Annotated in this window: 56 protein-coding genes, 1 pseudogene and 1 riboswitch (2 of these 58 running past the window's edge); of the genes and pseudogenes, 3 read left to right on the top strand and 54 right to left on the bottom strand. The window is 37.7% G+C overall.

What is annotated here, in order from left to right:
* The 21 genes and pseudogenes from hisC to JFU24_RS26135 all read right to left on the bottom strand — a co-directional run.
* On the bottom strand, positions 1–89 hold the 5' portion of the coding sequence (gene hisC, locus JFU24_RS26235; protein ID WP_201185635.1) for a histidinol-phosphate transaminase. It extends 1,024 nt beyond the left edge of the window; the window shows 89 of its 1,113 coding nt (coding positions 1–89); the start codon lies at positions 87–89; its stop codon lies beyond the left edge, outside the window.
* Between the two features lie 83 nt (positions 90–172).
* Positions 173–541 (bottom strand): chorismate mutase, encoded by a 369-nt coding sequence (gene aroH / locus JFU24_RS26230; protein ID WP_309557864.1) that lies wholly within the window; start codon positions 539–541, stop codon positions 173–175.
* Positions 542–566: 25 nt separating this feature from the next.
* Positions 567–1,646 (bottom strand): 3-dehydroquinate synthase, encoded by a 1,080-nt coding sequence (aroB, locus tag JFU24_RS26225; RefSeq protein ID WP_053346776.1) that lies wholly within the window; start codon positions 1,644–1,646, stop codon positions 567–569.
* A gap of 3 nt (positions 1,647–1,649) precedes the next feature.
* Positions 1,650–2,823: pseudogene (aroC, locus tag JFU24_RS26220) on the bottom strand (chorismate synthase).
* Positions 2,824–3,070: 247 nt separating this feature from the next.
* Positions 3,071–3,844, bottom strand: coding sequence for a CheR family methyltransferase (locus JFU24_RS26215; RefSeq protein WP_201223781.1), 774 nt, complete (start codon positions 3,842–3,844; stop codon positions 3,071–3,073).
* Positions 3,845–4,028: 184 nt separating this feature from the next.
* Positions 4,029–4,475 (bottom strand): nucleoside-diphosphate kinase, encoded by a 447-nt coding sequence (gene ndk / locus JFU24_RS26210; protein ID WP_034308008.1) that lies wholly within the window; start codon positions 4,473–4,475, stop codon positions 4,029–4,031.
* Between the two features lie 96 nt (positions 4,476–4,571).
* On the bottom strand, positions 4,572–5,534 hold the full coding sequence (hepT, locus tag JFU24_RS26205; RefSeq protein WP_201250707.1) for a heptaprenyl diphosphate synthase component II: 963 nt from the start codon (positions 5,532–5,534) through the stop codon (positions 4,572–4,574).
* A gap of 28 nt (positions 5,535–5,562) precedes the next feature.
* Complete coding sequence (locus tag JFU24_RS26200) at positions 5,563–6,279, bottom strand: demethylmenaquinone methyltransferase (protein ID WP_201223780.1); 717 nt, start codon at positions 6,277–6,279, stop codon at positions 5,563–5,565.
* A gap of 3 nt (positions 6,280–6,282) precedes the next feature.
* Positions 6,283–7,113: a heptaprenyl diphosphate synthase component 1 gene (locus tag JFU24_RS26195; protein ID WP_201185642.1), complete on the bottom strand. Its 831-nt coding sequence runs from the start codon at positions 7,111–7,113 to the stop codon at positions 6,283–6,285.
* A gap of 250 nt (positions 7,114–7,363) precedes the next feature.
* Entirely contained in the window at positions 7,364–7,612 is a 249-nt protein-coding gene (gene mtrB / locus JFU24_RS26190; RefSeq protein ID WP_053346782.1) for a trp RNA-binding attenuation protein MtrB, read from the bottom strand.
* A gap of 19 nt (positions 7,613–7,631) precedes the next feature.
* Positions 7,632–8,198 (bottom strand): GTP cyclohydrolase I FolE, encoded by a 567-nt coding sequence (gene folE, locus JFU24_RS26185; RefSeq protein ID WP_053346783.1) that lies wholly within the window; start codon positions 8,196–8,198, stop codon positions 7,632–7,634.
* 322 nt (positions 8,199–8,520) lie between these two features.
* Positions 8,521–8,793, bottom strand: a complete 273-nt coding sequence (locus JFU24_RS26180; RefSeq protein WP_034308023.1) for an HU family DNA-binding protein — start codon at positions 8,791–8,793, stop codon at positions 8,521–8,523.
* A 592-nt stretch (positions 8,794–9,385) separates the two neighbouring features.
* The gene (spoIVA, locus tag JFU24_RS26175) at positions 9,386–10,864 is read right to left on the bottom strand and encodes a stage IV sporulation protein A (protein ID WP_053346784.1); all 1,479 of its coding nucleotides are present in this window, start codon (positions 10,862–10,864) and stop codon (positions 9,386–9,388) included.
* A gap of 230 nt (positions 10,865–11,094) precedes the next feature.
* Positions 11,095–11,817, bottom strand: a complete 723-nt coding sequence (locus JFU24_RS26170) for a hypothetical protein (protein ID WP_201250976.1) — start codon at positions 11,815–11,817, stop codon at positions 11,095–11,097.
* 16 nt (positions 11,818–11,833) lie between these two features.
* Complete coding sequence (locus JFU24_RS26165; protein ID WP_201250706.1) at positions 11,834–12,031, bottom strand: DUF2768 domain-containing protein; 198 nt, start codon at positions 12,029–12,031, stop codon at positions 11,834–11,836.
* A gap of 275 nt (positions 12,032–12,306) precedes the next feature.
* Positions 12,307–13,680 carry a putrescine aminotransferase gene (locus tag JFU24_RS26160; RefSeq protein ID WP_056525074.1) on the bottom strand — a complete coding sequence of 458 codons (1,374 nt, stop codon included), beginning with the start codon at positions 13,678–13,680 and terminating at the stop codon, positions 12,307–12,309.
* 293 nt (positions 13,681–13,973) lie between these two features.
* The gene (locus JFU24_RS26155) at positions 13,974–16,082 is read right to left on the bottom strand and encodes a sigma 54-interacting transcriptional regulator (protein WP_053346787.1); all 2,109 of its coding nucleotides are present in this window, start codon (positions 16,080–16,082) and stop codon (positions 13,974–13,976) included.
* 398 nt (positions 16,083–16,480) lie between these two features.
* On the bottom strand, positions 16,481–17,824 hold the full coding sequence (locus JFU24_RS26150) for an APC family permease (protein ID WP_201250705.1): 1,344 nt from the start codon (positions 17,822–17,824) through the stop codon (positions 16,481–16,483).
* Positions 17,825–18,293: 469 nt separating this feature from the next.
* Positions 18,294–19,346 (bottom strand): NAD(P)H-dependent glycerol-3-phosphate dehydrogenase, encoded by a 1,053-nt coding sequence (locus tag JFU24_RS26145; protein WP_201185647.1) that lies wholly within the window; start codon positions 19,344–19,346, stop codon positions 18,294–18,296.
* Positions 19,347–19,363: 17 nt separating this feature from the next.
* Positions 19,364–20,674 (bottom strand): ribosome biogenesis GTPase Der, encoded by a 1,311-nt coding sequence (der, locus tag JFU24_RS26140; protein ID WP_056525083.1) that lies wholly within the window; start codon positions 20,672–20,674, stop codon positions 19,364–19,366.
* Positions 20,675–21,212: 538 nt separating this feature from the next.
* Complete coding sequence (locus JFU24_RS26135) at positions 21,213–21,833, bottom strand: YphA family membrane protein (RefSeq protein WP_201185648.1); 621 nt, start codon at positions 21,831–21,833, stop codon at positions 21,213–21,215.
* 135 nt (positions 21,834–21,968) lie between these two features.
* On the opposite strand from JFU24_RS26135, the gene JFU24_RS26130 reads away from it, so the two are divergent.
* Positions 21,969–22,100, top strand: coding sequence for a YpzI family protein (locus JFU24_RS26130; RefSeq protein WP_069981702.1), 132 nt, complete (start codon positions 21,969–21,971; stop codon positions 22,098–22,100).
* A gap of 55 nt (positions 22,101–22,155) precedes the next feature.
* Here JFU24_RS26130 and fni read toward each other — a convergent pair whose 3' ends face one another.
* The 20 genes from fni to JFU24_RS26030 form a co-directional block, all read right to left on the bottom strand.
* On the bottom strand, positions 22,156–23,202 hold the full coding sequence (fni, locus tag JFU24_RS26125) for a type 2 isopentenyl-diphosphate Delta-isomerase (protein ID WP_201250704.1): 1,047 nt from the start codon (positions 23,200–23,202) through the stop codon (positions 22,156–22,158).
* Positions 23,203–23,221: 19 nt separating this feature from the next.
* Positions 23,222–24,358, bottom strand: a complete 1,137-nt coding sequence (rpsA, locus tag JFU24_RS26120) for a 30S ribosomal protein S1 (RefSeq protein WP_053346792.1) — start codon at positions 24,356–24,358, stop codon at positions 23,222–23,224.
* 214 nt (positions 24,359–24,572) lie between these two features.
* On the bottom strand, positions 24,573–25,154 hold the full coding sequence (locus JFU24_RS26115; protein ID WP_053348125.1) for a lysophospholipid acyltransferase family protein: 582 nt from the start codon (positions 25,152–25,154) through the stop codon (positions 24,573–24,575).
* Between the two features lie 2 nt (positions 25,155–25,156).
* Positions 25,157–25,831: a (d)CMP kinase gene (gene cmk, locus JFU24_RS26110; protein ID WP_201185651.1), complete on the bottom strand. Its 675-nt coding sequence runs from the start codon at positions 25,829–25,831 to the stop codon at positions 25,157–25,159.
* 191 nt (positions 25,832–26,022) lie between these two features.
* Complete coding sequence (locus JFU24_RS26105; protein WP_053346794.1) at positions 26,023–26,208, bottom strand: YpfB family protein; 186 nt, start codon at positions 26,206–26,208, stop codon at positions 26,023–26,025.
* 59 nt (positions 26,209–26,267) lie between these two features.
* Entirely contained in the window at positions 26,268–26,981 is a 714-nt protein-coding gene (locus tag JFU24_RS26100; RefSeq protein WP_201250703.1) for a flagellar brake protein, read from the bottom strand.
* Positions 26,982–27,112: 131 nt separating this feature from the next.
* Complete coding sequence (ypeB, locus tag JFU24_RS26095) at positions 27,113–28,468, bottom strand: germination protein YpeB (protein WP_201250702.1); 1,356 nt, start codon at positions 28,466–28,468, stop codon at positions 27,113–27,115.
* A 14-nt stretch (positions 28,469–28,482) separates the two neighbouring features.
* A complete protein-coding gene (sleB, locus tag JFU24_RS26090) occupies positions 28,483–29,334 on the bottom strand; it encodes a spore cortex-lytic enzyme (protein ID WP_201185657.1) in 852 nt (283 codons plus the stop codon).
* Positions 29,335–29,459: 125 nt separating this feature from the next.
* Positions 29,460–30,146, bottom strand: a complete 687-nt coding sequence (gene prsW / locus JFU24_RS26085; RefSeq protein ID WP_201185658.1) for a glutamic-type intramembrane protease PrsW — start codon at positions 30,144–30,146, stop codon at positions 29,460–29,462.
* A 97-nt stretch (positions 30,147–30,243) separates the two neighbouring features.
* Positions 30,244–31,209 carry an asparaginase gene (locus JFU24_RS26080; RefSeq protein WP_201250701.1) on the bottom strand — a complete coding sequence of 322 codons (966 nt, stop codon included), beginning with the start codon at positions 31,207–31,209 and terminating at the stop codon, positions 30,244–30,246.
* A 23-nt stretch (positions 31,210–31,232) separates the two neighbouring features.
* Positions 31,233–32,201, bottom strand: a complete 969-nt coding sequence (locus JFU24_RS26075; protein WP_201250700.1) for a YpdA family putative bacillithiol disulfide reductase — start codon at positions 32,199–32,201, stop codon at positions 31,233–31,235.
* A gap of 150 nt (positions 32,202–32,351) precedes the next feature.
* Entirely contained in the window at positions 32,352–33,629 is a 1,278-nt protein-coding gene (locus JFU24_RS26070) for a Glu/Leu/Phe/Val family dehydrogenase (RefSeq protein ID WP_053346801.1), read from the bottom strand.
* 273 nt (positions 33,630–33,902) lie between these two features.
* Positions 33,903–34,478, bottom strand: coding sequence for a genetic competence negative regulator (locus tag JFU24_RS26065; protein WP_201185662.1), 576 nt, complete (start codon positions 34,476–34,478; stop codon positions 33,903–33,905).
* Positions 34,479–34,566: 88 nt separating this feature from the next.
* On the bottom strand, positions 34,567–35,457 hold the full coding sequence (locus tag JFU24_RS26060; RefSeq protein ID WP_242485396.1) for a MerR family transcriptional regulator: 891 nt from the start codon (positions 35,455–35,457) through the stop codon (positions 34,567–34,569).
* Positions 35,458–35,557: 100 nt separating this feature from the next.
* Entirely contained in the window at positions 35,558–36,373 is an 816-nt protein-coding gene (locus tag JFU24_RS26055; RefSeq protein WP_201250698.1) for a metallophosphoesterase, read from the bottom strand.
* Between the two features lie 97 nt (positions 36,374–36,470).
* On the bottom strand, positions 36,471–36,929 hold the full coding sequence (locus JFU24_RS26050; RefSeq protein ID WP_201250697.1) for a YpbF family protein: 459 nt from the start codon (positions 36,927–36,929) through the stop codon (positions 36,471–36,473).
* Between the two features lie 159 nt (positions 36,930–37,088).
* A complete protein-coding gene (locus tag JFU24_RS26045; RefSeq protein ID WP_201250696.1) occupies positions 37,089–37,925 on the bottom strand; it encodes a LysM peptidoglycan-binding domain-containing protein in 837 nt (278 codons plus the stop codon).
* 5 nt (positions 37,926–37,930) lie between these two features.
* Positions 37,931–38,359, bottom strand: a complete 429-nt coding sequence (locus JFU24_RS26040) for a CPBP family intramembrane glutamic endopeptidase (RefSeq protein ID WP_342214724.1) — start codon at positions 38,357–38,359, stop codon at positions 37,931–37,933.
* A 159-nt stretch (positions 38,360–38,518) separates the two neighbouring features.
* Complete coding sequence (locus JFU24_RS26035) at positions 38,519–40,030, bottom strand: RecQ family ATP-dependent DNA helicase (RefSeq protein WP_201250695.1); 1,512 nt, start codon at positions 40,028–40,030, stop codon at positions 38,519–38,521.
* On the bottom strand, positions 40,030–41,094 hold the full coding sequence (locus tag JFU24_RS26030) for a helix-turn-helix domain-containing protein (protein ID WP_201250694.1): 1,065 nt from the start codon (positions 41,092–41,094) through the stop codon (positions 40,030–40,032). The genes JFU24_RS26035 and JFU24_RS26030 overlap by 1 nt, the downstream gene beginning before the upstream one ends.
* Before the next feature lie 290 nt (positions 41,095–41,384).
* Between JFU24_RS26030 and JFU24_RS26025 the strand changes: the two genes are divergently transcribed.
* Positions 41,385–41,633, top strand: coding sequence for a ferredoxin (locus JFU24_RS26025; RefSeq protein WP_034308087.1), 249 nt, complete (start codon positions 41,385–41,387; stop codon positions 41,631–41,633).
* 130 nt (positions 41,634–41,763) lie between these two features.
* Here JFU24_RS26025 and JFU24_RS26020 read toward each other — a convergent pair whose 3' ends face one another.
* Complete coding sequence (locus JFU24_RS26020; RefSeq protein WP_053348127.1) at positions 41,764–42,345, bottom strand: ECF transporter S component; 582 nt, start codon at positions 42,343–42,345, stop codon at positions 41,764–41,766.
* A 167-nt stretch (positions 42,346–42,512) separates the two neighbouring features.
* A riboswitch (FMN riboswitch) is annotated at positions 42,513–42,648 on the bottom strand.
* 366 nt (positions 42,649–43,014) lie between these two features.
* Between JFU24_RS26020 and serA the strand changes: the two genes are divergently transcribed.
* Positions 43,015–44,589: a phosphoglycerate dehydrogenase gene (serA, locus tag JFU24_RS26015; protein WP_201223755.1), complete on the top strand. Its 1,575-nt coding sequence runs from the start codon at positions 43,015–43,017 to the stop codon at positions 44,587–44,589.
* 124 nt (positions 44,590–44,713) lie between these two features.
* Here the strand turns inward: serA and JFU24_RS26010 are convergent, their stop codons facing one another.
* From JFU24_RS26010 to JFU24_RS25955, 12 genes are all read right to left on the bottom strand, one after another.
* Positions 44,714–45,937, bottom strand: a complete 1,224-nt coding sequence (locus JFU24_RS26010; RefSeq protein ID WP_201250693.1) for a hypothetical protein — start codon at positions 45,935–45,937, stop codon at positions 44,714–44,716.
* Positions 45,903–46,463, bottom strand: coding sequence for an RNA polymerase sigma factor SigX (gene sigX, locus JFU24_RS26005; RefSeq protein ID WP_201187932.1), 561 nt, complete (start codon positions 46,461–46,463; stop codon positions 45,903–45,905). Before sigX ends, JFU24_RS26010 begins: the two co-directional genes overlap by 35 nt.
* Before the next feature lie 236 nt (positions 46,464–46,699).
* Positions 46,700–48,490, bottom strand: a complete 1,791-nt coding sequence (locus JFU24_RS26000) for an ATP-binding protein (protein WP_201187934.1) — start codon at positions 48,488–48,490, stop codon at positions 46,700–46,702.
* Positions 48,487–49,203, bottom strand: a complete 717-nt coding sequence (locus JFU24_RS25995) for a response regulator (protein WP_053346821.1) — start codon at positions 49,201–49,203, stop codon at positions 48,487–48,489. The genes JFU24_RS26000 and JFU24_RS25995 overlap by 4 nt, the downstream gene beginning before the upstream one ends.
* A 295-nt stretch (positions 49,204–49,498) precedes the next feature.
* Positions 49,499–50,677 (bottom strand): c-type cytochrome biogenesis protein CcsB, encoded by a 1,179-nt coding sequence (gene ccsB / locus JFU24_RS25990; RefSeq protein WP_056525138.1) that lies wholly within the window; start codon positions 50,675–50,677, stop codon positions 49,499–49,501.
* On the bottom strand, positions 50,670–52,319 hold the full coding sequence (gene resB / locus JFU24_RS25985; protein ID WP_201185671.1) for a cytochrome c biogenesis protein ResB: 1,650 nt from the start codon (positions 52,317–52,319) through the stop codon (positions 50,670–50,672). The genes ccsB and resB overlap by 8 nt, the downstream gene beginning before the upstream one ends.
* An 18-nt stretch (positions 52,320–52,337) precedes the next feature.
* Positions 52,338–52,868: a thiol-disulfide oxidoreductase ResA gene (gene resA / locus JFU24_RS25980; RefSeq protein WP_056525144.1), complete on the bottom strand. Its 531-nt coding sequence runs from the start codon at positions 52,866–52,868 to the stop codon at positions 52,338–52,340.
* A 210-nt stretch (positions 52,869–53,078) separates the two neighbouring features.
* Complete coding sequence (gene rluB, locus JFU24_RS25975) at positions 53,079–53,819, bottom strand: 23S rRNA pseudouridine(2605) synthase RluB (protein ID WP_053346825.1); 741 nt, start codon at positions 53,817–53,819, stop codon at positions 53,079–53,081.
* A 318-nt stretch (positions 53,820–54,137) separates the two neighbouring features.
* Complete coding sequence (locus JFU24_RS25970; RefSeq protein ID WP_397443436.1) at positions 54,138–54,665, bottom strand: spore maturation protein; 528 nt, start codon at positions 54,663–54,665, stop codon at positions 54,138–54,140.
* A 13-nt stretch (positions 54,666–54,678) separates the two neighbouring features.
* A complete protein-coding gene (locus JFU24_RS25965; RefSeq protein WP_201185673.1) occupies positions 54,679–55,272 on the bottom strand; it encodes a nucleoside recognition domain-containing protein in 594 nt (197 codons plus the stop codon).
* Positions 55,265–56,425 carry a D-alanyl-D-alanine carboxypeptidase family protein gene (locus tag JFU24_RS25960; protein ID WP_057217421.1) on the bottom strand — a complete coding sequence of 387 codons (1,161 nt, stop codon included), beginning with the start codon at positions 56,423–56,425 and terminating at the stop codon, positions 55,265–55,267. The genes JFU24_RS25965 and JFU24_RS25960 overlap by 8 nt, the downstream gene beginning before the upstream one ends.
* Before the next feature lie 320 nt (positions 56,426–56,745).
* On the bottom strand, positions 56,746–57,671 hold the 3' portion of the coding sequence (locus JFU24_RS25955) for an FAD-dependent oxidoreductase (protein ID WP_201223750.1). 721 nt of this gene lie beyond the right edge of the window; 926 of the gene's 1,647 nt are visible here — the last part of the coding sequence; its start codon lies beyond the right edge, outside the window — the gene reads right to left on this strand; it ends in the stop codon at positions 56,746–56,748.

The following is a 57,671-nucleotide window of genomic DNA, read 5'->3' as shown; positions in this document are numbered from 1 at the left end:
TTTTCAAGACCGTACATTTTTTTTACTTCATCGGTTGATTTCCCAGGTTGATAAGACTTCAAGGAAAGGACCGCATCATTCCACTTCATGTCATTCACCTCTATATTTTTATCACTTTAAAGTAAGAAAGTGTGAGAATAGTATATCATATTCTTTTTCCTAAAATCATATCTTATATATTATTTGTCAAATCCGGCCGCAATACGACAGCTCCTGCTTGATAAACATGTTGTATCTCTTTTTGAGATTTTGTTGTATTTACATGAATCATTACCCGTATACAAGATGGAAGGGAGTTGCTTACTGGTATTTCTTGCATGCACGTTACTGGCACATATGTCCAACCCTCAAATTTACGTAGGGCTTTGGCTGGAAAGACAGAGCGTATCTCATCCGTTGCAGAAAAAAATACAGAGGCAACCATATCAGGATCAATCTCGTTGACCCGAATGATTTCTGCCATCAACTGCTCAACAGCAGCAATCACTTCCATTTCTGTGTCCTTCTCTACTGTTGTTGCGCCCCTTATTCCTCTTATCACACACAGTTCCTCCATTTCCTGTATTTTATTTCATTTCAATCATTTCCTCTATCAGCACAGAGTCGGCTATATCCATTAATAATGGAGACCCCAATTGTTTAAGCAAGACAAAGGTAGCACCTTCATTGATTGATTTTTTGTCTGTTTTCATTAAATTAAGTAAGGTTTCTTTTTCAAGTTGTAAAGGAATGGTTGTTTGATAACCTAAAGAAGATACCCAATTAATAAACTCGTCAAGTTTAAAATCAAGACCCTGTTCTCTGCTGCTTAATTTAAGAGCATATACCATCCCGATTAAAATGGATTCACCATGCGTAAAGTTTCCATATCCCATAGAGCCTTCCACAGCATGTCCAAGTGTATGACCGAAATTTAAAAAAGCACGAATCCCCATTTCTTTTTCATCTTCTTCGACAATGGACGCTTTTATGCCAATACCTTTTGTAATCATCGTTAAAAATTGCTCATCTGTTATATTATTCAAATCAACAATATTCGACTTTAACCATCGATAAAACTCTTTATCTGCTATCAAGGAATGTTTAATGACTTCAGCAAAACCCGACCGTAATTCTTGAAGTGGGAGAGTCTGCAAAAATTCAAGATCATATATGACTGCTTCTGGCTGATGAAAGGCCCCAATCATATTTTTTCCAAGAGGGTGATTGATGGCAACTTTGCCGCCCACAGCACTATCATGGGCGAGCAGAGTCGTCGGAACCTGGATAAATGGAATCCCTCTCATAAAAGTAGCCGCAACAAATCCAGCCAGATCACCGACTGCACCACCACCAAGGGCGATAATCAATGACTTGCGATTAAGTTGTTGAGATAAGCAATAGCTTTGGCATTCATAAAACACTTCAAACGTTTTAGCATGCTCTCCTTCCGGTACAACATAGTGCAGGACCGGTTTTCCCGTCTTAATCAGAGCTTTTTTCACAGTTTGTAAATGAAGTTCAGCTACTTTCTCATCGGTTATAATCAAAATCTTATTTAGTTGATTTAATTCATGGGTTATAAAATCGGGAAGCTCGTTAATCGCCTGTTTACCAATTAAAACTGGATACTGCTTGGAAGCCGTTTTTATTTGCATGGATTCCATAGTTTAAAACTCCTTTACTTCTTCCCGATAAGAGTTCATGTATTCTGCCAATTGCTCATAACGATCTGAAGGGAATTGATCAACAATCGCTGCTGCAAGTTCCCAAGCTACTACAGCCTCGGCAACAACAGCAGCAGCAGGAACTGCACAGCTATCGGAACGTTCGACACTTGCTTCAAATACTTCCTTTGTATCAATATCAACACTTTTCAACGGCTTATATAAAGTAGGAATTGGCTTCATAACGCCACGAACAATAATAGGCATTCCAGTTGTCATACCGCCTTCAAAACCGCCAAGGCGATTGGTTTTACGGTAATAACCATTTTCTTTGTCCCAAACAATTTCATCATGAACATCACTGCCAAAACGGTGGGCCGCTTCAAACCCAAGACCTATTTCTACCCCTTTAAACGCATTAATACTCATAATCGCTGCTGCAAGCTTTGCATCTAGTTTACGGTCATAATGAACATAACTTCCTACGCCCACTGGCATTCCTTCTACAATGACTTCAACGATGCCGCCAATCGAATCCCCTTTTTGTTTCGCTTCATCAATTGCATCTTTCATCTGCTGCTCTACGTTTTTATCAAAACATCTGACTGAAGATTCTTCCGTAACTTGCTGTAATTGCTGAATTGTTTCATATTGTGGTGGTTCAGCCTTTATTCCACCAATTTCCAATACGTGTGATGCCACTTCAATCCCCAATAACGACAATAACTTTTTAGCGACAGCACCGGCAGCAACCCTTACAGTCGTTTCACGGGCTGATGAACGTTCCAATACGTTTCTTAAATCACGATGCCCATATTTAATACCGCCGTTCAAATCTGCATGACCAGGACGAGGACGAGTAATTTTACGTTTGATCTCCTCAGCTTCTTCCTCTGAAAGTCCTTCACTTCCCATAATTTTAGTCCAATGTTTCCAGTCGTCATTCTCAACAACTAAAGCAACCGGTGACCCTAGTGTGTAGCCATGTCTGATTCCCGAAGATATAAAAGCCTGATCTTTCTCAATCTGCATTCTTCGTCCACGACCATGCCCTTTTTGCCGGCGTCCTAACTCTTCATTAATATCCTCATTCGTAATCGGCATCCCTGCCGGTAATCCCTCAATAATAGTAGTCAGTCTGCGGACCATGTGATTCTCCCGCTGTTAAATATCTCATCTTCCAGCCCCCTTTTAGCACTTTAAAGTGTATATGTATCAATATACCACAATTTTATGAAATGTGGGTATATGTAAAACGTAAAAACCTTTGTTGTTTGAATTTATTCACTTTTCATTTTATTTTACATGTTCTTCAACATTTTCGATATAGTTTAATCTCTCTTATCATAGACATACAGTCTCTGTTTTTTTATAGCAAGTAAAACGAAAAAGGACTGAATGCATTATCAGCCCTTGTATACTATTTACCTTTTTTTATAAAAAAATGTGTCAATCGTTTCAAACTCATATTTTCCGGGATTAAATATTTGCTCTGTACTTCCTACAAAAAACACTCCCCCACTTTTCAATGACGCACTGAATTTATCATATAAAAGACTTTTGGCATCTTCAGTGAAGTAAATTAAAACATTCCTGCATACGACTAAGTCAAATTCTTGATCAAATCGATCTGCAAGAAGATTATGTTTCTTAAATGTGACTCTTCGCTTAATTTCATCATCAACGCGATAAAAATCCTCTTCTTTTATAAAGTATTGCTTTTTTATATCAGCAGGTACTTCATTCAAGGAACGCTCAGGGTAAACTCCCAATTTCGCACGTGCTAATACATTCTCATCTAAATCCGTCGCTAGTATCTCTATCTGGCTTAAGGGAACAAGATTGGATAAAATCATTGCAATCGTGTACGGTTCTTCACCAGTTGAACAGGCTGCGCTCCATATTTTCAACCTTTTTTGGCTTTCTAATAAAGAGGGAAGAATTTTTTTCTCCAATACTTCCCATCTTTTCGCGTTTCGATAAAACTCTGAAACATTAATTGTCATTCTGTCTAAAAATTCATTTAAAACGTTGGGTCTTGTTTGAATGTCTTTATAATATTCACGAAATGAGTGATAACCTCTTTTTTCATAAAGAGAAGTGAGGCGCCGTTTCATTTGTCCTTCCTTATATAATGACAAATCAATGCCTGTCAACATTTTGATTTTTCGAATAAACTCTTCATATTCTTGAGGCATACCTACAACTCCCTTTGTTTTAAGTAGTTCTTCTCTTTATATATCGGAAAGGGCTGAAAATTCTTAAAAAAACAGTTTTTACGACCAGTGACAGTTAAAATTGTCAAGAATTTAAAAAAAAAAAAGCAGGTACTATCGCATAAGGGCGACAGAACCCGCTTTTTTAAAATTTATTAACTAACTATTAATAAACCCACTCGTTAACTAGTTTAGAATATTCAACAAGTTCTTCTTCTTTGAAGAATAAACCGATTTCACGAACAGCACTTTCAGCTGAATCTGATCCGTGAATGATGTTTTTGCCTACAGTTACTGCAAAATCTCCACGAATTGTAGCTGCTGCTGCATCTTTAGGATTAGTAGCGCCCATCATTTGACGTGCAGTTGCGATTACATTTTCACCTTCCCAAACCATTGCGAAGACAGGACCTGAAGTGATGAAGTCCACTAATTCGCCAAAGAAAGGACGTTCTTTGTGCTCACCATAATGTTGCTCAGCTAGTTCTTGAGAGATAACCATTAATTTTGCTCCTGCTAGAAGGAAGCCTTTCTTTTCAAAGCGGGAAACGATTTCACCGATTAAATTACGTTGAACGCCGTCAGGCTTTACCATTAAAAATGTTCTTTCCATAATTGTCACTCCTAATATGTATCATTGTTATTTGCCTATATAAGGCAATCCTTTTAGAATATTACCATTGTTTGATGAGTTTCGCAACTCCAAGTCCTAAAACTTTCTTTTTCCGATATTTTTCGCTATATCAGATAATGTTTTCCTTGCCTTAATAGCAGGAAGACCTTTCAACTCTGAAAAAGCTTTTTCTAAATACATGTCACTGATTCTAGCAGCTTGCTCAATGGCGCCTGAAGATTTGATAGCATTGATGATATGGATCAATTCGTCTTTAGACGTATCTTCCCGAACTGTTTCGATAAGCCTTTTCAACTTTGGATCTTCCATCGCAATCAATACTGGTAAAGTAATGTTTCCTTGAATCAAATCGCTTCCAGCCGGTTTCCCAAGTTCCTCTTCCGAAGCAGTAAAATCCAAGATATCATCAGTAATTTGATATGACATCCCGACATAATAACCAAATTTAAATAGCTTTTGATGAATTTTCTCATCGACACCCGCTGAAATAGCTCCCAACTGGCAGCTAGAAGCAATGAGTAATGCTGTCTTTCGTTTGATTCTTCGGAAATAAATCCGCCAATTTTGATTAAAATTGTATTTATCTTTAATTTGCTCGATTTCTCCAAGGCATAGTTCAACCATAGTATCCGCGAGAATTTGATGCGCAAGCGGCGACTCAATTACTGCCATCATTTCTAGTGCCCGTGCAAAAATGAAGTCGCCTGTATACATGGCGACACGATTATCCCATTTTGATTTTATAGTTGCAGATCCCCTGCGTAAGTCCGCATCATCAACAACATCATCGTGTACGAGAGAAGCAGTATGGATTAGTTCCAATGTTGCTGCAACATGCTTTACGACATGAATATCATAATCGCCAAACTTCGCACCCAAAAGGACGAATACCGGACGAATTCGTTTTCCGCCGGATTGCAGTAAATGCAGTGAAGCTTCCCTTAAAACAGTGGAGTCTGCTTCAATTGCGGCTTCTAGTTCTTTTTCTATTAATTGCAAATCTGTATTCAAAAAGGAATACATCATTTTAAATTTCATACATTTCACCCAGCTTTGTCCATTGCTATTATGCTTTATTTGAAGGCTTGTACCCGAAATGTGTTGCTGCAACACCACCGAAATGGGCCTTGTAACTGACATTTTCCATTCCTGCCTGTTTGAACATACTTTCAAGCTTTTTCATGCCCGGGAAATCGCGCGCCGATTCCTGCAGCCATGAATATTCGTTATAGCTTTTAGCGAATAGTTTGCCAAACACGGGCATTATGAAACGGAAATAAAAGTAATAGCCCTGTTTAAATCCAAGCATTGTTGGCTGTGAGGTATCGAGGCAAACAACCATTCCATCCGGCTTGACAACACGGTTTAACTCTTTGAGTACTTGCATGTAATCAGGAACATTCCGCAGCCCGAAACCGATTGTGACATAATCAAAGCTATTATCCTCAAAAGGAAGTTCCATTGCATTCCCATGCATTAGAGAAACTTGATCTAACTTGAGTTCATTCACCTTTTGTTCGCCGATTTTCAGCATATTTTTACTAAAATCCAGACCAACAACCTTTCCTTCAGGTCCTACTTCATTAGCAAGGGCAATGGTCCAGTCCGCTGTTCCACAGCATACATCAAGTGCATGGGCGCCTTTTGGGACTTTCATTATAGCCATTGTAGCCTTCCGCCATTTAAGATGCTGCTTAAAGCTGATGAGGGAATTCATCTTGTCATAATTACCGTAAATCTTTTCAAAAACATGATGAACTTTTTGCTCTTTAGACTGCTCCATGACTCACCCTTCTTTCACGTAAGAAATTGCTTCACTCTCTGTTTGTTTCAAGATTACGTTTACTCTTTGAAGTAAATCGTCATTCTTAGTTACTAGCTTCTGCATCGAAAGCTTTACGGATTGCCTGGCATCCCTCAGACACTTATCAAATTGAGTCCGTACCTGTGCTTCCTTTTCTGAAGTTAGAACATCATTACTATTCGAATCATCAAAAGATATGTCTCTTAAGACATCAAAAACTACCGATTGGCCTGACTTTAGATAGTTTCTCATCTCAGCATGCAGCCGATTCAAAAGAAGCAGGTCTTCTGAAATGTCAATCCAGGCAGGTTGATTATAATAATCAGCCAATTTATAAATCAGCGAAGCCTCGATCGCTTTAATTGTCGTTATAAGCGTTGGAACATCCTTAATGGACCGTTGTTGATAAAGAATGATTTTATGATCATTTATTTTTTTTATGGCGCTTGATAGTATACGAATCATCTCAACATTACCAACACCGGCAAGCCCTTGATAGTATAAGCCACTATAATAATCACCAGCAAGTACTTGTAATTGCCGATTTTTCAATTCCTCAGGCAACTCTATTCCTTCGCCCGAATTTGACACTATTTCATGGGTATCAAGAGCTATTTGCACTAGCATAGTTGAAATAATGTATTGATTCCGTTCTTCGCTTAAAACGTCCAAATCGTTAAACAATCCCCAAAGCAATAACAGTTTATCGTCGTCTAAGCTTGGCTTTTGAATATATTTCAATAAATATGGATGTTGAGCTTTGGTTTCTATTAATTGTTTTAATTGCCTTAAGTCGTTCGTTATGTTTAACAATTGAGATCACCCTTGCATCCCCGAAAGATAATTTTTTTTCATACATATTGGTTTCTGTCTGTGAAAATACACATTATTATACCATAAAAACAATCAGATGAAATGGACAACGTTTATAAAATGAAACTTCCATAAATAAGGAAACCATCGTCTTATGTTCATTCAAAAAAATGGATGCGGGAAATTTACAGCTTGTTAAAACGCGATATCAGGTGATTGATTTAAAACATAACCAATTAGGGACAAGATTTTACTTGTCAGAAGGATTCTTTTTCGAATCACTTTCAACCTCACCGAATGGAGTATAAATCTTTGCATGTCCTCTTATTTTAATCGCAGAAGTGTGCTCTGTGAATTGTGCGATCATCACTTCCCCTGAATCGAGTTTTTCAGAGTGATGAAACTTAGTATCCGTTCCTCTAGTTAAACCGATGACATTTACACTATCCTCAATAGCTTTAATTACCACAAAATCATTCAAGATCTTTTTTTCATTCATTTTCTAACCCCCTATATCCTTAGTCTTTAATGAATGCCAGTACTTCAGCTCTTGTACGATGATCCTTAGCAAAAGTTCCTCTCACAGCTGAAGTCACTGTTTTAGACCCGGGTTTTTTGACACCTCTCATTGTCATACACATATGTTCAGCCTCTACTACCACCATTACACCATGAGGTTCAAGCTTTTCCATTATGGAGTCCGCTACTGTTGAGGTGATGCGCTCTTGAAGTTGTGGACGCTTTGAAACCGCCTCTACAGCTCGGGCTAACTTACTTAAGCCGGTAACTTTCCCGTTTTTCGGGATATATGCTACATGAGCTTTTCCGTAAAAAGGCACTAAATGATGTTCACAGACTGAGTAAAATGGGATATCTTTTACAAGGACAAGTTCCTCATGGTCTTCTCCAAAAACAGTATCAAAATATTCTTTTGGATCCTGAGTAAGTCCCGAAAAAATTTCTTCATACATTCTTGCTACACGGCCAGGGGTATCAAGCAGTCCTTCTCTAGTAGGGTCTTCCCCAACAGCCTCAAGAAGCATTTTCACCGCTTCTTCAATTTTGGCATGGTCAACATTAGCCATTTAAACTTACCTCCTAAAAATAAATAAAATAGTATGTATTCAGAAAAAAATGCATGGAGTTTCACCCTGACATTCATATTTCCTATTTTTAAAGCAACCTAAGCCTAACTGAAATGTATTAGCTTAAAGCGACCTCTAAACTTAGTTTTGTCGTGATTGATTTTTTCATAATGGTATATCCTTTTGAATAAATTTATCAAAATCAACTTTTCTAAAATATTCACTGTCTTTTATATTATCACAGATAGAAATTAAGAAGCAAAAAAGGGCCGCGTTTGCACGCGGCCCTTTTCCGGTTAAGCACCCGTATGTAATGGTAGAGTTACTTCACTGCATCTTTCAGTGCTTTACCAGGTTTGAAAGCTGGCACTTTGCTAGCTGCAATTTCGATTTCGTCACCAGTTTGTGGGTTACGACCTTTACGAGCCGCACGTTCACGAACTTCAAAGTTACCGAAACCAATTAATTGGACTTTATCACCGTTTTTTAGAGCTTCTAAGATTGTATCAAAAACAGCATCAACAGCTTTTGTAGCGTCTTTCTTAGAAATTTCAGTTGCTGTAACAACTTCATTAATCAATTCTGTTTTGTTCATGCCATTCACCTCCTCCCAAAAGGATCTTATAAAAAATCATTATTACAACACTATAATAGTGATTTGATATTAGTTTCGGTCAAAAATTTTCATTCCATGATAATCAGGGTTACCAAGCTGAAATAATTTCCCAAAAAATGCACCTAGAAATTTTAAAATAGGTTGAAATCGCTGATATAACGCGTTTTCTGTATGTAGATTATCACAAATCCTATTAGCTTAGCAAGGGAAATCAAAAAATAATGGGAATCTTTTCATAAATAATTGTATATATTATAAATTTTGTCTTTCGCTATTCATCATTTCCCTTTTTTATAGAAATTAAACTTGTTATATTACTGAAAATCGCATAACCATAGGCTTTTAGCGATTATACTGAAAAAACAACCAGATTTTCAAGAAAGAAACTCCCTTCAAGAGAAATTTTTCTTAGAATATAATTGTTTTCCCTCTTACTTTGGCAACAAAGAAGCCGGTACGCCCTAATGTAAAGCCAAAAACGTATCATCCATTTTATTATTTTTAGTAAATTCTAGACTCACATGTAAAAAGACCAATCCGATGAAGGAGTTGGTCCAGCTTTTAACCTTTTTTATAATATGATAGCAATCAATCCCCCACTGCCCTCATTAATAATCCTTTCCAGCGTCTCCTTCAATTTGTAACGTGCATTATCCGGCATCATCGCTAATTTTACCTGAATGCCTTCTCTTACGTAAGAACTTAGGCTTCGGCCAAAAATATCAGAATTCCAAATGGATAGTGGATTGTCTTCGAAATCTTGCATTAAATATCGAACCAATTCTTCACTTTGCTTTTCCGTTCCAATGATTGGTGAAAACTCCGATTCAACATCGACCTTAATCATATGGATTGAAGGAGCCACAGCTTTGAGCCTGACCCCGAACCTGGCTCCTTGACGGATAATTTCCGGCTCATCTAGACTCATATCATTAAGAGAAGGGGCTGCAACGCCATAACCCGTTTGTTTAACCATTTTTAATGCATCCGCAACCTGATCATATTCGGCCTTGGCATATGCAAAGTCCTGCATCAGGGATAAAAGATGATCCTTCCCGCGTATCTCCACACCGACAATTTCTTTTAAAATATCATCATAGAGTTCATCCGGTGCGTAAAGGTCGATTTCAGCCACGCCCTGACCCATCTCAATACCTGCAAGAGCGGCACGGTCGATAAACTCGAATTCATTGAAATGACCGACTACACGGTCTACATCTCTTAGGCGTTTAATGTCCTTCACGGTCTCTTTTACAGCTTCCTGATAGCTTTCTCTTAACCAATGATCCTCCCGCAGAACCATTACCCAGCTCGGAAGATTCACATTGACTTCAAGTACCGGAAATTCATATAGGGCCTCACGCAGGACGCTGTATACATCTGATTCCCGCATTCCTTCAACGCTCATGGCCAATACAGGTATATCATACTTTTCCTGTAAAGATTCCTTTAGTGCGACTGTATTTGGGTGATGGGGCTGAACGGAATTGACAATCATAATAAATGGCTTGCCAACCTCCTTCAATTCTTCAACAACCCTCTCCTCCGCCTCTAAATAATCACTGCGTGGAATTTCTCCGATTGATCCATCCGTAGTAACGACTACGCCTAACGTGGAATGATCCTGGATTACTTTTCGTGTGCCGATTTCAGCTGCTTCATTGAACGGAATCGGCTCCTCGTACCATGGAGTATGAATCATACGGGGACCATTTTCGTCTTCATACCCTTTAGCCCCAGGTATTGTATAACCCACACAATCAACTAAACGAATGTTCACTTCAAGCCCTTCCGCAACCTGAATCGACGCTGCCTGATTCGGTACGAATTTAGGTTCTGTCGTCATAATCGTTTTTCCAGCAGCACTTTGAGGTAATTCATCTTGTGCCCTGGCACGGTCAGCTTCTGACGGTATATTCGGAATAACAACAAGCTCCATGAATTTCTTAATAAATGTGGATTTCCCTGTTCTGACGGCACCGACTACACCTAAATAAATGTCGCCACCGGTCCGCTCAGCTATATCTTTGAAAATATCTACCTTTTCCAAGGTATCCCCTCCCGAATTAGAGTTTTGGGATTTCGTTTATCCATTTACTTTATTTAGGACACTATATATCTATGATGTTGTCCTAAAAATTTATTCCAATTATTTCCCTGGTTTAATCCCTTCCTCCACCAGAAATTTTATATAAGGGTTGTTATTTTAAAAGTAAGATGAAATAAAAATAAAGAAATAACCCTTCCCCTACAATATATTTTGTAGAAGAAGGGTTATGACTATTTTGAAAGAAATTTTGGATTATTTGTTTTTTTATCAATTGTATATGGCAGTGAATAGGCCGGAACAAACTCTGAATTTTGTACAAGGAGTTCACGAATATCATCACCAGGATTAATATCTCCGTCATACCCCTGCAATACGTCATATAAATCAGGAGTATAGTCAACAAAAATATTGCCGCCACCGTCAACCACGAAATATAAGTCTTTTTGTGAAAATGGACTCGTGACCGTAGGGGCTTCCTTTAGACCCATCTTTTCATAATCAAGAGTAAAGACATTATCCGCTAACCTTTCCTTAAATGGGGGGTATCCGTTGCTTTGCTGATAAGCTTTCAATCTCAAGGAAATATCCTGAATTTTCTGAGCCATCCGGACATCCAACAGTTTTACAGTTGGATCATCTTCAACATTAACAAGGACATATTGAAAAACTCCACCTGATTCATAGGCATTGTCAGGCGGTTCTGCCATATACTTGGGTGAAATCTTAGAAAACTTAATCACGTATTTTTGGTAAATTGGTGTTTCAGCCTCTTTTGTAACAATTGGCAAAATGCCGCCTTCATCTTTCTGAAATTGATCAACTGCGCTTTGGACAGATTGTATTTGCTCTTTATAAGGCAGTTGATTTTGCATTTTTTGCTTCTGAGGATACAAACACCCAGTCAATAATCCCGAGATGCATAATAAACATAATATTTTGAAAAAATTTTTCATCATTTCTCCTCACCTATCAAGTGGTTGGCCCGCTAAGAACAATGATAAGGATGATCAAGCCGGCAAGAATCATAAGTATGTATGCAATAATTGCTGTTAAGCCTTTAAAAATACCTTTTAATTTATAGCGGCTTAAGTAAATAAGAAGTATTGAGATAACCATAAAGCCCATAGCTATAAAGGATATCCACATTTTTTGCAGAGCAGGTGTCATATCATTATCACTCCTTTTTCCAGAAATTATTATAACATACCAAATTACGTTAAAGGAATTAAATCATTGTCCAAACTGTGTAAAAAATTGCTTGTCACAATCATTTGATAAATAATAATTTTCAATTTCACTACCCCTAGCCTTCCATATAGTCCGATAAAAGACTTCCACTTCTTGCAAATTACCCGAATAAATAAATGTATAACACTCCCCATTCTCTTCCTTTTATTCAACCAAAAAAGCAGCCCCTCGGCTGCTTTTTTGTTGAATTATAATTAAGATTTAAGTGTTGGCAACACATCTTTAAACGCTTTGATTACTGTATCAACTTCATCCAAATGGATTGTCAATGACGGCTCAATCCGGATTGTTTTAGAGTTTATAAGCGTACCTGCTACCAAAATACCTTTATCGAAGAGAGCTTTTGAGAATTCATAACCTACTTCGTCTTTATGGAACTCAATACCAATCATTAAACCTTGTCCACGGATCTCCAAAACCTTATCCTTATGCTCGTTAGCTACTTCTCTTAATCCATTTAGGAAGTATTCACCTACTTCTGCGGCACGCTCCGGTAATTTTTCTTCCAAAAGCACATCGATTGTAGCAATGGCTGCAGCACAGGCAAGTGGGTTTCCTCCAAACGTGGTTGTGTGCATGAACGGATTTTCGAACCAGCTTTTAAACACTTTCTCATTGGCTACAACTGCCCCAGCTGGCATCACTCCACCACCAAATGCTTTAGCTAAACAAATAATGTCTGGAACAACATCATAAAGCTCAGAAGCAAACATTTTGCCTGTGCGCCCCATTCCCGTTTGCACTTCATCTAAGATTAATAACGCATCATACTCATCACATAATTCTCGAACTTGCTTCAAATAACCTTGTGGAGGCAGAATGACTCCACCCTCTCCTTGGATAGGTTCCAACAATACAGCAGCAACTTCTTCACCGACAAGGGCACTACTTTCGAACGTTTTCCTCATCATATCGATATCACCGAAAGGTACATGACGTACGCCTGGAATCAGTGGTAGGAACGGTTTACGGAACATGCCCTTTGCAGTAGCCGAAAGGGAACCAAGACTTTTTCCGTGAAATGATTTTGTCGTCGAAATAATCGTGTATCGGTCGCTGTACATTTTAGCCAACTTCAACGCAGCTTCTACACTTTCAGTACCGCTGTTCGTAAAGAAGGAGTATTTTAAATCTCCAGGTGTAATATCAGCAAGAATCTTAGCAAGCATTGCCCGTAATGGATCTAGTAAGTCCTGGCTGTGAAGTGCTTGTCTTTGCAATTGATCAGTAACGGCTTTTACAACTTTGGGGTTACGGTGGCCAACATTATAGATACCAAAGCCGCCTAAACAATCAATATATTTTTTTCCATTAACATCCGTAAAACAAGAATCCTGGTCAGACCATTCTACTGCTGCGAATTGTGTATCTTTCGTTACCGTTTTCCGATATTCTAAAAAACCTGGGTTTACATGGTTACGGAAATTTTCAACAGTTTCTTTCGTTACCCATTGGGCATCTTCTTTTGAAATTTCTTTTTGTTCGATTAATTGAAGCACTTTTTTAATATAATCCTGTGTTTCTGTTTGGCTCACTTGATTTGTTTTATTTTCTACATTAATTGACATATAAAAAACTCCTTTTTTAGTAATCTGTAGTGGTTGATTAATTATGATAGCTCTGATAAAACTTTACTGTTTACCTCCCTTTTAGCTTATACATATATACAAGCAAGAACCATGCCAACATGTTTCATTGAGGATATAGCTATTTTTCTTTTAAAAATCTATAAAAACTATGCAAATATGCATAGCTTATTTTCTGATGCATACCTCCCTTTTAGACTTCCTTAGAGACGCTTTCCAATTACTACATAAAAAAAAGCCGTTGTACAAGTTAAACACTTGTCAACAGCTTTCATTCAAAAAAATACATTTTTTTCGCTTCTCTTATTTTGCTCTGCTAAGATTTTTTGATACTTTCTGCTCACTGACGATTGGCTGATCCCAAGCGCTTTAGCTGCTTTCGTCGTAGTTTTATATTGTTTCATTGCAAGCATGATCAATTGCTCTTCCACATAATCCTGTGCCTCTTGAAGAGGAAGAATTCTCGTTATAATTGGTTTTGCCTGTTTAAAATCGCTGCCAACCGTAAGGAACTTCTGGATAAAGTCGGCATCAATCATTTCTTCATCTGCGGAGACAACCAATCTTTCAATCATATTTTGCAATTCGCGAATGTTACCTGGCCATGAATAGACCTCCAGAATATTTAGAGCATCTGGCGAAAAATGGTAATTTCGGTGATACCGCTCATTTAGCTTTTGTAGAAAATGAAAAGCTAGCGGCGGTATATCCTCCGGTCTTTCCCTTAAAGGCGGAACATGAATGGGAATGACGTTTAACCGATAGAACAAATCTTCTCTAAATGTCCCCATCTCGACCATTTTTTCCAGTCTCTTATTCGTAGCAGCAACAATTTGAACATCAATCGGTATAGGTGTAGTACTACCAATCGGAATCACTTCCTGTTCCTGTAAAACACGAAGCAATTTCACTTGCAGGTGTATAGGCATATCTCCAACTTCATCAAGGAATAAAACGCCATTATTCGCCTGTTGAAAGTATCCTACCTTTCCATTTTTATCTGCGCCGGTAAATGATCCCTTCGTATAACCAAACAATTCACTTTCGAGTAAATTTTCCGGTATCGCTCCGCAATTTATTTTCAAGAAAGGCTGTTTGGACCTTCTACCCATTTTATGGATTGACTCGGCAATCACTTCTTTACCTACACCAGACTCTCCATTGATTAACACGGTAGATGAAAAATGGGCAATTTTTTTCACTTGGCTAATAATCTGCTCCATTTTAGGACTGGCGAAAATCAACTCTTTGTAAAATTGATCTTGTTTTTTGAACGAGTCAAGTTCTTTTCTCATTTCATTTAACTCTGATTTTAACTGAGTTGTTTCTGTAATATCCCTTGATGCAATGACAATTCGCTCAATGTCTCCTTTTTCATTGAACACAGGGGTTCCTACGGAAAGGACTTTCTTATTCATTTTCGTATCTTGAACAATCGATACTTTCTTCTTTTGCTCAAGAACTAACCGGGTGACCGAAGGGTTAAAAATCCCTTCATCCTCTATTTGCAAGAGGTTCTTCCCGATATAATCCTTTAAATCCATTCCCCAGAATCCAGAAATGATGCTGTCACTGTAGCGCAACAGTTCCCCTTTTTGATTAACGACCAGAATTTCATCATAGATATTCGCTAAAATGGCATTTAAATCCTTATTCGAACTCTTTATCAACTCTATTTCCATAGCCATTTCCTCAACCATTGGTAAGTCCTGAACGATGATAATAAGACCTTCCACTTCTTTTGTATGGTTTAGAATTGGGCTATAATCGACAAGCACACTCATTATATCGGTAATTTCCAGCTGATTGAGGATACTGCCTCCACTGGTAAACACACTATGTATATGCTGCTTATTGAAGATGGTCGCAGCAGGTTGATTAAGTACTTGTTCTGATGGCTTTTTTATCATTTTCAAGCCTGATTCATTAAAGTTAACAATATTTCTTTCTTTATCAGCTACAAAGATCCCCATAGGAATGGATGTCAAAATAACTTTTAACAGATCTAAATTTTGTTTGCTGTCCTGCTTGAATAGTTCAGCTAACACATCTTCCCTTTTAACATAGCCAGTAAGCATGCCTTCATCCGTTTTTATCAATACGATAGGTTCACCGATAATTTGATAAAGAAGCGGCAGAGAGATGTTCGGAGGCAACTTACAGACATTATCAATTGAAAAGGCATACTGCACAAGCTGTTCGGCTGTTAATGTTCTATCGTTTAACGGGAGGTCCTCCATGCGTATATAAGCAAACACTTGCTGTTCCTTCATCAGAAAAAAGAAAGGTTCCTGTATCTCATAAACTTTTTGAGCTGAAAATGTAGGTTGATCAATTGTGATAGTTATGAATGGTCTAATTTTATCATCCGGTATGGATAGCACAGTTTCACTCTCCTTTTGTCACTAGCCTTTATTTTAACATAATTCTAAATTGCGAGATAAAAAATAAACATTTACTCCTGAACTAATCTTCAATATAACTGAATCTGTAAACATAAAAAAGGGCCCTCTATTGGACCCTTGTTACATGTACCGCTAATGCATCCCCAAATTGTTTTAAACTGACTTGTGCAAAAGAACATTTTTCCTTTCTAATTTTCATTCTCTTTTTACTTTTTTTATTTGTATTGTTATGATCCGTTTCACTATTGATAGGATTAATCCAGAGCATATGCGCTAAGGCCTTAAACGAAAAACCAAATAGAACAACAGAAATGAGCGTTTACGACCTGTTCATCCCTCTATCAGACATATGACATCCTCCCTTGTTTCTGATTTTTTTAGATATTTTGAGCTTTTTCAAATTGGAATTGCGGAGGAGAATTAGTAAACAATTTCGTCCGATAAAGAAGATAACCAATACCGATTACCGCCCAAATAACCCCTAGAATCAGTGAACTCATTTCAAGATTAAGCCAAAGAATGAACACTGATGCTGCTCCTATTACCGGGGACAAGATATTACTTAGAAATCCTTTAACTGAACGAAAGCTTTTGTTCCTAATTGCATGGATGATTACACAAATATTTACGAAAGTGAAAGCAATTAAAGCTCCAAAATTAATGAGTGAAGCAGCTGTTACTAAATCAAGGAATAACGCCACCAGTGATATAGCCCCAACAAAGATGACATTGTAAAATGGCGTTTTATATGTAGGATGGATAAACCCAAAAAGTTTTTTCGGGATCATCTGGTCTCGACCCATTACATATAGAAGCCTTGAAACACTAGCATGTGATGCAAGACCTGAAGCAAGGGTACCAGATAATGTACCTGCAAGAAAGAACGCCTGAAAAAGTTTTCCTCCTACATATAGGGCAATTTCAGGTGATGCCGCTTCCGGGTCAGCAAAACGGGAAACATCAGGGAAAAATAGCTGTGTAAAAAAAGCAGCTGTCACAAATAAAACTCCGCCAATAAAAGCAGTTAAAAAAATGGCACGCGGAATCGTTTTGGTTGGATTTGGTGTTTCTTCTGATAACGTAGTGACCGCATCAAATCCCAAGAAAGAAAAACATAGAACCGTTGCTCCTGTTATGAGAGTGGACATTTCCATATGTGACCCAATGAATGGTTGAATCGAGAAGACCTCTCCTGTACCTTCACCACCCATAACCCCTTTAACAACCAGTGCCACAAATATGATAATGACTAGCATTTGAAAAAAAACAAGAAAGCTATTAAAATTGGCAGCAAAGTTCACATTGAATAAGTTAATGACCGTCATTAAAAGAACAAATGCAACCACCCATATCCATGGAGACACTTCAGGAAAAAGAGCAGTTAAATATATTTTTGTTAATACGGCATTCACCATTGGTAAAAATAAATAATCAAGCATCGATGACCAGCCGACAAGAAAGCCTAAATGCGGATTAATCGTTTTTTGGGTGTAAGTATAGGCCGAACCTGCCTGCGGGTAAACTTTTACCATTTTCCCGTAACTGGCTGCCGTAAACAACATCGCTATTAGAGCAATAACATAAGCGGTCGGTACATGCCCCCCTGTTTTTTCAGAAACAATCCCAAATGTATCAAAAACAACCATCGGGGTCATATATCCAACACCGAGCAATACAATATGCCATAAATTTAGAGACCTTTTCAGCTGACCTGTTTGCATGTATCATTCCCCTTCCTAATATCTGTGTTCATTGATTAAAATTTCACCAACGTTTTCTAGTGCCCCCTTATTGCGAAATTTCTGAATATATTACACTTCGCAATTTTCATACCAAAAAAAACAGTCGATTTTAAGCGAATAACAAGGAAATTAGTAGAAACTTCATGCAAACTTGAATAATCTATTCATTTATTCATAATTCGAGATGTTCAAATTTAAAAACAATAAATAAGTATTTATGCAGAAAATTAATTTTGTCATAAACGAAAATGTAAGGTGATTGGGTGATTTTTATTCATAAAAAAAAGCAGAAGATATCAAGATATCTTCTGCCCATTTGACTAAATCCCCCGTGCCGAGGTCAAATTACTAGTTTACTTTCGTTGCATTGTATGCTGATACATTGCAACGCGCATCCTCGAATGCCCATTTTAATGAAATTCTTTTTATTGAAACTACAGATTTGAGGTTAATCCTGCTGTCTGCTATCCAAAATGTTAAAGAGTTCTTCCATTTCATTCGTTTTCGAACGATTCATCAAGAGGTCAACTGCCTGTTTCACTTCTTCACCATTAAACAAGACATCGTACAAGGCTTCAGTAATCGGCATATTCACTTCGTACTTTTGAGCTAGTTGATAGGCAGCTTTAGTGGTTCTTACACCTTCAACAACCATACCCATGTTTTCTAAAACTTCCTCAAGCTTTTGTCCTTTTCCAAGCATATTTCCTGCTCTCCAGTTACGGGAGTGTACGCTTGTACAAGTTACAATTAAGTCACCAATACCAGCTAATCCTGAAAAAGTGAGTGGATTAGCGCCCATGGCTACTCCTAAACGAGAGATTTCAGCCAATCCTCGTGTAATTAAGGCAGCCTTTGCATTATCCCCATAGCCTAACCCGTCCGTAATACCTGCGGCTAAAGCAATTATATTCTTTAAAGCTCCCCCGATTTCGACACCAATCAAATCAGGGTTTGTATACACACGGAAATTATGATTGATAAAGATGTCCTGAACCTTTTCGGCCGCCTTCATATTTTTTGAAGAAACGGCAACTGTTGTTGGATGACGTAAACTGACTTCTTCAGCATGACTTGGCCCAGAAAGGACCACAATATCTTGAAGCCAATCTGTTGAAGATACTTCTTCAATCATTTCTGAAATACGTAGTAGCGAATCAGGTTCAATGCCTTTACTTACATGAACAATTGTTAATGGCTTATCATGGGCTGCTTCAATCTGACCAAGCACTTCACGATAGGCTTTCGTCGGCACAGCTAATATAATTATTTCAATCCCAACTAAAGCCTTCTCGATTGAAGAATACCCTTTAATTCCTATTGGAAGTTCAATACCCGGCAAATATTTTTTATTAGTATGAGCTTGATTTATTTCATCAATTTGTTTCGGATTATGTCCCCATAACCTCACTTCATGCTGATTATCAGCTAATACCATCGCTAAAGCAGTTCCCCAGCTCCCTGCACCAATAACTGCGATACTTTCTTTTGCGTTCACCATTGTACATACCGCCCTTTCTATTTTCTTTGGCGTCCAAAAATGCGTATCGGTGTTCCTTCAAATCCAAAGGCGTCCCGAATTCGATTTTCTAAAAATCTCTCATATGAGAAATGCATTAACTCTGGATCGTTAACAAATACAACAAAAGTTGGCGGCTTAATCGCTACCTGGGTCGTATAGTAAATTTTCAAACGGTTCCCATTATGAGTTGGTGTCGGATTCATAGCCACTGCATCCATAACCACTTCATTCAATACATTTGTCTGAACACGGATAGCATGATTCTCACTAGCTTGATCTATGACTGGTATCAACGTATGTGTACGTTTTTTAGTTAGGGCAGAAAGATAAATGATCGGCGCATAATCTAAGAATAGGAAATGAGCACGAATATTTTCTTCAAAGTCCTTCATGGTCTTTTCATCTTTCTCGATAGCATCCCATTTATTGACGACAATTATGACCGCTCTACCCGCTTCGTGGGCATATCCGGCAATTTTTTTATCCTGCTCACGGATACCTTCTTCCGCATTCAAAACGACAAGAACAACGTCTGAACGTTCAATTGCTCTCAATGCACGAAGTACACTATATTTTTCCGTACTTTCATACACTTTCCCTTTTTTTCTCATCCCTGCGGTATCAATAATGACATACTCTTTACCATTATATTTATACGGTGAGTCAATCGCGTCACGAGTCGTGCCTTCAATATCACTGACGATAACCCGATCTTCTCCAAGCAAGGCATTGACTAGTGATGATTTACCAACATTCGGTCTTCCAATTAAACTGAATTTAATAACATCATCAGCATAATCTTGACCACTGAATTTAGGGAAATGTTTTGCCGCTTCATCTAATAGGTCCCCAAGACCAAGTCCATGTGATCCAGAGATTGGGAATGGATCCCCAAAACCTAACGCGTAGAAATCATAGATTTGATCTCTCATTTCTGGATTATCGACTTTATTGACCGCTAGAACAACAGGTTTTCTCGATTTAAAGAGAATTTTCGCTACCTCTTCATCAGCAGATGTTACTCCTTCACGACCATTCGTCATAAAGATAATTACATCGGCTTCGTCTATAGCAATTTCAGCCTGCTGGCGAATTTGTTCGAGGAACGGCTCGTCACCGATATCGATCCCGCCTGTATCAATTATGTTAAAATCATGTGTCAACCATTCACCTGAACTATAAATTCTGTCTCTTGTTACTCCTGGAACGTCTTCAACTATTGATACACGTTCTCCCACTATTCTATTAAAGATTGTCGATTTACCTACGTTCGGCCGACCGACTATCGCAATTACCGGTTTTGGCATTGCTATTCACCCTTTCTGCTACTATATCTCTGTCAAAGTCACGAAATTCATGAATGCATTTTTTTAATATTGCATCTGCATTGTTGATTTTCATTATTTCCTTTTCAAGGAAAAGGCTGCATCCACCATCATATAAAGGAAACTTCCATCAGTAAGAGAGTTCCCCACTGATAGTTAGTTAAACGTATCAAGTATTTACAGGCAGATTGTCCAATTCACTTCCCCTGTTCCTCAGGTGACATGAAGCTGAACTTTCAGCATGGTAAAACGTGATTAAAAACAGCCCAAAAAAATGAAGATAGCCGAAAAAAGCTTTCGGCATTCAGCTTCCTTTTTATTTGATTAGAGCATATTACGATTTATCTACAGACCTCTAACTATCCTATAGTAACAAATTTCTCGCCAATCAACAATGTTTGTATGCATAAAAGCCTTCCGATTCCAATTAAATCCAAATGCAACCTTGCTTATTGGATAAAACAAGCATTTATCCTCATACCGTATATTCTGGCTTCATTAATAGTTAGGTCAGAAATATTCATTGATTAAAGTTCCCTTTTCTCTGCTTCGATAAAAACCTCGATTGAGATGATGAAAAAATGTATCTACTCATAAGTTCCAATAGTCTCCAGACTATGTTTGCACACAATATCAATACTGCATTATCATGCCATGCGTATGTAAGTGCCTCATAGGACAATGAATGATAGGCAAGCAATCCCGAATATACGAGGTCACCCATAATCAGTCCAACTAAAAGGACGAATAAGCGATGTTTCCAATTTTTAAAAAGTAATAGGATAAGATAATTCAGAAAAATACACAAAAGGTAAGAAGGTTTCATAATGAGCCAAATCGGATCAAGCATAGAAAACAGCTGAAAACTTGCATAAGCAAGAGTGATTATAAGGCAACCGCTGATCAGCTCTATAATCTTGATAATCGATTGCTTCCTTATGTACACACAAAGTATAAAGATAAGATATAGACCGCTCATATGTATAGAAAGCAAGGAAACCTCCAGATTATATCCTGCTAAAACCAAGACAGCTAACAGATGAAAAAGAAAATCAAAACGAAATGGAACAGTCTTTGGAATAAAATACATGACAATGACCCAAACTATCCATGACATCCAATAAAACAAAATTCCATCCATGTAGCGTCCCCCTTTTAGGAAACATTATGGCTTGTTTATTTAAAGAATAAACATTAAGCTCGATTTTTAATGAGTACTTGTAATATCTTTACATAAAACTGTTCATTTAGTTATTTACAAAAAGGAGGTGTACTCATGGGTAAAGATCGTCAAGAAAAGAAATTGAAAGAAAGTAAACGGGTGGAATCTGATAGAGACCAATCACTGGATCATAAAGGGGCCACTAGAATGGAAAGCCCGGAAGAGGCAAGAAAAAGAAACAGCTAAATAAAAAAAGAAGCATCCGATTGTCTTTGAACAATTAGAGATGCTTCTTTTTGTTTCATTTAGCATATGTCGAGCAATCAATACCTCTTTGAGCTAACCAATGATAGGTATTGCCGGCAATAACTATTTTTGTTTTCCTTAATTCAGAAATATTAGCAGCTCCAAGCGCCGTCATGATGATTTTTAAATCTTCATGTATGTAGTTTATTTCTTTAATTAACTGTGCCAAGCCCAATTCTTTATGCAGTTTTAGGAAATGGCCGGCTAAACCTACACCTTTTGCCCCTAAGGCAAGGCTTTTTGTAATTTCTAAAGGACTTTGAATACCACCTGATCCTATAACTGAAAGCGTAGGTGAAACGTTTACTGCTTCTACTATTGAGGCAGCTGTTGGAATACCCCATTCATTAAAATAGCCGAGTATTTTCGCTCGTCTTTCATTTTCAATCTTCGCAAAATTCGTTCCGCCGAACCCACCCACATCAATGATTGAAACTCCAACGGAAAGTAATTGTTCAACGGTTTCCTTACTCATTCCAAACCCTACTTCTTTTACAATCATAGGAACTCCAAGGCTTCTGTTGATTTCTTCAATTCGTGATAATGTACCTGCAAAATTCCGATCTCCTTCAGGCATTGTCAGCTCTTGAATGACATTGAGATGAATCTGCAGAGCATCAGCCTCTATCATATCGCTCGCTCGCTTTGCTTGCTCTACAGTTGCTTCACCACCCAGATTTCCAATCAGGACTCCATTAGGATTCTCCTGTCTTGCTACCTTAAAGGATGCCTGCTGACTGGAATCCTTTATGGCTGCCATTTGTGAACCAACTGCCATAGCAATCCCTGTTTCCCTCGCAGCAATCGCCAAATCCCCATTCAACTTTTCTGTTTCAAGACCACCGCCACCGGTCATTGCATTTATAAAAATTGGCGAACTTAATTTAAGTCCGCCAATTTCTACTGTGAGGTCCACATTATTCAAAGAAATTCCTGGTAAGCTCTGGTGAATAAACGAAATATCTTCTAGTCCGGATTTACGCTGCTGACCTGTTTTTAATGCAAAGTCTATATGCTCTAATTTTCGTTTTGCTCTCTCCAAGGCTATCACCATTATTTTCTTATTTTAGTTTTTTCAATTGATCACCAATCATTTCACCCAGCTGAAAGCCCTTTGTTTCTTCAGGGAGTTCATAATCTGATGTGTAATTGGACTGAGGATCTTCAAGTTCTTTGATGCTCAATGATAAACGGTGTTCTTTTTCATTGACATCAAGAACTTTCACTTCGACAGACTGACCTTCTTTTAACACTTCCTGCGGTGTTGCTATATGTTTGTGTGAAATCTGCGAAATATGGACAAGTCCTTCTACTCCCGGGAAAATCTCCACGAATGCTCCGAAAGAAACAAGGCGTTTCACGATGCCCTTTTGTGTAGATCCTTTCGCTGCTTTATCAGAAATATCTGTCCAAGGCCCCGGTAGAGTATCTTTTATGGATAGTGAAATCCTTTCATTATCGCGATCAATAGAAAGAACTTTCACCTGTACTTCATCGCCTTCGGTAACGACATCTGATGCCTTATCTACATGCTCATGAGAAAGCTGAGAAATATGGACAAGTCCGTCTACCCCTCCAATATCGACAAATGCACCAAAGTCGGTAATCCTTTGTACTGTTCCATGGAGTACTTGCCCGCTTTCAATTGTATCAAGAACATTTGCTTTTTGTTTTTCTTTTAGATCTTGTATGACTGCCCGATGGGAGAGAATTAAACGATTCTTATCCTTCTCAAGCTCAACAATCTTGAATGTTAAAGTTTTGTTTTTGTAATCAGAAAAGTCTTCAACGAAGTAGTCTTCTACTAAAGAAGCTGGAACAAAACCACGTACGCCTAGATCTACAACAAGACCGCCTTTGACAACATCTTTTACTTCTGCCTCAAATACGTCTCCGTTTTCAAATTTTTGTTCCAGGTCATCCCATGCTTTTAACGCATCAATTTTACGTTTTGATAGAATAAGAGCTTCTTCTTCTACTTTAATAACTTCAAGCTCCAATATATCCCCCTCCGAAACGGCATCTGACGCCTTTTCGACATGAAGGCTCGACAGCTCACTGATAGGAATAATTCCATCTGACTTGCTGTTTTCTACATCTACAATAACCTGTTTTTCTTCTACCTTTGAAACGGTTGCTTTTACTTGATCCCCAACTTTGTAATTGTTCACTTCTACCTGATTCATATCTTCTGTCATTACTAACTCCTCCTTAACCCATGACTGATCAGCAAATTTCCTCTTCATCGGCCACATATTTTATTTAAAGTGGTTCAATAAAAACACTTTCCTAATAAAGATAAAAACAGCTTTTTTAGAGTAACAAAGTTTTTTTCCTTTTCATCCCTAAAACGGAACTATACCCCTATTTTATAAATTCTAACAAAATCATAAAATTGTCAAGTATGAAGGATTATTTATGCTCAGAAATCAATTTTCCGATTTGGTCCATAATAATCTTGGTTGCTTCATCCGCTGAAATCTTCTTTTCCCTATATTCAGTGAAATTTATTGGTGGACCATAAACCACTTTTAATGGTCGCAAAAACTTATAGGGCCCAATAATTGCACAAGGTATAATTACCGCATCAGAACGCAATGCGAAAAACCCAGCTCCAGCCATACCTTCTCCCAATTCACCTGTTTTACTTCTAGTCCCTTCCGGAAACAGTCCAAGCACCTTACCTTCTTTTAAAAGCTTTAAACCTTTTCTAAGAGATTCCCGATCGCTATTTCCCCGCTTTACGGGAAAGGCATTTACTCTTGGTAAAATACCCTTTAAAACCGGTGCTTGAAACAACTCTTCCTTCGCCATGAAGTGAATATCCCTTGGAGACGTTATGCCAACTATAGGCGGATCCAAATTATCAATGTGATTGGCACAAATCAATACCCCTCCATCTTTAGGGAAATGTTCCTTCCCAAGCGTTTTAACCCTATACGAAGGCATTAAGACGCTTTTAACGACGTTTTTGGCAAATGTGTAAAAATCCAATTTCATCTTTTCCTCTCTTCTATCAAAGACATGATACTTTCTGCCACTTCTTGAATTGATAATGAAGTCGTATCAATTTCTATAGCATCTGTTGCCTTTTTCAGGGGAGCTACTTCACGTTCCGAGTCCAGCTTGTCCCTTGTTGCAATTTCTTCTCTTAACTTTTCAATATCGGATGGGAAACCTTTTAAAATATTTTCTTGATGTCTCCGCTGAGCTCGTTCATCTACAGAGGCAATTAGAAATACTTTTACTTCGGCATTAGGTAACACATGTGTCCCGATATCTCTTCCATCCATGACAACTCCACCATTTTCACCAAAATTCTGCTGCCTACGCACCATTTCTTCTCGGATACTCCGATGCTTCGCCACTTCTGATACAGACCCAGTCACTTCATTGTTTCTGATTTGGGCTGAAACGTTTTCATTATCCAAGAAAACCAACTGCCCATTTTCACTCGGTCTTAATTCAATTTCTGTATTAATAAGAATCTCAAATAAAGCTTGTTCATCATTCAGAGGAATCTGATGATTCAGAGCTTTATAGGTTAAGGCCCTGTACATTGCACCTGTATCCACATATATGTAATTGAACTTTTCTGCAACAATTTTAGCAACCGTACTTTTTCCAGCAGCAGCTGGTCCATCGATTGCAACTGATATTTTTTTTTCCATAAATCCTCCCAAGAATCCTACAATCATGCTGATTATTTAATACCCTTTCATTTTATCACAATTAGCGGGAAAATCATTAATAAAAGGGCGTGTACATCCAAATTCGCTTTTGTATACTTTCGATTTAAAAGGCCATTAATAGTTTTCCTTCCAGAAAAAAACTTCATACAAAAAAAGCGGATTGGCCGCTTTTATTTTGATATTCCATTGAAGGTTTCAATGATTTTCGTATAATTATTGCTATTGACACCTTCATACCTTGAGAGCTTAGTTAATTCGAAGATATGATCTTCCCTGCTCAAAAGGAACTGAAAAAAGAACAAACAGACCAGCTGGATAATAATCACTTTAATTAACAGCCTTTCAAATGTTTTCATAAGCTGCTCCTTCCACACTTGATTATCTTATCAGTATGGAAAGAATCGCTGTTTTTCATTCAAACATACAACCCTTTTTTCTTTAAATCCACCTGCTTTTCAAAAATAAATCTCATTAATGTTTGTACATCATTTTTGGTTGGTTCAATGAATTGTATGTGCAGTAGCATATTACCCTGGTCTTTCTCAGTTACTCGAATGACTCGACTTTTTAACCGCAAGTAGTTGATTTGCCCTGATTTTAGAGTAAGAGCCATCCACAGATATAATTGTGAATCCGATTTTATATTTGCACCTTTTAAAAGCCTGATAGAAGCTCCGCCGGCACTGATGTCCTCAGTAAGTGCACGAAATGGAGTAAACTCAGAATGTTCGGGATGGATGGCTATATCAAGCGTTACATCAAGACGAACGTAATCCCTTCTTTGAATCTTCACAAATGTTTCTACATCCGGCAATAGTAGTTGAATCATCGGTATCTGGCCTTTCACTTTTCCTAAAACCTCAGACTCAAAAACATATACAGCCTGTTCCTTATTAGAAAATGTAACGTTCACTTGAGTTCCGTCCACAAGAAATGCATTTTTTCCAGTCGCTAAATTGATGGGAAAGTCTATATAAACAAACCCTGCTTCCATTTCTACAACCATACATTTGAACTTTTCATTTTGAGAAGAATATATCTGTTCCAGCATTAATATATCGCCAATATTAATCATTGTGATTTCCACGTCCTCGCATTCTATGATAGCCACTAAAGAAGGAGATTGCATAAGAATTTCCCAATAAATTTTCCCACATAATCCATAAAATAGTTTATATTATTATGTCATGAAATAAGAAAAAGGGAAAGTGACTAGGCACATTTCCCTATGATAGTAAGTAAAGTTAAATTATTAGAGAATTACATTAAATTTTCGTATATTGGCTCGGAATTTTTTAGTTTTTCCACTTTTTCTTCTTGGCCGTTATCAGCATTAATGAAAATACGGTATGTATCTTCGTTTATCGTACCAAGAAATTCATAACAGAGTACTTCTTCGCCAATATCATTAATGATTAACGCTTTCCCTTGATCCATTATTTTAACATTTAAGTTAATTTTTTTCTTTGCTTCTTCCTCAGAAATTTTGGGGTTTCCAATTTCCCTAACCTTATGTGATTTTAAAAACTCGTCCGCTGAAAATCCTATAACAGATCCATCATCCAATGCTATTTTAACCTTGACTGAATCCGGATAAATCTTGACTCCATCTATTGATGTCACGAAATTTAACAGAGCGATATTATCGTATTGTGCACTTTCAAACAATTCAAGTGAACTGAAATCATGTTCTTTTAAAAAATCTGCGGCTTTAGTATATGCCTGATTCAAATCAATATTTGTTTTGTTAATGTCCCTATTATTGATATACCAAATTGGATAACCGCCTTTTTTGGTCAAATCCATATTCACTTCGTTATTGGTATCCTTATCAAGAATGCTTACACTGTAAAATCCGTAATCGGAACCTTTGCCGTTTTCTTCGACATTCACCTTCACATTTCCGTTTTTTATATGGGCATAGCCTTTTGCAACAGCAACAGCTTCTTCTTTTGTATAGACTTTACCTTCTAAATTTTTGTAATTTTCCTCCTTCTGTTGTACAGAAGTAAAAGTCGGATTCATCTCATTTGTTTCCCCATACCCTGATACTTTTTTCTCTACCGTTTTTAATCCGTCGATGATTGTGTTATCCGAATTTTCTTTTCCTGATGCAAGAGCCATTTCGACATCCATCCAGCGTAAATTGTTTTTAAGGACTAGATATTGCACTTTTCTTAACTCGTCCTGGATGTCACCTGCCTGTGTATACAAGGATTGTAAAGTCGAATATTCCTTATCATTCAATGGTTCTTTTTCAAGGTCACGTACAGCTGTTTTATAACTGAAGTCCGCAATTTTTGATAAAAATTCTTCTGTTTTATTGAATGGGAGCAGGGTCAACGGCAGCTGTCCAACATCACTTTGGGCTTCGGAAGTGATACGCCATACATCGGTTAAGGCCGGACTTAATGAATATCGAGAATTCATAGCCAATGTGCTGCCGACTTTATCATGCAATAAGTCTACTTGATAGCTTAAATCATGAAAGGCTCGCTGATACGTGTTTTCCGCATTGATTAATACAGCATTTTTTTCCTTATGTTCTTGATAGCCCCAGAATGCGGTTCCTGCAACGACTACAACAAGCAGGACAATCACTATATTCCTTATCATTTTCCTTCACCTCTTTACTTACAAAAGATATGTTTTCCGATTCTTTTAATTTGTTCTCTTGACCAGATCCACTTACTTGTTGCCGTATCGGGATTAAAGTAATATTCTGCATTTCCGCTTGGATCCCAACCATTGATAGCATCCACAACGGCTTCTTTTGCCCTTTCGTTTGGTGTCAGCCAAATCTGTCCATCCGCAACAGCCGTAAAGGCCCCAGGTTCAAAAATCACTCCCGAAATGGTATTCGGGAAAGATACACTCTCTACCCTATTTAAAATTACTGCTGCAACAGCAACTTGACCGGTATATGGCTCCCCCCGCGCCTCGCCATAAACGGCATTGGCCATCAGTTGTATATCATTCTGAGAGTATCCGCCCGGAAGATTTGCTGCTGTAGCAGTTTTGGAGGGTGTTTTTCCGGATGGAGCTTTGCCTCCACTTGGCTTAGATCCTGATACATTCCCCTTCACTTTTACCTGCTTTTCAATATCGACTCCTCCATAATACGTAAACTCATTACCTTTATTAATCTGTTCGTGAACAAATTTCCTATTAAAATTAGAGGCATTTGCCAACTTCTGTTTTGTAGAGGTCCCGGCAAAGCCATCGATTGGTAGTCCGAAATCTTGTTGAAAGTTTCGAAGTGCCCAATAAGTACCCCAGCCATAGACTCCATCAATCTTTCCATGATAGTATCCAATGTTTTGTAACCGTGCCTGAAGTTCAATTACATCATCACCAACCGCGCCTTTTTGAATAACTTGGCTCGAAAAGGCATTTGTTCTTGTTTCCGGGAAAATTCCGAAACAAATCGTTATACACGAAAACAGCAAAAGCCATTTCCATTTTGACGAAATTCCTTTCATCAAAAACACTCCTCTTTTTCTTGAATTAATGTAATTCTATTTTCTTCTTAACTGGCTTTTTTATTCCAAACCAATAAAAAACGGAGCGGGCAAAATATGCCAGCACTCCGTCATAGAAATATAAATTACTTACTAAGAAAATGATTTTGAGAAAGTTTTTCTGCATGAAACTCAGACAATAAACGAGCTTTTTTTACTTTTTTCATACCTAACCACCATAAGTAAATCATAAATGGCAAGATAAAATACACCCAAAATTTTTGTGATATTAAAATATAGTCATAAACCCCATGTAGCAAGATTGGTATGACAAGTGCCAAGAATAAATAGAACCTATTATTCGAAGTAGAAAATTTCGCCTTGCCCAAATAGTACCCCATGATTACACCGAATAAAGCGTGACTTGATACAGGGAGAATAGCTCTGATAAAAGCATGTTCTACTCCATTGGCCAGCAAATACAATATATTTTCCATTGTGGCAAATCCAAGGGAGACTGCTGCACCATAGACGATTCCATCATATGGCTCATCAAAGGCTATATGTTGATATATTACATATATGAGTATGAACCACTTGAAAAATTCTTCAAGCAATGCAGCCCATAAAAAAGCATTAGCAAAATCGGTATTTAAAATATGTTCCGTTTCCAGCACATATTGGATAAACATAATCGGCAGAACAAGGAATACACCGAAGAGAAAAGTTTTGATGACAACCGAAATGGGTTCGGTTTCATATTGATCTTTCAAATAGAAATAGCTGAGCAGCGCCAACCCTGGCGCAATAGCTGCTGACAACATGACCAGCATAAGCTGACCCTCTTTTCTTTTTCTTTTTATTAATCGTACCACGGAATGCAGAAAAACTAAATCTAAGAATCAAAGTCTTTCTACATTTTTTAATTCCTCAGTACTTAAAGAATTTTTCATCTACGGTGTGTTCACTGGCTAGAACGACCGCTAACTTAATTCTTGCTTTCTTGCTGTCATAATCAGCACCTAATATTACTCCACGTTGTTTTAGATCAAATGCGCTACCTTCATAATCATAAGCTGGATATACTTTTCCTTCTTCCGCACTTGTTGTCATGACGATAGTAACACCAATATCGATTGCCTCTTGGATGGCAGGAATCATTTCCGGTGTAACCTGTCCCCTGCCAACACCTTCGAGCACGATACCCTTAGCGCCTTTTTTGACCGAAGCTTCTATAAAAAGGCCATCAGCGCCAGTATGGCACTTGATGATATCCACCCTAGGGATACGATGATGGATATCAAAGCACTCCCGGTGTAGTGGTTTTTGATATATGCTAACGATATCGTTATCAATAATACCTAAATACCCATAGCCAAAAGATTCAAATCCTTGCAAATTGGAAGCATGTACTTTTTTTACATATTTTGCTGAATAGATTCTTTCATTAAAAACAACAACCACACCAACGTCATAAAGCAACTCACTCGCCGCGCATAATATTGAATTTCTTAAATTCGAATACACATCAGTTCCAACATCTTTAGGAGATCGCTGAGAACCAGTTAAAACAATTGGGCGTTGATCCTTAATCGTAACATCCAAGAAATAAGCCGTTTCTTCTAATGTATCCGTACCGTGTGTTACGACAATTCCAGTAACATCTGGATCCTCCAATTCTTTTTGAATTGCACGTTTAAGTTTTTCCATTTTCCCAAAACCCATGGACATACTAGAAATCCGGAAAAGGTCTACAACTTTCATTTCAATATGGTTTGGCAGTTTGCAAAGTGATGCTAATTCTATCCCGCTTAACGCACCAGAAGCCAACATACCATTCGTGGTTTCTTTACTGGCTATTGTTCCACCTGTTGTTATTAATGATATTTTCTCCATACTTTCAGCTCCTGTAATAAAAATTACTTTTCCTTAACAGCCAAATGGTATGCAATCAAGCCTCCATGAAACCGACCATTTTCAATGAAGATTTCATTCGCATTATTTCCGGCTGCTAGAACTCCAGCAATATAGATACCTTCAATGTTCGTCTCCATCGTTTCCTCATTATAAGTAGGCCTTCCTGTATCCTCGTCAATTTTGATGCCCATTGATGCTAAAAATGAATGATCAGGATGATATCCAGTCATTGCAAACACAAAATCATTTTTAATAACCTTTTCCTCGTTACCTACGCGATAAATGACACTCTCCTCTGTGATCTCGTCAATAACCGCATTAAATTCCATCATAATTGTCCCATTACGGACTAATGATTCAAATTCAGGGAGAATCCATGGTTTAATTTTTGAAGAGAATTCTGAGCCTCTATACAGAACTGTAACTCTTGCCCCTGACTTGACCAACTCCAGCGCTGCATCTACACTTGAGTTTTTACCACCGATGACTGTAACATCACAGTTAAAGTACGGATGACCCTCCTTGAAATAATGAAACACTTTAGGAAGCTGCTCACCGGGAATACACATATAATTAGGATGATCATAATAACCGGTCGATACGATAACTCGCAAAGCTGTATAGTCGCCTTTTGATGTCCGGACTAAAAATTTACCATTATCCTGTTTTTCCACTTTTTCCACTTTTTCGAACTTATTCACACGCAGTTCTTTCCTTCTAGCTACCTCCCTATAATAGGCAAGTGCCTGATTACGGACAGGCTTACGGTTTTCCGTAATAAAAGCCGTGTCACCAATCTCCAATTTTTCACTTGAACTAAAAAAGGTTTGATGTGTTGGATACCGGTATATGGAATCCACCACATTGCCTTTTTCAATGATTAGAGACTGTATCCCCACTTCCTTCAGGGCAATTGCAGCAGCCAATCCACATGGACCTCCACCTATGATAATTACTTCTTCATAATTCATTTCTATTCCACTGCCTTCCTACACACTATGTAATTCGTTCTCTAAAAAAAATAAAAACTCCTATCAATACATGATAGGAGTTTTTACAGATCTTTTCAATGATAATGCAATGAACGCATTTATTCGTTTACAATCCAAGCTTTGAACCTATTAGATCCAGCCACGGAAGCGTGAAGCTTCAGCCATTTTTCTTACACCAATCATATAAGCGGCAAGACGCATATCAACTCGTCTGGACTGTGCAAGCTCGTAAATATTATTAAAAGATTTCACAAGGATTTTTTCAAGCTTTTCGTCCACTTCTTCTTCAGACCAGTAATATCCTTGATTATTTTGCACCCATTCGAAGTAAGAAACGGTAACTCCGCCAGCAGAAGCCAGGACATCAGGTACAAGTAATATGCCACGATCCGTTAAGATTTGTGTCGCTTCAATTGTTGTTGGACCATTTGCTGCCTCGACAACGATAGAAGCTTTAATATCTGCAGCATTTTCTTCCGTAATTTGATTTTCAATAGCAGCCGGAACTAAAATATCGCAATCCAATTCAAGCAGCTCTTTATTTGAGATTGTGCTTTTAAACAATTTAGTCACGGTTCCGAAACTGTCTCTACGATCTAGAAGATAGTCAATATCCAAGCCTTCAGGATCATGCAGAGCACCATAGGCGTCTGAAATTCCAATCACCTTAGCACCTGCATCGTGCATGAATTTAGCTAAGAAACTACCAGCGTTACCAAATCCTTGAATAACAACTCGTGCCCCTTTAATATCAATTCCGCGCTTTTTCGCAGCTTCATTTATACAGATAGTTACACCTTTTGCAGTTGCTGACTCACGGCCATGAGAACCACCAAGTACAAGCGGTTTACCCGTAATGAATCCTGGTGAGTTGAATTCATCCATACGGCTATATTCATCCATCATCCACGCCATGATCTGGGAATTAGTAAATACATCAGGTGCCGGGATATCTTTTGTCGGCCCTACGATTTGACTGATAGCACGTACATAGCCCCGGCTTAGTCTTTCCAGCTCACGGAAGGACATATTACGAGGATCACAAACGATTCCGCCTTTACCTCCGCCATATGGCAAATCAACGATACCACATTTCAAACTCATCCAAATGGACAATGCCTTTACTTCTCGTTCCGTCACATTAGGGTGAAAACGGATGCCACCTTTTGTTGGTCCAACAGCATCATTATGCTGTGCCCTGTAACCCGTGAAAATTTTAACTGAACCATCATCCATACGTATTGGCATCTTCACGGTTAATAAACGTAAAGGTTCCTTCAAGAGCTCGTATACCTCTTCAGGATAACCCAGCTTGTCTAACGCTTTATGTATAACAGTCTGGGTAGACCTCAATACGTCGTGTTTTTCTTCCTCATTTACAGGGCCATTACCTTTTGCCGATTCCATCAATAGTACCTCCTAGAAAATCTCATCCATATATTTAGATTATAATTTACAAATAGTCCTCTTCAAGTGCTAGTATACACCTTCGTTATATTTATGCAAGAGTAAAAATGGGAATTTAAAAGTTGGAAATATTCAAAAAATGAAAACGTTATCATACCATGGGTTTTCTTGCTTCTTTTCCTATACTTTATCTTAAACAGGGAATTTGAGACTAATAAGGCAAACCACATTGGAATGTTCAATATGTGTCTGCCCTGTCTCCCTCTTTTTCAACTAATTAAAATGTGAGATTAATACATGTATGGCTTCTTTCTCAATGATGCATGTTCCATATTCGTTGATGCGGTATAGCGTAAGTGTTGAAGCATGGCCATACTCAGCCGCTAAGGAGATGACCGTGTCGTAAGTCGTATCTTTGACATTCTCAATCAGTAAATAGTATCTTCCCTCATAATGATAAAGAGTGCTATTAAGCAAGCCATGATATGACAATCTATGAGATAATTGAACGATATCTTCAAACTCATTGAAAACATACAAAATATGGGGGAAGTCATCAATTTTCACTTGCAAATCCAGGAACTCTTCTTCTTCTGTTAATAACTCTTCTTCTTCCTTCGTTACAATGATAATCAACCCCTGAGCAGGCAGGGAAAAAATCTCGATTGCAATGGAACCACTCATTTTAAAGCTGAGTTCTTCACACGCTTCCTCCACCATATCCTGAAATAACTTGTGGACTTTTAAAGAATTCCCTAAAATATCTTCTTTTGTTATTCCTCTATCAATTAAATCATCAAGGGTCAAAAAAATCTTGATTTTATTATTAGTTAATCGCTCCAGCTTCATAAAAAAATGCCCCCTGGTTACCATCTTCATACATCATATGAAGCCTTGGTCTCAGGGTGCATATCCATTATTTATCAAACACTAACCTCTAAATTTTCAACCATTCCTCCCAATCCGATTGAGATCCACCGATTAAAACTCTGCTGAAGGAGGTTCGGATTTCATCCGATACATGGTTCAGTGCCTCTCCTCCAAGACCAACCTTCAAATCAGGAAAATCCCGGCTTAATTCTTCGACAAGTCTTAAGGTTCCTACGAGGTTTTCATTAAGTGAACAAGACATAAATAAGTAGGATGGTCTTATGATTTTTAAAACGGTAAAAAGATCCTTGTCGGCGATGGATTCTCCCAAATAGACCGTTTCATATCCTTTTCGCTTTAAAAAGATTGTAAAAATCAACAGGCCGAATTCATGTTTTTCACCGGGGGCACAAACAGTAAGAGCTTTAGGAAGAAATTCATTGGTTGGAATCATATGCATTACGGAACTAATTCTGGACTTTAGAATGTTAGATGCAAAATGTTCATGAGCAGAAGTAATTTCTCCTCTTTCCCACTTATCGCCAATCTGAACAAGTATGGCACCAATCACATCAACAACAGTATGTTCAATCGTATACATACTGAAAGCTTGGCTGATCAGCATTTGAGCCTTATTTTCATTGAAGCTTATGAGAGCTTCAAGTAGCTCGTCCGCTAACTTTATAGATTGCTCATTATATCGTTTTGTTTCAGGAACATCAGTCGCTACAGTGCTAGTTTCGAGAAGTGAAACGGCCTGACTGATTGTGAAGCCCTGATTTGTTTTATTGATTAGCCATTTGAGGGTTTGAAGATGTTTCTCTGTATATAGCCGGTGACCTGAATCATTTCTGACAGGTTCAATAAATTGATAGCGCCTTTCCCATGCCCTTAACGTACCCGACTGAATACCTAGCAGTTTTGAAACTGCCTTAATATTATATTTACCTTCTTGCATGGTTTTACAAAGCCTCCAATAACAGAACATTCATTTGTTGAAATTATAGTGGATTCTTTCAACCCTGTAAAATTTAGATATGCTTGTTTAAGAAGGAAGCTTAATAGGTCTTTTCCACGGCTTCGCCAATTTGCGTAGTTTTTCCTCTTTTTAGCGTAAAAAGGTGAGTTTCTGGCTTAGCTTCAAGTCTTAATGGCACTGCGCTTGTCCCATAACCATTGCTTGTCATGTACAAGCAGTCACCCTCTTTTTTTATACTACCGATCTGATATGGCCCAATCCCGAATATCCGAATCTGTCCTCCATGGGTGTGACCTGATAGGACAAGTCTTATATGATGTTCTGGTGTTAATTGTTTTTTAACTAGCGGGTTATGACTGACCAAAATCCGGAATGGCTCATTCCCGCAATCTGATAGAGCAAGGTCAAGCCTATCTCTTTCTTCTGATATATCATCAATACCTAAGAGAGCAAACTTCTCCCCTTTTTGGGACTCAAAAGAAACGGCTGTATTATCCAGAATTTTTACACCATGCTTCAGAAGTGATGCATCTAGCTCATGAAAGTCTCCTTCGTAATCATTATTTCCCCAAACAAAATAAAGGGGACCAAGTACTTTTAATTTCAAAATATTTTGTTCAACTCTCTCCAGAGGAACCCCACTTTCTCTGATGTCACCACCGATAATTACCATATCTGATTTACCGCGGGCTTCCTCAATCAATTTATCCGACACGATCCGTCGATGAAGATCAGATATAAAAAAAATCCGAACATCGCCAAATCCTTCAGGAAAGTCGTTGAAATATAAGTCTTGAAAAATTATCCTATCCTGATTTGCCGTACGCCACATATGTATAACAGTAGCTAATAACAGCAGAATTAAGCCTAAAAATAATCCATATACCAATAACATCTTCCGTTAAACCTTCTTTCTCTACAAATGGCAAGAGTTACCTTCATATAACCATAAAACCATATTACCCGCAATTAAATATTCTTAAAGCGAATAATCATTTATTTTCATGATATAAGTTAATATCATAGTTCTTCTTCATCATTTCAAAAACCTTATGGCGACTTTTCCATTCATCCTCTTTTTCCCACAGCTGCTTACTTTTATTAATGATTTCGCAACGAAGCAACTGAAACTCCTTCTCAGCTTTATCAAGCTTCTTTTTAATTAATATCATATATCCATATAACCCAAATGCTGCTGCTAAAAAAAGAAAATGGCTGAAATGGTCAACAAAAACACTAAACATCTTAAAAAAAGAATAGGAATAAGGAACTACAATATAAAAATAAAGATAAACCAAAAAAAGAGCAGCAATAATCATTGTTGCCCATAAACTATGAAGATGTTTCTTTTTTAGAGCCTCGAACTTTTTTTTTCGATCTACAACGTTCTGCAGCATTTGCTTTGTTGCTTGATCCGTTTTTTCATCCAATAAAATAATTGTAGATTCCATTTTCCTTCCCCCTCATAACTACCCTTTAAGTCATAATATGAGATTATCCAGAAAAAAATGATAAATAACTAGGCATGATTAGCCTCTTTGCGGAACAAACAAAAACTGTATGAAAGTAAAAACACCCTGCCTCAAAAGACAGAGTGTTCATTATTATTTCTATTTCTTTATTGGAATTTTTAAAACCTGACCCTTGGAAATTTCATTGCCATTCAGTCCGTTCCAATCCTTAATTAGAGCAATTCCTTCCTGTGATTTGTAGTAATTCATGGAAATTCGGAATAATGTTTCTTCCGCTTTAACAGTATGTAAGACAACCTTATATTCATCCTTATTTGGCTTGACTGGTGCTCTTTCCGTTGTTTTTTTGTCTTCTGCTGCTTCTTTCTTGGCTTTTTCTTCAGCTATTTGCTTTGCCTTGGCTTTTTCCTCAGCTATTTGCTTTGCCTTAGCCTTTTCTTCAGCTATTTGCTTTGCTTTAGCTTTTTCTTCAGCTATTTGCTTTGCCTTAGCCTTTTCTTCAGCTTCTTGCTGCGCTTTTTCTTTTTCTTCAGCCTTTTTCTTTGCTTGTTCCTTTTCTTCAGCCTTCTGCTTTTCTTTTTCTTTCTTCTTCTCTGCTTCAGACTTGGCTGAATTTTTTTCGTCTTTCTCCAAATCATTATCTTTTAAATCATCTGCAGTTGCTGTAGTTGGTATCGTTTCTTTATCAGCGTCTTCATTTTTATTATAGTTCACTACTTGATCACTTCTTGTACCACGTTCAGGTCTTTCTTGAAGATATGTATTAAGACTGTAAAATCCAATCGGAAGCAAGATAAAAAACAACGATAATAACTTAATCATCGGAAACTTAATCTTCACTTTACTTTTTTTCTTTTTATTCTGATGGACTTGGCTACGCTTTGGCAGAGATGACTTCGCCTTCTGACGTTCGACTCGCGTCCCAAGTTCACCAGCCTGATCTTTGTCTTTCCCATTCTTTTTTACATCATTCATATAGGTCACCCCCTTTCTTGCTCAACCCGCTTTGCTTGTTTCCTCCTGATTAATACTCCAAGAATAAAGTCAATTAAAAAATGGGCCGTGATCGTCACCAGTAAATTATTTGTCCACTCAAACAGAAACCCGATAAAGAAGCTCAAAACCAAAACATTTAAAAATAAAAACCAATTAAATAAATAGCGATAATGAACCGCCGCAAAAATAATACTCGTCCAAAGTAAACCAAGATGAGTTTGTAACACTCCACGAAATAATAATTCCTCACTTATTGCTACCACTAAAGCAACAACAAAAATCATCGGGTAAGACAGACTACTGAAAATGCGTTCGTTAATCCCACCATCATCTTGATAGGATGATGGCGTCACTCTCATCATAAATAGATCAAATAGAACGACTATAATTCCTGCCGGGATACCAAATAACAAAATATTAAGGTCATTGAAGATAAATAAGTCGAAAAAAGTAGAACGATCATTAAATAAGATAATACCTAAAAAAAGGCTAACGTTAAGAGAATAATTTGTGTAAGAAACAAATTATATAGCAACTGCTTATCTGTTAGCTGTTTTATTAATTCAGCTTGCTTATTTTTCATCCCAATTTTCCTTCTTTAATAAGATAAAAGCCAATTCCTGTTTCCAAGTGGTATAAGAATTAACTTGTTCTACCTTCACTGCGGGCAATAAATCCATCATCTTATTTGCATCCATTCCACAGAAGTCGCAGCAGAAAGGATTCAACTTTTGCTGCTTTTCATCAAAGTAATTCAGAATTCCCAAACGTCGACATTCCTGAGCATATATCCAATTGAGAAATCTATGCAATTTTTCCTGATTCCGAGACTTTCTCTTTTGACAATACTCTTTCATCTCTGCCATATGCTGTAAAGGATCTTGATTTCCTGTAAGAAACTGTGTAAAAAAACGAAGCTGAATATCATTTAAGGAAAAAGATTGAGACAGCTGTTCTTTTTCAGAAAGAGTCAAATTTGCTCCTATCTTTTTTGCTTCACTCAGGAAGGAACAAACACCCTCTATTTGCAAATCGGTCGGCAATTGTTGTTCCATCAAATGAAGGGGAAGCCCTTCATCTCCTTCACTATATAATAAGACTGCTACACTTTGTTTCCGATCACGCCCCGCCCTACCTATTTCCTGCAAATAAGATTCCATTGTAGAGGGCATATGAAAATGGATAACATATCTGACATCCGATTTATTTACACCCATACCAAAAGCACTCGTTGCGCATATTATTTTTAATTGGCCAGAAATGAATTGCTGCTGAATAAGCATTCTTTGTTCCTGATCCATGCCGCCATGATAAAAATTGACGCTATCTACCCCGTTTTCCTGTAAAAATCCAGTGACGGCTTCTGCCACCTTTTTAGATGAAAAATAAATAATGCCACTCCCCGTGAATTTTCTGACAAGCTCCAGAACACGGAATAGCTTTTCTTCGTAGCTGAATAGTCTCTCAGCAAGTATGGCAATATTATCCCTATCTACAGATGATACAGTTTCTTTAGCTTGATTGATATTGAGTTTTCCAATGATATCTTTCCGCACTTCTTTTGTTGCAGTTGCCGTTAAGGCAAGCGTTAGTGGATTGTTCAACTCACGTCTAACTTCTCCTAAATTCAAATAATCAGGTCGAAAATCATACCCCCATTGTGAGATACAGTGTGCTTCATCAATGACAAACAAACCTATGTCTAAGGTCTTTAAAGACTTTATCACACCCTCAAGGCTAAGCATTTCAGGAGATAAAAAAATAAACCGATACATATGTAAGCGATCGAAAGCCTCCCTTTTTTGATTTAACGTCAAAAAAGAATTAAGGGTTAATACACTTTTTTCACCTCTCATTTTGAGCTGATCTGCCTGATCCTGCATTAAAGATAATAACGGGGAAACTATTAAGGTCGTCTTATTCAAAAGGTAAGCAGGCAACTGATAACACAATGACTTACCTGACCCCGTTGGCAACATCGCTAAAGTATGACAGCCAGACATCAATGATTCAATCACTTCTTTTTGTCCTGGACGGAATTTATCAAATCCAAATTTTTCTTTTAAAACATGCTCTAAATTCATCATCCATCACCCAATTTCGCAAGTACAAGCCTTATTTGGAAAAAACTAATCTGTTTATTATCAACTTCCTGTTTAATTGCCTTTAGCTGCTTGGTATTGAGTTCCTTAATTGCAGCGATGATTTTCCCTTCATCCTCATGGGATACATATTCAGCAATTGGAAAGCTTTTATCCGATAAGACAATTTCAACAAGATGATCTTCAATGGTGTTGACTTTTAAACGGCGGATTTCTGCTATTTCAAACAAAGTTTTACCTGCTTGAATATATCGAAATGTCGTTTGTGTAGAATGAGTCAAATGAGGATTGCCACTCCTTTGCCAATCACTGAATAAGGATGCCAAAATAGGGTAATCTGTTACCTGTTCTATTTCCGCAAGCATTTGATGTAACGAGTCAAGAAATGTAAAGCGCACATACTCTTCTTCTACATCTTTCCTTTTCGCAATCTGTTCAAACGTAAGTCCAATCCTGTTTACCCCTGTTAATTTCAAAATAAAAATATCTCGTTTTAAATTACTTTGCAGCTCTAATAACGATATCAGTTCTTCATAAAGATGCTGCGCAATCAACCCTCGGTCCTGGCGATTGTTTTGTAAGAATTCCTTTACAAAACATTGGATTTTGGGGTTTCGTTGTATAGGATAAAAACGTCTTTCATTGTGGACAATATGGGATATAGTTTGTATGAGTAAGTTTAATCTCCCCCAGAATATCGGGGTGATATTTTGATATTTCCAGCCATTTAAGGATGTTGGAAAAGGATTCTTCTTCAAATAATCGGTTAACTTTCTCCCGCCTTGCCCACTAATTATATAAGCATCGGTTTTATCGGTTATCTCAATGAAATTATGCTCATGAAATAGTTGAATGTTTTGATTTAATTGTTGTCGGGTAAAACGAGGTATTGTCCCAAATATATTCGTTAACCCGAATAAGTGGGCATCCTGGATTGTCTGTGACGACTTTTTGCCCTGTAGCATATGATAAATAGCATAAATAGAACGTTCGCCTTGAAATTTTTTTATTGCATATAGAATGATTACCTGTAGATAATTATTCATGGGACTCACATCCTTGTTTCAATTAACCAATTACACCTATTGTATCAAAAAACTGCAAAAATCGCCGTTTTTAATGATAAATACCATAAGAAATTGTGGCTAAATGACGAAGGAAAGCAAAGATCAAAATAATATTTTCTATATTTATCATTGACATTCCACATCATAATAGTTAGTATCAATACAATTTCTATTGAAAAGTTTGGCATTCGGTCTTACAATAGGAAAGAGATAATAATCTGAAATAAAAAGATTATCAGTTGTTAATCAACTTAGGAGGGGTTATATTCATGGCTAAATTTACAATTGTTGATAAAGAAACATGTATCGCTTGTGGAGCTTGCGGAGCAGCAGCACCGGATATATATGATTATGATGACGAAGGGATTGCATTTGTTACCCTTGACGATAACGAAGGTATCGTTGAAATTCCAGATGTACTTATAGATGACATGATGGACGCATTTGAAGGATGTCCAACAGATTCTATTAAAGTTGCTGACGAGGCATTTGACGGGGATGCACTAAAATTCGAATAAAGGTACAAGCCATTTTCAATCGAAAATGGCTTTTTTTTGCTACTTATGTCCCTTCCCCTACTAACCAAATTAAACAGACAAAAAACCGGACATAAATATCCGGTTTTTTGTGTTTCTATAGTTAATGCCATTAAGCATTTTTATATAATACTTGCTTATTGATCCATGTCTGTAATTTAATAAACAACAACATGAATACAGAAGTGATAAGCACGCCTTTAATCACATTGAAAGGTAAGATTGCCGTCGTTACGAACTTCCTTGACTCGGGTGCCGACATTGCATCCCATCCCATAAAGAAGGTATATGCCGGTAAAAAGACATAATAGTTTAAAACACTCATAACTACCGCCATGGTAACTGTACCAGCAAGTAAAGCGAAAGTCATCCCTTTTTTTGAATTGATTTTTTTAAATACATAGTAAGTTGGCAAGACGAACAGTATTCCTGCTATAAAGTTAGCGATATGCCCCACAGGTACAGCAGTCATTGTCCCTGTCATGACTAAATCCAATAGGTTTTTAAGAAATTCAACTAGAATTCCAGCCATCGGACCGAAAATCAATGCTGCCATCAGTGCTGGAATGTCACTAAAATCAACATTCAGAAAAGGTGGAAATCCTGGAAACGGAAAATTCAAAAGCATCAATAGATATGAAATGCTTCCCAACATTGCCAGTGTGACCATTTTATTCACTTTGTTCTTTTTCATAGTTCTCTCTCCTTCTTTTTCTGATCTACCCGAAAAAGAGGTTAGTGCTCCTTCATCATGTTGATGTTCAATAAAAAACCCTTTAATTCCGACCGAATTAAAGGGATAAATTAAAGGTTTCATCAAACAAACGTTCAGTAAATGACTGTTTGAACGCAATCAGGAACCTCCATCTTCTCCCATCCAGACTATACTGTCGGCTTTGGAATCACACCAAATCCTGCCCCGTAAGGCTCGCGGGCTTAGAAGAATTATTTCTTCATCACCGCCGGTGGGGAATTACACCCCGCCCCGAAGATAGACCTATAAAATTTTATTTTACAAATTCCATTATATATGACTTTCCTTTTTTTGAATAGTTTTTTTTAATTTGAAAGTTTATATGAAGATATTCATTTTTCATGGCCACCATAATTTCTTACATATCAATGTATTAAAACAAAAATTATATTGACGATTATATCAATTTTAAGATTATTTAAAATAATTGTTCTTTTTCAAACAATAGATGATAAATCCATTATTATTGCGGACTTATACAATTATTTCACTTAATAATAATTATTTTAAGCGCTTACATTAATAAATGCCAAATTGACATATTCGGCATTTCAATTGTAAAATTAACTGAAATTTAAGATAATTTTTCCCTTAGGAAGGTGTTTACACGTGTATCGGATTTTAGTAGCAGATGCCATCAAACCCGAAGGACTCGGACCGCTATCAGAGGCATCCAATATCCTTCTTATTCAAAAGACAGTAGAAGAAGCAGCAAACGAACTTGCTGAGATTGATGCAATACTTGTTAGAAGCGCAACAAAAGTTACGGAAGATTTAATGAACCGTATGCCACAGTTGAAAATTATTGCACGAGCTGGTGTCGGCGTTGATAATATTGACATCCCTGCTGCGACTAAACGTGGGATTGTCGTCGTTAATGCACCTGATGGCAATACCATTTCAACAGCTGAACATACATTTGCAATGATGGCTTCACTAATGCGCCACATTCCGCAAGCATATGCATCTCTGAAGAATGGGGAGTGGAAACGTTCTTCTTATACTGGAACAGAACTACGCGGTAAAACATTAGGTATAGTGGGTTTTGGACGTATCGGAGGAGAAATCGCCAAACGCGCAAAAGTTTTTGGTATGGAAGTCATTGTATTTGACCCATTCTTAACTGCTGATCGTGCAAAAAAAATGTCTGTCATTTCCCTGCCGTTAGATGAGTTACTTCCTAAAGCAGACATTATTACTGTTCATACACCTCTGACGAATGAAACTAGAGGATTAATAAATAAAGAAAAACTACTTACCTGTAAAAAGGGTGTTTATGTATTAAATTGTGCCCGTGGCGGAATTCTTGACGAAGATGATTTATATGAAATGATTGTTAAAGGGCATGTAGCAGGCGCAGCGTTGGACGTTTTCGTTGAAGAACCTCCGCTTGGCCATAAGCTACTTGAACTTGATAATGTCATTGCTACACCTCATTTAGGTGCTTCTACAAAAGAAGCTCAATTAAATGTTGCAGTACAGGTTGCACAAGAAGTGCTGACTTATTTTGAGGGAAATCCAGTTTCAAGTTCTATCAACCTTCCAGCCATTTCTAAAGAAGTGTTTGAAAAGGTTCAGCCATTTTATCAACTCGTACAGCAAATGGGATCAATTGCATCTCAATGTATGAAAGAAGGCATCCAAGAGATTTCCGTTACATATGCGGGAGAATCATTGGACTTTGATACAGCGATTTTGACAAAAAGTTTAATATCAGGCTTCTTTAAATCAAGAGTTGACGCTTCGGTCAATGAAGTGAATGCCTTGCTGATTGCAAAAGAGCGCGGTATTACCGTTGGCGAAAAAATCTCTGCAGACTCTTTAGGATATTCTAACCTGATTAGCCTTAAAGTAAAAGGTGATAACCGTGAACTAACAATCAGTGGCACTTACATTGAAAATTATGGTTCTCGTATTGTAAATTTGAATGGCTTCAAAATCGACTTCCATCCGGAAGAAAATTTACTATATATCCAACACACCGATAAACCTGGTGTAATTGGTAATGTAGGTAAGATACTTGGTGATCATGAAGTGAATATTGCAACCATGCAGGTAGGTCGAAAAGAAGCTGGCGGAGAAGCTATCATGGTTTTAAGTTTTGATAAACCATTAAGTGATAACATGAAGCAATTTTTAAAGGAAACAGAAGAAATTACATTCATGGCTCTCATTTCATTATAAGAAAAAAAGAATGTGCCCTTAATGCGGGCACATTCTTTTTTCTACGAGATTTTAGATACTCAGCAACCATTATCAAGATGTTTTATATAGCCCAGCTCCCGCTTCTTTTGACAACTTCCTCCCTTCAATTCACTTGGTTAGGGGCTTTGGGTACTACTATGTCTTCTGTTAGATTTAGATTGCCAACTTTTTCAATTGGAGCATTTTCAAACTTTACTCTGTTAAAGCCAAATTCCTTTGCAATAAAGAGAATAGCTTCTAAAGCTTGAAGAGAATCCTCACTATTTTCAATTGCCGCTTGTTCTGCTAATTGAATAGTCACAAGATCTCCATCTGAACTTATTTTTTCCCAAATTAAATCATCGGGGATAGCAGAAGATATCCCCTCTATGTCTGGCTCCTCTTTTCCTGCCTGAAGTGCCTCCTCAAAGTCTTGATAATCCATATTACTTGGTACAAGAAACTTTGGTGAGGATTCATCACTTTGATAAAGTAGAAATGTGCGATTTTTTTGTTGAGGTATATCTGCTTCCTTTAAAAATCCTGCATGGGCAAACCTTGCACCTTGCTTTCCATCTGTAGCAAAGGTCATCTTCTCTATATTAAGATAGGACAGCGTCTCTTCCATCGTATGAAGAAAGAGGATATCCTCATCCAATAACTGGCTGTCTTCATGTAGCTCAATATGAGCAGTATTCATTTCGGTTCCTTGGGTAATCTCAATATCAAGCGGGAAATAGTCAGAGAGACCATATTGTTCCTCATTGATATCCGACATTTGATTAACTAACTGATTTAGAGTATCCGATTCATCATAACGATTGACAACAATTGAAATCGGGATGACAAAATTCTGTTGATTATCTGGCACACCCATGGTAATTGTCGATTTATTTTTCAGATCGCCTGGGTAAATTGCAGGAGCAAGGGCTACTGCCTTGTCCTTTTTTACCGGTTCACTATCGAAAACTTCTTCTTTAGTTTCTATATCTTCTTCACGCATACTCTGAAGCTTACTATTTTCCTCTTTGTCTTCGGCAGACTTATCTTTTACCTTTGCATCCTGTTGTTCATGATCTGGCAGGCTTTTAAGTTCAGAGACAGCTAATTTCTTATCGCTGCTCTCCTCTTTGCTTGTAGTCCCTTCTTTCCCAATAATCAGTGAAGAGGCCAAAACAACCATTAAGAATAAGGAGGCAACACCCACAATAAGAGGAAACCATTGTTTTTTCCGCTTTTTATTATGAATCCTTGCATACACCTCATCCTTTGTTCGTTTGTCTTTTACTTTCGGAAGCTGGTGAAGCATGTCTTCAATTTCGTTTTCTTTCCAACGGGGTTTTCTCAATGGGGTCATCCTCCTTTCCAGACAAATCTTCCATCATCTTTTTAATTGCTTTTAACGCACGATGCTGGGTTGTTTTAACCTTACTTTCACTCCAATTTAATACCTCCGCGGTTTCTGATATGGACAATGCTTGAATATATCGTAATATGATGACGGACCTTTGATCGACCGTGCATCGGTTCAAACATTGATATATATCATGGATATCATCATTCATAATAGCCACTTCATCCGGAATAGGCTGAGTATCTTTAATCATTTGCCTCTCCCAGTCGAAGTTAGAAAAGATTTTGTCTCTCCACCGTTTTTGTTTCCGAAAATAATCAATCGTCACATTTCTCGCAATAGAATATATCCACGTTTTTTCACTACTTTTTCCCTCGAATCGGTCATAGGCCTTCATAACCCTGATATAAACCTCTTGAACAAGGTCCTCTGCCGATTCCCGATTTTTAGTCATATAATAAATGAATTGATAAATTTCGTGATGATACTTTTCATAAAGATCGTGGAAAACGGAATCCATCATTTCCCCACATCCGTTCATAAATATAGTCGTCATTCATATATAAAAGTTACACTTTACATATGATCTTATTACAAAATTCAGTGAATTTCTATATAGAAGAGTCCTATTCACTAGAATATTACTAACCTGTTCTCTTTCTATGAAAAAAGACAAAGACAAGTTGGAAATAAATCCAATTGCCTTTGTCTCCACTGTTTCTATGAAACAAGATTTTCTGGCAAACAACCAGTTATTCATTCAGTATTTTCCATTATTCGAGGTAGAATAATGCTGAATGTCGTCCCTTTTTTAGGTAAACTGTTTACCGAAATGTAGCCATCATGGGCATTAATGATATTTTTAACAATAGCCAATCCCAAGCCAGTACCCGAACGACCGCGTGTACGTGCTTTATCCGCTTTATAGAATCTCTCGAATACAAAGGGTAAATCCTCTTCAGGGATACCCGAACCAGAGTCCTTCACATCAATAATCAGCCCTCTTCGATCACTTGTCCTTTGAATGACATCAATGTTCCCGCCTGGAGGGGTATGTCGAATCGCATTATCAATTAAATTCGTCAATACCTGTTCAATTCTGTCGGGATCGAAACACCACTCGATTCCATTGTCTTGAAGATTAGTGGATATCGTTATCCCTTTTTCTTTAGCTAACCCGGAAAATTTGCTTGTAATCCTCTTTAAATAAGATGAAATAGGTATGCATTCATAGTTGAGACTCATTTTTCCTGATTCCAATTTAGCTAGATCGAGTAAATCATTGACTAAACGGCCCATTCTTAGAGATTCATCATAAATAATCCTGGCCATTTCCATTTTTTCCTCTTCACTTCCAGCTATGTCATCAACAATCGCTTCACTATATCCTTGCAGCATTGAAATCGGCGTTCTTAACTCATGAGAGACGTTTGCTATGAAATCAGTCCTAAGTTTGTCCATACGTCTTTCATCACTCATATCACGAATGATAGCTACTGCTCCGCGAATATTGTCGGCATTTGTATATAAAGGACTGACAATCAATCCCCAGTCCCTACCCTGCAATGTAATTTCCCCGACTTGCTCCTTATCGAAAGACTCTGATTCATCAAATAGATTCATCAGTACCAAAGGGACATTTACATTATCTTCCCGATTGTAGCCTTTTTCAAAGTACCAAGATTGCAGAAATCTTTCCGCTGGCGGATTTGTTTCCAGGATAGTTCCATCTTTATTGAAGGTAATGACCCCATCCGCCATACTACTAAGGATGCTCGAAAGATGTTCTTTTTCCTGGCTAAGAGCATTCATATTGAATTTCAATTGCTTTCTCATCTGATTAAATGCTATTGCCAACTCACCAATTTCATCCTGCGTCAAGATAGGCACCTTTGTATCAAATTTCCCCCTAGCAATGGCTAGGGCGGCTTCCCTCATCTTCACCAGCGGAGCATTGATCCTTGTAGATAAAAAGAAAGCAAAAATCGTTGTTAAAATAATTGCAATCCCTGCTGCCAACAGAATGAATTGCGTTGTGGACTTAGTGGTTTCTTCCATGGATTCCAAGGATTGAAATAAGAAGACCTCGTCCTGCTCCCCATTTAGTTCAAGTGGCACTCCGACAACGATTGCAGATAATTCCTTATTTCCATTGTCATCAGATAGCGCCATTTCTTTTTTTACAGTCTTTCTTTCCGTAAAAACTTTCTGCAAATCGGGATCATTTTTAATTGACTCTGGCGTAATTTTAATCTCCTTATCACCGATTGATGAGAATATCATTTTGTCATCATTAAGGATAATCATTTTCGTTTCGTCGCCTATCAATTCCGAAGCTATTTGTAAAACATAATTGCTAGAGCCCTGATGATCATTTGTAACCTCTATGATCTGCTCTGCCGTTTTGGTTAAATCATTTTCAATATTTTCAATTTGAAAATTCTGAAAGAATTCTACTAATAGAACGGTTAAAACGATTAATACAAATGACACGAGCAATAGAATGGTTGCCCAAAGCTTCCCTACAACACTGCCCCATAACATCAGTCATTAATAACTTCGAACTTGTAACCGACACCCCAAACAGTGACAATCATCTTGGCAGCATTTTCGGATATACGGTTTAATTTTTCACGTAGGCGTTTAACATGCGTGTCAACAGTTCGAAGGTCTCCAAAGAATTCATAATGCCACACTTCTTTTAACAATTGCTCGCGATCAAATACTTTATCAGGTGATTTCGCTAAGAAATACAATAATTCATATTCTTTTGGTGTCAAAGATACCTCTTTATCATCAGCAAGTACACGATGTGCATCATTATCAATTGTTAAATGGGAAAAGACAATCACATCTTTTGTCGTCGTTTCGGTCTGAACGTAACTCGTGCTTGAAGAACGGCGTAATAACGCTTTCACCCTTAACACAACTTCACGAGGACTGAATGGTTTGACAATATAATCATCAGTTCCTACTTCAAATCCTTGGACCCGATTGACTTCTTCTCCTTTTGCAGTAAGCATGATTATAGGTGTTGTTTTTTTCTCTCTTAACTCACGGCAAACTTCGATTCCATCTTTACCTGGCATCATAATATCCAATAAAATTAAATCATAATCATTTTCAAGAGCTTTTGATAAAGCAACATCTCCATTTTCAGCTTCATCAATTATGTATTCTTCTCTTTCCAAATACATTTTTAACAAACGGCGGATTCTTTCCTCATCATCCACCACGAGAACTTTAATAGCATTATACATTATGTAATCAGCCTCCCTACATATATTTTACAAAATGAAAACTTCTATGACTAATATTTTTTCCTTCCAAAGTACGATAAATAGCCAATTCTGTTTAGCTTCTATGAACTATTCACCATTTTGTCACAATAAACACACTCCTTCTGTTCCCTCACTAATGCCTGCTGTTATTTCCCCCGGAATAACATGGAAATAAAAGTATAGAAAAAGGGATCATTCTTAGAAACATCGATAAGTATTCTCCTCGATGTTTCTACCAAAAGACCCCCTTAATCTAATTTATTAAATTACCGAATCAAGCATACGAATGCAAACCAGCAATAACAAGATTAACAAATATTAAGTTAAATATCATAATAGCAAAACCGATAACGGCTAGCCATGCTGATTTTTCTCCCTGCCAACCCTTTGACATACGCAAATGTAAGAAAGCTGCATAAAACAACCAGGTAACCAGTGCCCAAACTTCTTTCGGATCCCAGCCCCAGAATCGTGTCCAGGCAACTTGAGCCCAGATCATGGCAAAAATGAGGGCTCCAAGTGTAAAGATTGGAAAACCGATAAGAACCGAACGATAACTGATTTCATCCAATAAATTCAAATTTACATTTTTGACAATCGGTTTGATCAATGCGGCAACTCTTTTTCGAGAAATCAGTCTAATCAGACCATAAAGAACGAGTCCGATTCCCATCGACCAAATGACTGTATTCAGTTTCTTAGCATTAATTATCGCAGGCATGTTCACCAGTGGTTCAAATCGTTCTGTATCAGTTAGTTCCCCTTCATGGGGACCTACAAGTGCAGGAAGGTTAAATTCCTGTTTAGCCAGCTCATCATGTTTATCGACCCAATCAAAATTCGCTTTATAGTCCATGGCTGCGAAAGTTGAAGTGATAATGACAAAACCTATGGTACTTACTAACGTGTACATGATGATTTCGAGCCAGAACGTTCGTTTGCTCGATTGAGATTGATCTACGAATTTGACTAAATAAATTATAGCAGCAATAAAACTAATCGCAAGGATAGACTGTCCTGCTGCTGCAGTTGTTACATGAATATGAAGCCAATCACTCTGCAGTGCAGGAATGAGCGGTGAAATTTCTGTTGGGAACATACTTGCATATGCGATAATTAATAAGGCAATAGGTAAGGCAAATAGCCCAAGAGCAGGCAATTTATAAAGGAAATAAATTAATATGAAAGCACCAACCAGCATCATTCCGAAAAAGGTTGTAAATTCAAATAGATTACTTACCGGCGCATGCCCGGCAGCAATCCACCTAGTGATAAAATATCCAATTTGTGAAGCAAAACCGAGAATGGTAATCATAATCCCCAATTTAGCCCATTTGTTTTGTTTCTTTTCCTCTGCTCCTCGTTTATCCTTAATCGATCCTCCGAATAGAAAGGTAGCAATCAGATATAAAATAAAAGCTGCATATAAAAAGTTACTGCTTAATTCAGCCATTTAAAACTTCCCCCTTAGTAGAAGATTTCTCCTCCTCAAGTTGATCCGATGGTTCGCAAAGAGAAGTGGATTCTATCGCATGTTTTATATCTCTTTTAATACCGTGCCAGTTTTTGTTTGTATGGCCGGAAATTAATATCTCCTCATTTTTCCTTTTAATCCAAATACGTCGGTGATTCCAATATGAACCTTGGACGACACCTACCATAAAAATGATTCCACCTGTGAACAGAATCCACAGTGTAAGATCTTTTCTAACCGTCAAGGCAGTGACATCTTTAGTTTCTACACCATTAAAAGCCATTTTATATGTATTTTCACCTAATGGTTCCACAGTCTCTTTTATCGCAACAAAACTAACTTCACCATCTGGTTTATCCGGTGTGTACATTTTAAAGATAAATGCCGGATTATTCGGAATCTTCGATATCGTTCTTGGGTGGCCTTTTTCATCGAACTCGAAATCTGGGAAGTAACTGATTAAATCTACTGAATATCCCTTATTTAATTCGTATTTCTTTTGAGGGTTATTCAAATCAACCTTCAAGCTTCCATAATTCTCTTCGGTTTTTTTATTAATTAAATTAAAAGCCATCGTACTAAGTTCATCTAATTTATAGTCCACTTGGTAGAGAGCATAATGATCATGTTTCAAAGGTTCATTGACTTTAATTTTAAAATCTTTGAGCTTATCAAGGTCCACTTTTTCCCCAGGTATCGTTTCTCTCTGAGCCTCGTATAGTGTGACATCGGATTGATAGGTTTTAGCTATTGTACCGGTTTTGTCTATTGCAGCACTGTATTGCTCATCCTCTTTATTTTCCTTGTCATACACCTCTAAGGTAAACCCATTATTCTGGAGATAATATTCCCCATTTGTACCCGGAATTTCTTTCGTCTCGCCTTCTCGGAGCCAGAGAACTTTGTCAATATACATCCCGGGGACAGAGCGCAATAACGCCCCAATTAAAAAAATGATAAGTCCGATATGGTTTACGTAGGGTCCCCAACGTGAAAAACGGCCTTTTTCAGCAAGAATATTACCGCTTTCCTCTCGTATATGATAACGCTGCTTTTTCAATCTTTTTTTCACATCTTCAAGGTCGATATCTTGTTCATCCAGCTTTGTCACTCCATAAATTCTCTGACGTTTCATAAAACCGTCATGACGTGTGACTCCTTGTTTCTTCAATGAACGATATAAAGGAAAAAAGCGATCAATGCTGGCAATCAAAAGTGATATGCCTAACATGCCAATAATAATCAAATACCACCATGAACTATACAAATTATGAAATCCAAGTTCATAATACACCTTTCCGAACCAGCCGTATTCTAATTCATAATGCTCTGCTGGCGTCGCAGTCGAAGGGATGTACATTTCCTGTGGCAATATTGTACCAATCGCTGAAGCAACTAAGGCAATGACAATGAGCGTCACTCCTACCTTAACGGAAGAAAAAAAGTTCCATATCTTATCAATGATTGTTTTTTTATAAGTTTGTGAGCGTCTGGCACTACCTTCATATCGCATATCAATAAGCTTGTTTTCTTTTTCGTTTCCAAGTACCATCCCGCATTTACCACAAATTTTTGTACCAAACGGATTTACATGACCACAATCGCATTTTACTTCATTCATGTCAAAAACTCCCCAATATTATGGTTTAATTCTCTCCATATGCTTTTGGATGCTCTCTTCTGTCAAAGCTCCGGTAATGATATCTACCACTTCTCCCTCTTTATCAATCAAAAAGGTGACCGGCAAAATATCCACGCGATATGCATTCTCTACTTTACTACCATTATCGATCATGACAGGAAAGGTAAGATTATGTTTTGCAATAAAATTGTTGACAGCATAGTCAGATTCCCCAACATTCACGGCTAATATCTCAACGCCCTGGTCTTTGTAGTTTTTATATTGACTTTCCATATAAGGCATTTCATATTCACATGGCTTACAATATGTACCCCAAAAGTTCAAAAAGACACCTTTTCCTTTATAGTCGGACAACTTATGCTCTTTGCCTTCCATATCCGTCAAAACGAAATTAGGTGCATCTGATCCTTTTCGAAGACTTTCATTCTTTTCTTTAGTGAAGTTTGTATAAAGGGCAAACACTAAAGCTGCACCTAACAGCAGAAGAATGATGGTTCTGCTAACTAGGCGTCGCTTTTTTTTATCCATAGAAATCCTCCTAAGGCAACACTAAAATTTAACCATACCATCATACCATTTAACACTATGTCCATATTTTTTACATTTCCGAAGGTTTTGTGACACTCTTTTCCGATTTAGGAAAGAAAGGGTATTTACAGGTTGTTTTCCACCACCTATCCCTCTAGTTAGAAGAATGGGGTAGTGGTTTCAACCTATTAATACGGGATAACTTCTTTCTTACATTCTCCGTTGTTTAGGCTCGGTTGTTGCTAAAGTTCGCATTAATTTGACTTCATGTGGAGTCAATTCACGGGAGTCACCAGCAGTTAAACCTGCTAAAGTTAAAAAGCCATATTGTTCCCGCTTCAATTTAATTACAGGATGACCAATTGCTTCAAACATCCGGCGGACTTGTCGATTTCTTCCTTCGTGTATAGTGATTTCCACAATAGCCGTTTGCTTTTTTTTGTCGGTTGACAGAACCCTAGTCTTAGCTGGAGCTGTCTTACCGTCCTCCAATTTGATTCCCTTTTCTAACTTTTTCAAGCTTTCACGTAATGGCATTCCTTTCACTTTTGCCACATACACTTTATCTACTTCATGTTTCGGATGCATTAACGTGTTTGCAAACTCACCATCATTCGTTAAAAGCAATAAACCAGAAGTATCATAATCCAGGCGGCCAACTGGGTAAATCCGTTCACTAATGTAAGGGAAATAGTCCGTTACAACTTTTCTATTCTTGTCATCCGAAACTGCAGATATAACACCACGCGGTTTATAAAATAAGAAATAAACCGGAGCTTCTTTTTCAAGTGGGACTTCATTAACCTGAACCTTGTCATTAGGACCGACCTTCACACCCAATTCCTTCACTACTTTGCCGTTCACTTTTACCTTACCTTCTAAAATCAACTCTTCTGCCTTACGACGGGAAGCCAGTCCAGCATGAGCTATCACCTTTTGTAATCGTTCCATCTATCTTCACCCCATAGTATAATCATTCGTTTGTTATTGTCTATACATACACAATCATACAATTATTACATATAGAGAGGCAAAAACAAAAGGTTTTTCGTGATTAAGAGCTTATCTTTTATTATTACACCAATTATACAGACGGTTAAATGGGTTGGTTTCCATAATGAGTGTAACATAGCTTATTTTTCCATACAAAAAAATGTATCTTTTGATGAAGGTTTGATTTTAATAAAAAATACTTGTTGGCCTTTTGAAAAAAAACAGTTTACGTATAAGGACAAAAAAAAGAAATGGAATGATCCATTTCCGTGACTTTTATTTCATTCCGAATACGAGAGTTACAACGACAACAGCAGCTACAATTCCGATTAGATCCGCTAATAGACCAACCTTGAGCGCATCACCCATTTTCTTGATTCCCACAGCTCCAAAATAAACGGTCAAAACATAGAATGTGGTATCTGTGCTACCCTGAATGGTGGCAGCTAAGCGCCCAACGAAGGAATCCGGCCCATAAACTGAAATTAAGTCACTGGTCATTCCTAAAGCTGCCGTACCTGATATCGGGCGGATTATCGCAAGTGGTAAAACCTCTGCTGGAAAATGAAGCAGGGCAAGCAATGGATTTAATAAATGTACAATAAAATCCAGTGCCCCCGATGCCCTAAATACGGAAATGGCCACAAGCATTCCTACTAAGAAAGGTATAAGGGAAAAGGACATGCTAATTCCTTCCTTCCCCCCCTCGACGAAGGTCTCATAGGTAGGAACTTTTTTCAATGTCCCGTAAAGTAATATTGTTAGAATCAAAAGCGGTATCATCCAAATTGAAATGGTGGTCATCCAGTGCAACATCCTATTCCCTCCCGTTCCTTTTTCTCCTGTAATAAAAATATCGATCAATCGCAATCCCTCCAACCGCTGAAATGGCCGTGGCGATAATAGTAGGAAATACGATATCTGTCGGGGAGTGAGCATCATAATTCATTCGAATCGCAATGACAGTCGTTGGAATAAGTGTAACGCTTGATGTGTTTATCGCTAAAAAGGTGACCATCGAGCGGCTGACCGTTGCTTTTCCTCCATTAAGTTTCTTTAACTGCTCCATGGCTTTAATACCAAGAGGCGTGGCTGCATTCCCCAGTCCAAATGTGTTTGCCATCATATTCGATAATATATATCCCATTGCTGGATGATTGGGTGGGACCTCTGGGAATAGCCACCTCATAAATGGTCTGAACAAGTTGGAAAACTTATCGAGCAGTCCGGATTCTTCCGCTATTTTCATTAACCCCAGCCAAAAAACCAAAATACTCATCAACCCTAGACAAAGGGTGACTGCTTCCTTAGCACTGACAAAAAGAGCTTCATTCACTTGATCCATCGTTCCATTTATCATCCCAAATACGATGCCGATCACGGTCATTCCAACCCAAATATAATTAACCATTGCTTTTGATTCCTAATACTGCTTCAAATAGCTCAGCCCAGGTAGATTGAAAGGATTGATGCTTGAAGCTTTCTTTTGTTTCACCATAAAAAATTGAACGTGAACCGATTTTTTTTCCATCGAGATAGATAGAAGCTTTGCCAATTACTTCAGGAATTTTTCGTTTATCTTTCCAAGCCTTCTGTGGTTTCAACAATTTCATTTTCACATTGACCAGTTTTCTTTCTTCTTTCGTGAGTGGATACGAAAAATCGTTTTTAATATATACATGGCCTCTATACGTTTTATTTTTCATATCTTTTACCAAGCCCTCAGGTAAAATTTCAGTTGGCTTATATTCTTTAAAAGCGGATTCATACATTTGAATATGATCATTCCAATCGTCGGGACCATTCAATGTTACAGCTATTAGATCATGTTGGTTTTTTGTAGCCGTCGTGACCAGGGTACGCTTTGCCAGTTTGGTAAACCCTGTTTTCCCCCCTGTACAATACTCATATAATTGTGTCAAAAGTCGATTTTTGTTCTTCCAGACATAATCCCATTGTTCTGTTGAATTAGGTGCTCGGTGCACCTTAGTACCGGCAATCTTTGCATACGTTTTATTTTGCATAGCATAACGAGTCAGTAAAGCCATATCATATGCTGTTGAATAATGGTTATTCGTATTATCCAAACCATGCGGATTTGAGAAATTAGTATTCTTCATACCGATTTCCTCTGCCTTTTGATTCATCATCCAGACGAAGCCATCAAGGCTCCCGCCCACCTTTTCGCTGATTGCGACTGCCGCATCATTCCCCGAACGTAACATCAATCCATAAACCAAATCTTCAAGCTTAATCTTTTCTCCTTCTTTCAAATAAAGGGAAGAACCCTCAGTCCCGAAGGCATTACTACTAATCTTTACTGTTTCCCCCATTTTTCCCGATTCAATAGCCAGTATAGCCGTCATGATTTTCGTGATGCTGGCAATACGGTTTTTTTCATGAGCATTCACCTCATAAATGACCCTTCCGCTTTCCTCATCCATTAATATCGCGCTGTGGGCACTAACGGCTACGTTAGCATTAGCGCTTTGTACCGGTGCTAGAAAAGACAAAAGGAGAATGATAATAAACAAACCTGATAACCCTTTATATAGAAAACGCATGAGTGCCCCCTCGTCTCTTAACTTGTTTTTGTACAAGTTTATGCAAAGGGACAAGGGTTATGAATAAAAAGAATGTGAATATCTATAAGATCCTAGGATTTAAAAGGGCTTTTTCATATAAAACTTTAAATGACATTATACAAATTTACCCATGTACTAGAACATATCAAGATAAATCCAAATGCTCCTCCCACTATTGAGGAGTATGAAAGGAGAATCATTTTAAATTTTAGGTAGAGTGAATTTCGGATCCATGTTTGAACCCAAAAAAAAAATCGATAAGGGGACATGAGATGTCCCCCTATCGATTTAGCGTTCTATCATACTAACAATGCAGCGATTTCATCAATTTTCTTTGCACCGAATACTACTTCTTCATCATTGATGATCATAGCCGGCACGCTCATTACTTTATATTTTTTCTTGATTTCCTGGAAATTACTTATATCGACCATTTCAGCTTCAACGTTAGGGTTTTCAATAGCAATACGCTGTGCACCCACTACAACGTCTGGGCAGTAGTGACATGCCAATGATACCATAACTTTAATGTTCGCTTTTTTACTGATTGATTTAATCGAATTTAAAACAACTGAATCCAACGCTTGACCAGGTCCAGCTAGGTTATAAATAGCTAAAATGAAGGAATTCAACTCATGACCGCCTGGTACACCATGGTATTTGACACCACTGTATTCACCTCTCGAATTTATTAGAGAGACAACTGGGAACTTATCAGCATTGATTTTTTCTTCGATTTCCTTATTTTCACCTTTGTTATATAACTCAAGATGAAGTTTGTCACCTAATTCAGCAACATCCAACAAGAAATCACGCAATTCGACTGATTTTGGCAAACTTTCGTCTACAATAGATACCAACGTTACATCGCTTTCCATCTTGCCGAAGATTCCCTTTAATTGACCGCGTAGTGCGTCACTTAATAGAGGGCTCTTCCCTGCTGGAACAGCAGCCTGTTCTTTTTTCTCAGGTTTTTCAACAGCAGGCTCATCTTTAATACCTAAGCGATCTTTTTCTTCAGCAATGTATTTACCTGCATCCGTTGCTGCAATCGCTCCGTCAGAAACAGCGGTAATAATCTGACGCAAGGATTTTGGTCTTAAGTCGCCAGCTGCATATACACCTTTCACATTCGTTTTCATATCATCATCTGTGAGAATGTAACCAGCACTGTCCATTTCGATATGGCCGTTGAAAATCTCTGTTTTCGGTTCGTAACCAATGA

Origin of the sequence: Peribacillus sp. TH27 (genome assembly GCF_016650915.1) — a bacterium.
In the GTDB taxonomy this organism is placed as follows: domain Bacteria; phylum Bacillota; class Bacilli; order Bacillales; family DSM-1321; genus Peribacillus; species Peribacillus butanolivorans.
Note: the sequence above shows the minus strand (reverse complement) of the source record. Positions and strands in the feature narration are given on the sequence as shown.

Bases quoted from the DNA above. Each gene is read 5' to 3' on its own strand.
- cmk (WP_201185651.1), bottom strand. From the start codon at position 25,831: ATGGAAAAAAAAATATCAGTTGCAATCGATGGACCAGCTGCTGCTGGA.
- JFU24_RS26080 (WP_201250701.1), bottom strand. From the start codon at position 31,209: ATGGAGAAAATATCATTAATAACAACAGGTGGAACAATAGCCAGTAAA.
- resB (WP_201185671.1), bottom strand. From the start codon at position 52,319: ATGAATGAAGTAAAATGCGATTGTGGTCATGTAAATCCGTTTGGTACA.
- JFU24_RS26100 (WP_201250703.1), bottom strand. From the start codon at position 26,981: ATGCAATCTCCTTCTTTAGTGGCTATCATAGAATGCGAGGACGTGGAA.
- sleB (WP_201185657.1), bottom strand. From the start codon at position 29,334: ATGAAAGGAATTTCGTCAAAATGGAAATGGCTTTTGCTGTTTTCGTGT.
- sigX (WP_201187932.1), bottom strand. From the start codon at position 46,463: ATGGATTCCGTTTTCCACGATCTTTATGAAAAGTATCATCACGAAATT.
- JFU24_RS26135 (WP_201185648.1), bottom strand. From the start codon at position 21,833: ATGGATGGAATTTTGTTTTATTGGATGTCATGGATAGTTTGGGTCATT.
- JFU24_RS26180 (WP_034308023.1), bottom strand. From the start codon at position 8,793: ATGAACAAAACAGAATTGATTAATGAAGTTGTTACAGCAACTGAAATT.
- JFU24_RS26215 (WP_201223781.1), bottom strand. From the start codon at position 3,844: ATGCCTCAAGAATATGAAGAGTTTATTCGAAAAATCAAAATGTTGACA.
- JFU24_RS25995 (WP_053346821.1), bottom strand. From the start codon at position 49,203: ATGTATAATGCTATTAAAGTTCTCGTGGTGGATGATGAGGAAAGAATC.
- prsW (WP_201185658.1), bottom strand. From the start codon at position 30,146: ATGCTGGTCATGTTGTCAGCAGCTATTGCGCCAGGGTTGGCGCTGCTC.
- hepT (WP_201250707.1), bottom strand. From the start codon at position 5,534: ATGAAATTTAAAATGATGTATTCCTTTTTGAATACAGATTTGCAATTA.
- ccsB (WP_056525138.1), bottom strand. From the start codon at position 50,677: ATGGCTGAATTAAGCAGTAACTTTTTATATGCAGCTTTTATTTTATAT.
- JFU24_RS25970 (WP_397443436.1), bottom strand. From the start codon at position 54,665: ATGACCACCATTTCAATTTGGATGATACCGCTTTTGATTCTAACAATA.
- mtrB (WP_053346782.1), bottom strand. From the start codon at position 7,612: ATGAATGAAAAAAAGATCTTGAATGATTTTGTGGTAATTAAAGCTATT.
- der (WP_056525083.1), bottom strand. From the start codon at position 20,674: ATGCCAAAACCGGTAATTGCGATAGTCGGTCGGCCGAACGTAGGTAAA.
- rpsA (WP_053346792.1), bottom strand. From the start codon at position 24,358: ATGACAGAAGATATGAATCAGGTAGAAGTGAACAATTACAAAGTTGGG.
- JFU24_RS26160 (WP_056525074.1), bottom strand. From the start codon at position 13,680: ATGTCAATTAATGTAGAAAATAAAACAAATCAAGTGAGCCAAACAGAA.
- JFU24_RS26165 (WP_201250706.1), bottom strand. From the start codon at position 12,031: ATGACACCTGCTCTGCAAAAAATGTGGATATCCTTTATAGCTATGGGC.
- resA (WP_056525144.1), bottom strand. From the start codon at position 52,868: ATGGATAAAAAAAAGCGACGCCTAGTTAGCAGAACCATCATTCTTCTG.
- JFU24_RS26070 (WP_053346801.1), bottom strand. From the start codon at position 33,629: ATGGAATCGGCAAAAGGTAATGGCCCTGTAAATGAGGAAGAAAAACAC.
- JFU24_RS26030 (WP_201250694.1), bottom strand. From the start codon at position 41,094: ATGAATAATTATCTACAGGTAATCATTCTATATGCAATAAAAAAATTT.
- JFU24_RS25960 (WP_057217421.1), bottom strand. From the start codon at position 56,425: ATGCGTTTTCTATATAAAGGGTTATCAGGTTTGTTTATTATCATTCTC.
- JFU24_RS26035 (WP_201250695.1), bottom strand. From the start codon at position 40,030: ATGAATTTAGAGCATGTTTTAAAAGAAAAATTTGGATTTGATAAATTC.
- JFU24_RS26025 (WP_034308087.1), top strand. From the start codon at position 41,385: ATGGCTAAATTTACAATTGTTGATAAAGAAACATGTATCGCTTGTGGA.
- folE (WP_053346783.1), bottom strand. From the start codon at position 8,198: ATGGCTAATGTTGACCATGCCAAAATTGAAGAAGCGGTGAAAATGCTT.
- JFU24_RS26020 (WP_053348127.1), bottom strand. From the start codon at position 42,345: ATGAAAAAGAACAAAGTGAATAAAATGGTCACACTGGCAATGTTGGGA.
- JFU24_RS26075 (WP_201250700.1), bottom strand. From the start codon at position 32,201: ATGAATTATGAAGAAGTAATTATCATAGGTGGAGGTCCATGTGGATTG.
- JFU24_RS26105 (WP_053346794.1), bottom strand. From the start codon at position 26,208: ATGAAAACATTTGAAAGGCTGTTAATTAAAGTGATTATTATCCAGCTG.
- JFU24_RS26200 (WP_201223780.1), bottom strand. From the start codon at position 6,279: ATGGAGCAGTCTAAAGAGCAAAAAGTTCATCATGTTTTTGAAAAGATT.
- ndk (WP_034308008.1), bottom strand. From the start codon at position 4,475: ATGGAAAGAACATTTTTAATGGTAAAGCCTGACGGCGTTCAACGTAAT.
- JFU24_RS25965 (WP_201185673.1), bottom strand. From the start codon at position 55,272: ATGGTTAATTATATTTGGGTTGGAATGACCGTGATCGGCATCGTATTT.
- JFU24_RS26055 (WP_201250698.1), bottom strand. From the start codon at position 36,373: ATGTTATTGGTATATGGATTATTTTTAGGCTTAATTCTGCTGTTATTA.
- JFU24_RS26060 (WP_242485396.1), bottom strand. From the start codon at position 35,457: ATGCAAGAAGGTAAATATAATATTAAGGCAGTTTCAAAACTGCTAGGT.
- JFU24_RS26150 (WP_201250705.1), bottom strand. From the start codon at position 17,824: ATGCAAACAGGTCAGCTGAAAAGGTCTCTAAATTTATGGCATATTGTA.
- JFU24_RS26130 (WP_069981702.1), top strand. From the start codon at position 21,969: ATGGGTAAAGATCGTCAAGAAAAGAAATTGAAAGAAAGTAAACGGGTG.
- JFU24_RS26065 (WP_201185662.1), bottom strand. From the start codon at position 34,478: ATGAAGCTGGAGCGATTAACTAATAATAAAATCAAGATTTTTTTGACC.
- rluB (WP_053346825.1), bottom strand. From the start codon at position 53,819: ATGGAACGATTACAAAAGGTGATAGCTCATGCTGGACTGGCTTCCCGT.
- ypeB (WP_201250702.1), bottom strand. From the start codon at position 28,468: ATGATAAGGAATATAGTGATTGTCCTGCTTGTTGTAGTCGTTGCAGGA.
- JFU24_RS26050 (WP_201250697.1), bottom strand. From the start codon at position 36,929: ATGGAATCTACAATTATTTTATTGGATGAAAAAACGGATCAAGCAACA.
- JFU24_RS26145 (WP_201185647.1), bottom strand. From the start codon at position 19,346: ATGGTGAACGCAAAAGAAAGTATCGCAGTTATTGGTGCAGGGAGCTGG.
- JFU24_RS26170 (WP_201250976.1), bottom strand. From the start codon at position 11,817: ATGAAAAATTTTTTCAAAATATTATGTTTATTATGCATCTCGGGATTA.
- aroB (WP_053346776.1), bottom strand. From the start codon at position 1,646: ATGGAATCCATGCAAATAAAAACGGCTTCCAAGCAGTATCCAGTTTTA.
- JFU24_RS26045 (WP_201250696.1), bottom strand. From the start codon at position 37,925: ATGAATGATGTAAAAAAGAATGGGAAAGACAAAGATCAGGCTGGTGAA.